General features: G+C 63.9%; 40 protein-coding genes, 1 tRNA gene and 1 pseudogene. 34 read left to right on the top strand and 8 right to left on the bottom strand.

Annotated features, from left to right (window positions below; genetic code table 11):
- Both ACEQXE_RS07775 and ACEQXE_RS07770 read right to left on the bottom strand, forming a co-directional pair.
- Positions 1–263, bottom strand: a pseudogene (locus ACEQXE_RS07775) (hypothetical protein); the annotation flags it as partial.
- Between the two features lie 23 nt (positions 264–286).
- Positions 287–427, bottom strand: coding sequence for a hypothetical protein (locus ACEQXE_RS07770; RefSeq protein ID WP_370178329.1), 141 nt, complete (start codon positions 425–427; stop codon positions 287–289).
- 385 nt (positions 428–812) lie between these two features.
- Here ACEQXE_RS07770 and rpoB point away from each other — a divergent pair, with 385 nt between their 5' ends.
- Together rpoB and rpoC are read left to right on the top strand one after the other, a co-directional pair.
- Positions 813–4,997, top strand: a complete 4,185-nt coding sequence (gene rpoB, locus ACEQXE_RS07765) for a DNA-directed RNA polymerase subunit beta (RefSeq protein WP_370178328.1) — start codon at positions 813–815, stop codon at positions 4,995–4,997.
- Between the two features lie 199 nt (positions 4,998–5,196).
- Positions 5,197–9,534: a DNA-directed RNA polymerase subunit beta' gene (gene rpoC, locus ACEQXE_RS07760; RefSeq protein ID WP_370178327.1), complete on the top strand. Its 4,338-nt coding sequence runs from the start codon at positions 5,197–5,199 to the stop codon at positions 9,532–9,534.
- Positions 9,535–9,633: 99 nt separating this feature from the next.
- On the opposite strand, the gene ACEQXE_RS07755 is transcribed toward rpoC, so the two are convergent.
- The gene (locus ACEQXE_RS07755; protein ID WP_370178326.1) at positions 9,634–10,230 is read right to left on the bottom strand and encodes a tetratricopeptide repeat protein; all 597 of its coding nucleotides are present in this window, start codon (positions 10,228–10,230) and stop codon (positions 9,634–9,636) included.
- Between ACEQXE_RS07755 and ACEQXE_RS07750 the strand changes: the two genes are divergently transcribed.
- The 5 genes from ACEQXE_RS07750 to ACEQXE_RS07730 all read left to right on the top strand — a co-directional run bounded on the left by ACEQXE_RS07750 (position 10,229) and on the right by ACEQXE_RS07730 (position 16,859).
- Positions 10,229–11,125 carry a hypothetical protein gene (locus tag ACEQXE_RS07750; RefSeq protein WP_370178325.1) on the top strand — a complete coding sequence of 299 codons (897 nt, stop codon included), beginning with the start codon at positions 10,229–10,231 and terminating at the stop codon, positions 11,123–11,125. The two genes, ACEQXE_RS07755 and ACEQXE_RS07750, sit on opposite strands and share 2 nt — an antisense overlap.
- A 158-nt stretch (positions 11,126–11,283) precedes the next feature.
- Complete coding sequence (locus ACEQXE_RS07745) at positions 11,284–13,593, top strand: putative bifunctional diguanylate cyclase/phosphodiesterase (protein WP_370178324.1); 2,310 nt, start codon at positions 11,284–11,286, stop codon at positions 13,591–13,593.
- A gap of 54 nt (positions 13,594–13,647) precedes the next feature.
- Entirely contained in the window at positions 13,648–15,024 is a 1,377-nt protein-coding gene (gene gltX, locus ACEQXE_RS07740) for a glutamate--tRNA ligase (protein WP_370178323.1), read from the top strand.
- The gene (locus ACEQXE_RS07735; RefSeq protein WP_370178322.1) at positions 15,021–16,040 is read left to right on the top strand and encodes a histone deacetylase family protein; all 1,020 of its coding nucleotides are present in this window, start codon (positions 15,021–15,023) and stop codon (positions 16,038–16,040) included. Before gltX ends, ACEQXE_RS07735 begins: the two co-directional genes overlap by 4 nt.
- A gap of 522 nt (positions 16,041–16,562) precedes the next feature.
- Complete coding sequence (locus ACEQXE_RS07730) at positions 16,563–16,859, top strand: hypothetical protein (RefSeq protein WP_370178321.1); 297 nt, start codon at positions 16,563–16,565, stop codon at positions 16,857–16,859.
- A gap of 68 nt (positions 16,860–16,927) precedes the next feature.
- Here the strand turns inward: ACEQXE_RS07730 and ACEQXE_RS07725 are convergent, their stop codons facing one another.
- Positions 16,928–17,629 (bottom strand): DNA helicase, encoded by a 702-nt coding sequence (locus ACEQXE_RS07725; protein WP_370178320.1) that lies wholly within the window; start codon positions 17,627–17,629, stop codon positions 16,928–16,930.
- Between the two features lie 283 nt (positions 17,630–17,912).
- On the opposite strand from ACEQXE_RS07725, the gene ACEQXE_RS07720 reads away from it, so the two are divergent.
- Positions 17,913–18,428 carry a hypothetical protein gene (locus ACEQXE_RS07720; protein ID WP_370178319.1) on the top strand — a complete coding sequence of 172 codons (516 nt, stop codon included), beginning with the start codon at positions 17,913–17,915 and terminating at the stop codon, positions 18,426–18,428.
- Between the two features lie 24 nt (positions 18,429–18,452).
- Here ACEQXE_RS07720 and pyk read toward each other — a convergent pair whose 3' ends face one another.
- The gene (pyk, locus tag ACEQXE_RS07715) at positions 18,453–19,928 is read right to left on the bottom strand and encodes a pyruvate kinase (protein ID WP_370178318.1); all 1,476 of its coding nucleotides are present in this window, start codon (positions 19,926–19,928) and stop codon (positions 18,453–18,455) included.
- 48 nt (positions 19,929–19,976) lie between these two features.
- Here pyk and ACEQXE_RS07710 point away from each other — a divergent pair, with 48 nt between their 5' ends.
- The 10 genes from ACEQXE_RS07710 (at position 19,977) to ACEQXE_RS07665 (ending at position 25,279) form a co-directional block, all read left to right on the top strand.
- Positions 19,977–20,303 (top strand): DUF1244 domain-containing protein, encoded by a 327-nt coding sequence (locus ACEQXE_RS07710; RefSeq protein WP_370178331.1) that lies wholly within the window; start codon positions 19,977–19,979, stop codon positions 20,301–20,303.
- 78 nt (positions 20,304–20,381) lie between these two features.
- Complete coding sequence (locus tag ACEQXE_RS07705) at positions 20,382–20,618, top strand: DUF2312 domain-containing protein (protein ID WP_118055007.1); 237 nt, start codon at positions 20,382–20,384, stop codon at positions 20,616–20,618.
- Between the two features lie 45 nt (positions 20,619–20,663).
- Positions 20,664–21,014, top strand: coding sequence for a YbjQ family protein (locus ACEQXE_RS07700; RefSeq protein ID WP_370178317.1), 351 nt, complete (start codon positions 20,664–20,666; stop codon positions 21,012–21,014).
- A gap of 52 nt (positions 21,015–21,066) precedes the next feature.
- Positions 21,067–21,471 carry a GNAT family N-acetyltransferase gene (locus ACEQXE_RS07695; protein WP_372524234.1) on the top strand — a complete coding sequence of 135 codons (405 nt, stop codon included), beginning with the start codon at positions 21,067–21,069 and terminating at the stop codon, positions 21,469–21,471.
- A gap of 104 nt (positions 21,472–21,575) precedes the next feature.
- Positions 21,576–22,322 (top strand): YebC/PmpR family DNA-binding transcriptional regulator, encoded by a 747-nt coding sequence (locus ACEQXE_RS07690; RefSeq protein WP_370178315.1) that lies wholly within the window; start codon positions 21,576–21,578, stop codon positions 22,320–22,322.
- Positions 22,323–22,439: 117 nt separating this feature from the next.
- Positions 22,440–22,907: a crossover junction endodeoxyribonuclease RuvC gene (gene ruvC, locus ACEQXE_RS07685; RefSeq protein ID WP_370178314.1), complete on the top strand. Its 468-nt coding sequence runs from the start codon at positions 22,440–22,442 to the stop codon at positions 22,905–22,907.
- Between the two features lie 115 nt (positions 22,908–23,022).
- Positions 23,023–23,364, top strand: a complete 342-nt coding sequence (locus tag ACEQXE_RS07680) for a hypothetical protein (protein ID WP_370178313.1) — start codon at positions 23,023–23,025, stop codon at positions 23,362–23,364.
- 213 nt (positions 23,365–23,577) lie between these two features.
- Positions 23,578–23,892, top strand: a complete 315-nt coding sequence (locus tag ACEQXE_RS07675; RefSeq protein WP_370178312.1) for an antibiotic biosynthesis monooxygenase — start codon at positions 23,578–23,580, stop codon at positions 23,890–23,892.
- The gene (locus ACEQXE_RS07670; RefSeq protein ID WP_370178311.1) at positions 23,889–24,251 is read left to right on the top strand and encodes an arsenate reductase; all 363 of its coding nucleotides are present in this window, start codon (positions 23,889–23,891) and stop codon (positions 24,249–24,251) included. Before ACEQXE_RS07675 ends, ACEQXE_RS07670 begins: the two co-directional genes overlap by 4 nt.
- Positions 24,252–24,268: 17 nt before the next feature.
- Positions 24,269–25,279 carry a glycerophosphodiester phosphodiesterase family protein gene (locus ACEQXE_RS07665; RefSeq protein WP_370178330.1) on the top strand — a complete coding sequence of 337 codons (1,011 nt, stop codon included), beginning with the start codon at positions 24,269–24,271 and terminating at the stop codon, positions 25,277–25,279.
- Between the two features lie 10 nt (positions 25,280–25,289).
- On the opposite strand, the gene ACEQXE_RS07660 is transcribed toward ACEQXE_RS07665, so the two are convergent.
- Together ACEQXE_RS07660 and ubiG are read right to left on the bottom strand one after the other, a co-directional pair.
- Positions 25,290–25,946: a hypothetical protein gene (locus tag ACEQXE_RS07660; RefSeq protein ID WP_370178310.1), complete on the bottom strand. Its 657-nt coding sequence runs from the start codon at positions 25,944–25,946 to the stop codon at positions 25,290–25,292.
- A gap of 68 nt (positions 25,947–26,014) precedes the next feature.
- Positions 26,015–26,743, bottom strand: coding sequence for a bifunctional 2-polyprenyl-6-hydroxyphenol methylase/3-demethylubiquinol 3-O-methyltransferase UbiG (ubiG, locus tag ACEQXE_RS07655; RefSeq protein WP_370178309.1), 729 nt, complete (start codon positions 26,741–26,743; stop codon positions 26,015–26,017).
- Positions 26,744–26,796: 53 nt separating this feature from the next.
- On the opposite strand from ubiG, the gene ACEQXE_RS07650 reads away from it, so the two are divergent.
- From ACEQXE_RS07650 to ACEQXE_RS07605, 10 genes are all read left to right on the top strand, one after another.
- Positions 26,797–28,101, top strand: coding sequence for an aspartate kinase (locus ACEQXE_RS07650; RefSeq protein WP_370178308.1), 1,305 nt, complete (start codon positions 26,797–26,799; stop codon positions 28,099–28,101).
- Positions 28,098–28,547, top strand: a complete 450-nt coding sequence (locus ACEQXE_RS07645) for a VOC family protein (protein ID WP_370178307.1) — start codon at positions 28,098–28,100, stop codon at positions 28,545–28,547. The genes ACEQXE_RS07650 and ACEQXE_RS07645 overlap by 4 nt, the downstream gene beginning before the upstream one ends.
- Positions 28,544–29,713 (top strand): formate-dependent phosphoribosylglycinamide formyltransferase, encoded by a 1,170-nt coding sequence (gene purT, locus ACEQXE_RS07640; protein ID WP_370178306.1) that lies wholly within the window; start codon positions 28,544–28,546, stop codon positions 29,711–29,713. Before ACEQXE_RS07645 ends, purT begins: the two co-directional genes overlap by 4 nt.
- Before the next feature lie 10 nt (positions 29,714–29,723).
- Entirely contained in the window at positions 29,724–30,740 is a 1,017-nt protein-coding gene (locus ACEQXE_RS07635) for an NAD(P)H-dependent flavin oxidoreductase (protein ID WP_370178305.1), read from the top strand.
- Positions 30,741–30,799: 59 nt separating this feature from the next.
- Entirely contained in the window at positions 30,800–32,074 is a 1,275-nt protein-coding gene (locus ACEQXE_RS07630) for a serine hydrolase domain-containing protein (RefSeq protein WP_370178304.1), read from the top strand.
- Positions 32,075–32,206: 132 nt separating this feature from the next.
- Positions 32,207–32,854, top strand: a complete 648-nt coding sequence (locus ACEQXE_RS07625; RefSeq protein WP_370178303.1) for a YceI family protein — start codon at positions 32,207–32,209, stop codon at positions 32,852–32,854.
- Positions 32,855–32,913: 59 nt separating this feature from the next.
- The gene (locus tag ACEQXE_RS07620; RefSeq protein ID WP_370178302.1) at positions 32,914–33,792 is read left to right on the top strand and encodes a dienelactone hydrolase family protein; all 879 of its coding nucleotides are present in this window, start codon (positions 32,914–32,916) and stop codon (positions 33,790–33,792) included.
- A gap of 125 nt (positions 33,793–33,917) precedes the next feature.
- Positions 33,918–34,124 (top strand): hypothetical protein, encoded by a 207-nt coding sequence (locus ACEQXE_RS07615; protein WP_370178301.1) that lies wholly within the window; start codon positions 33,918–33,920, stop codon positions 34,122–34,124.
- Positions 34,125–34,316: 192 nt separating this feature from the next.
- Positions 34,317–35,312, top strand: a complete 996-nt coding sequence (locus ACEQXE_RS07610; protein ID WP_370178300.1) for an SPFH domain-containing protein — start codon at positions 34,317–34,319, stop codon at positions 35,310–35,312.
- Complete coding sequence (locus ACEQXE_RS07605) at positions 35,309–35,797, top strand: NfeD family protein (protein ID WP_370178299.1); 489 nt, start codon at positions 35,309–35,311, stop codon at positions 35,795–35,797. Before ACEQXE_RS07610 ends, ACEQXE_RS07605 begins: the two co-directional genes overlap by 4 nt.
- Before the next feature lie 13 nt (positions 35,798–35,810).
- Here the strand turns inward: ACEQXE_RS07605 and ACEQXE_RS07600 are convergent, their stop codons facing one another.
- Positions 35,811–36,761, bottom strand: a complete 951-nt coding sequence (locus ACEQXE_RS07600; protein WP_370178298.1) for a complex I NDUFA9 subunit family protein — start codon at positions 36,759–36,761, stop codon at positions 35,811–35,813.
- A 193-nt stretch (positions 36,762–36,954) separates the two neighbouring features.
- On the opposite strand from ACEQXE_RS07600, the gene ACEQXE_RS07595 reads away from it, so the two are divergent.
- From ACEQXE_RS07595 to ACEQXE_RS07570, 6 genes are all read left to right on the top strand, one after another.
- A tRNA-Leu gene (locus ACEQXE_RS07595) sits at positions 36,955–37,041 on the top strand.
- 94 nt (positions 37,042–37,135) lie between these two features.
- On the top strand, positions 37,136–37,897 hold the full coding sequence (locus ACEQXE_RS07590; RefSeq protein ID WP_370178297.1) for a crotonase/enoyl-CoA hydratase family protein: 762 nt from the start codon (positions 37,136–37,138) through the stop codon (positions 37,895–37,897).
- Positions 37,897–39,051, top strand: coding sequence for a CaiB/BaiF CoA transferase family protein (locus ACEQXE_RS07585; RefSeq protein ID WP_370178296.1), 1,155 nt, complete (start codon positions 37,897–37,899; stop codon positions 39,049–39,051). Before ACEQXE_RS07590 ends, ACEQXE_RS07585 begins: the two co-directional genes overlap by 1 nt.
- Before the next feature lie 76 nt (positions 39,052–39,127).
- Positions 39,128–40,291 (top strand): acyl-CoA dehydrogenase family protein, encoded by a 1,164-nt coding sequence (locus ACEQXE_RS07580; protein ID WP_370178295.1) that lies wholly within the window; start codon positions 39,128–39,130, stop codon positions 40,289–40,291.
- 240 nt (positions 40,292–40,531) lie between these two features.
- Positions 40,532–41,482 (top strand): ParA family protein, encoded by a 951-nt coding sequence (locus ACEQXE_RS07575; protein ID WP_370178294.1) that lies wholly within the window; start codon positions 40,532–40,534, stop codon positions 41,480–41,482.
- Positions 41,483–41,575: 93 nt separating this feature from the next.
- Positions 41,576–42,577: ATP-dependent metallopeptidase FtsH/Yme1/Tma family protein (locus tag ACEQXE_RS07570; protein WP_370178293.1), on the top strand; the 1,002-nt coding region annotated here is incomplete at its 3' end.

The raw sequence follows: 42,577 nt of genomic DNA, 5'->3' as shown, positions 1-42,577 counted from the left end.
TTCACGATTCGCAGCAGCAGGCGGAAGAATTGCAGCGCCAGCGCGAGCAGGCCCAGCACCGCGACCAACAGGCCGGCAATCAGCCAGACGAGGCTTTCGGGGGCATTGTTCGCGGCCAGTTCTGCGGCGACCTTGCCGTTGAAAATTGCCAGCGCCGGGATCCCCAGCGCGACGAAAAAGCCTGCGAAGGCGAGAACGCCGATGATGAACCAGACGATGATCTTGGCGATCACGAGAAGCGGGTCGGATTTGCGCGTGGACATGGTGGTTCCCCTGTTGCTGTGGTTCAGGCCAGTTCCGGCGCCGCGATCGTGGCCACTGCCGGACCATTGTCGGCGGGCGGCACGGTGACCACGGCGGTCATGCTGGTGCCAGCGATGATAACGGCAGCCACAGCTGCGGCGATATTCTTCATTGCGTCGGTCATTTATCGATCTCCTTTGTGTCCGATATCGATATTCAATAATCAGACGCGGCCATATCGTCAATCGATAAATATCGAAAAACGATAAAGCACTGATCGATAAACGAAAATTCTGTGAGACCTTTGACAATCGGTGCCCGTCTTCCTACATGCGCGCCTCACGCCAGCTTCGAGCAAGGCCGAATCACGCGCGAGATTCGGGTCCTACGGAAGGAAGCGGCGCGGCCAGACAATCGCGGCGGCAACAACCCCATCGGCATGCGCCCTGCATGTGCCGGATACGCCGCGTTCGACCCTGGCCATCCCCCCTCGTGCAGCGATAATTCACACTACCGTGCGCCGGGGCGTCGCCCTGCCGTGCGGGCGATCCAAGAGGTTCTCTCGACATATGGCGACCAAGAGCGACAGCAAGGCCCCGGTAAAGCGCGGCACTGCCAAGACCGGCACGGCCAAGCGCCGCATCCGCAAGATCTTCGGTGACATCCACGAAGTGGTGCAGATGCCGAACCTGATCGAGGTTCAGCGCGAAAGCTACGAGCAGTTCCTGCGCTCCGACAAGCAGATCGATTATGTCTCGGGCCTCGAAAAGACACTGCGCAGCGTCTTCCCGATCCGCGATTTCGCCGGCACCGCCGAGCTCGACTTCGTCGATTACGAGCTTGAGCCGCCCAAGTACGACACCACCGAATGTCGCCAGCGCGGCATCACCTATGCCGCCCCGATGCGCGTGACCCTGCGCCTGATCGTGTTCGAGGTGGACCAGGATACCGAAGCCCGCTCCGTCCTCGATATCAAGGAGCAGGAAGTCTACATGGGCGACATGCCGCTCATGACCGAGAACGGCACCTTCATCGTCAATGGTACCGAGCGCGTCATCGTGTCGCAGATGCACCGTTCGCCGGGCGTCCTGTTCGACCATGATCGCGGCAAGACCCACAGCTCGGGCAAGCTGCTGTTCGCCGCGCGCGTGATCCCCTACCGTGGTTCGTGGCTCGATTTCGAATTCGACGCCAAGGACATCGTCAACGTGCGTATCGACCGCAAGCGCAAGCTGCCGGTTACTGCGCTGCTCTATGCGCTGGGCCTCGATAGCGAAGGCATCCTCGATCATTTCTACGACACCGTCGTGTGGAAGCGCGGAAAAGACGGCTGGACCATCCCCTTCGTCGCCGAACAATGGCGCGGGTCCAAGCCCGCCTTCCCGCTGGTCGATGCCAAGTCGGGCGAGGAAGTATTCCCCGCCAACCAGAAGATTTCGCCCCGTGCCGCCAACAAGGCGGAAAAGGACGGTCTCGCCACCCTGCTGCTGCCGACCGAAGAAATTTTCGGCCGCTACGCCGCGCGTGACATGATCGACGAGAGCACGGGCCGCATCTACATCGAGGCAGGCGACGAAGTGTCGCCCGACAACCTCGAAGCGCTCGACGGTGCAGGCGTCGACCAGGTCGAACTGCTCGACATCGACGAGGTCAATACCGGCCCGTGGATCCGCAATACGCTGAAGGTCGACAAGGCCGAGAACCGCGACGAAGGCCTGGAAGCCATCTACAAGGTGATGCGCCCGGGCGAACCGCCGACCAAGGAAACCGCCGAAGCCCTGTTCGAAGGCCTGTTCTTCGATGGCGAGCGCTACGATCTTTCGGCCGTGGGCCGCGTGAAGCTGAACATGCGCCTCGACCTCGACGCCGAAGACACCGTGACCACGCTGCGCAAGGAAGACATCCTCGCCGTGGTCAAGGAACTGGTCGGCCTGAAGGACGGCAAGGGCGAAGTCGACGACATTGACAACCTCGGCAACAGCCGTGTGCGTTCGGTGGGCGAACTGCTGGAAAACCAGTACCGCGTCGGCCTGCTGCGCATGGAACGCGCGGTGAAGGAGCGGATGAGCTCGGTCGACGTCAGCACCGTGATGCCGAACGACCTCATCAACGCCAAGCCGGCGGTCGCCGCAGTGCGCGAGTTCTTCGGTTCCAGCCAGCTCTCGCAGTTCATGGACCAGACCAACCCGCTTTCGGAAGTCACCCACAAGCGCCGCGTCTCGGCGCTTGGCCCGGGCGGTCTTACCCGCGAGCGTGCAGGCTTCGAAGTGCGCGACGTTCACCCGACGCACTATGGCCGCATCTGCCCGATCGAAACGCCGGAAGGCCCGAACATCGGCCTCATCAACTCGCTCGCGAGCTTCAGCCGCGTGAACAAGTACGGCTTCATCGAAACACCGTACCGCACGGTGAAGGATGGCAAGGTGACCAACGAGGTCATCTACCTGTCCGCGATGGAAGAGCAGAAGCACACGGTTGCGCAGGCTTCCGCCGAACTGACTGAGGATGGCAGCTTCGTCGAGGAACTGATCTCGGCCCGCCAGAACGGTGAAAACCTGATGGCCCCGTCCGAAACGGTCACGCTGATGGACGTCTCGCCCAAGCAGCTCGTTTCGGTCGCCGCATCGCTCATTCCGTTCCTGGAAAACGATGACGCCAACCGCGCGCTGATGGGTTCGAACATGCAGCGGCAGGCGGTTCCGCTCGTGAAGGCGGAAGCGCCGTGGGTCGGCACCGGCATGGAAGAAACCGTGGCCCGCGATTCCGGCGCGGCGATCACCGCCAAGCGTGGCGGCATCGTCGACCAGGTCGACGCGACGCGTATCGTGATCCGTGCGATCGGCGATGTCGAACCCGGCCAGTCGGGCGTCGATATCTACTCGCTGCAGAAGTTCCAGCGTTCCAACCAGAACACCTGCATCAACCAGCGTCCGCTGGTGAAGGTGGGTGAAACGATCGAGGAAGGCGACGTCATCGCCGACGGCCCCTCGACCGATCTGGGCGAGCTGGCGCTGGGCAAGAACAGCCTCGTCGCGTTCATGCCCTGGAACGGCTACAACTACGAAGACTCGATCCTGATCAGCGAACGCATCGTGAAGGACGACGTGTTCACCTCGATCCATATCGAGGAATTCGAAGTGATGGCCCGCGACACCAAGCTGGGCCCGGAAGACATCACCCGCGACATCCCGAACGTCGGCGAGGAAGCGCTGCGCAACCTCGACGAAGCGGGCATCGTCTACATCGGTGCCGAAGTGCACCCGGGCGATATCCTGTGCGGCAAGATCACGCCGAAGGGCGAAAGCCCGATGACGCCGGAAGAAAAGCTGCTGCGCGCCATCTTCGGTGAAAAGGCCAGCGACGTGCGCGACACCTCGCTCCGCCTGCCGCCGGGCGTGGCCGGCACGGTGGTGGAAGTCCGCGTGTTCAACCGCCACGGGATCGAGATCGACGACCGTACGCGTGCGATCCAGAACGAGGAAATCGAGCGTCTGCGCAAGGACAGCGCCGACGAACGCGCCATCCTGAACCGGGCAACCTACAACCGCCTGCGCGACATGCTGGTCGGCCAGACCGCTTCGGCTGCGCCCAAGGGCGTGAAGAAGGGCACCGAGATCACCGAAGACGTGCTCGAGGGTGTCGACCGCCACGAGTGGTTCAAGTTCGCGGTGGCGGACGACGATCGCCAGGCACAGCTCGAAGCGATCAAGGGCCAGTACGATGAGGCCGTGAAGGGCATCGACGCCAAGTTCGAGGACCGCAAGGAAAAGCTCGAACGTGGTGACGAGCTCGCCCCGGGCGTGCTCAAGATGGTCAAGGTGTTCGTCGCGGTGAAGCGCAAGCTGCAGCCGGGCGACAAGATGGCCGGGCGCCACGGGAACAAGGGCGTCATCAGCCGAATCCTGCCGGAAGAGGACATGCCGTTCCTCGGCGACGGGACGCCGGTCGATATCGTGCTCAACCCGCTGGGCGTGCCTTCGCGCATGAACGTGGGCCAGATCTTCGAAACGCACCTCGGCATGGCCGCGCGTGGCCTTGGCCACCAGATCAAGTATGCGCTGGAAGACTGGCGCGCCAAGAACCCCGATGCGCAGCCGGGTGAGCCGCCCGCGGCGATCAAGGACAAGCTGAAGGAAGTCTACGGCGAGGATTACCACGATTCAATCGAAGGCCGTTCGGGCGAGGAAATCGCGGAGCTGGCGGGCAACCTGACGCGCGGCGTGCCGATGGGTACGCCGGTGTTCGACGGTGCGCGCGAAGGCGACGTGACCGTGCAGCTGGAAAAGGCGGGCCTCGACAGCGATGGCCAGTCGGTGCTGTTCGACGGGCGCACGGGTGAAGCCTTCCACCGCAAGGTGACCGTGGGCATCATCTACATGCTCAAGCTGCACCACCTGGTGGACGACAAGATCCACGCTCGCTCGATCGGTCCGTACTCGCTCGTCACCCAGCAGCCGCTGGGCGGCAAGGCGCAGTTCGGCGGCCAGCGCTTCGGCGAAATGGAAGTCTGGGCACTGCAGGCATACGGCGCAGCCTACACCTTGCAGGAAATGCTCACCGTCAAGTCGGACGACGTGGTCGGCCGCCAGAAGGTCTACGAAGCGATCGTCAAGGGCGACGACACCTTCGAAGCGGGCATTCCGGAGAGCTTCAACGTGCTCGTCAAGGAAATGCGCTCGCTGGGCCTCAACGTCGAACTCAAGTCCATCGCGGACGAGGACGACGAAGACGGCCTGCAGATCGCGGCGGAGTAATTCGTGAAGGCGGCTACCAAACTAGGCCTGATCGCTGGGGTGCAGCTTCTTGTTGGAGCAATGACCTTGGCGTCCAGTTCTGGAGCAGGGCGGGTTCCCCTCGGAACACTCTTGCTCATCATGGGAGCTACAACGTTCTTTTTCGCACTCCGCCGTCGCGCAGATGCAAATTGAAATTCACCCCCAGAGGGACTGACAGATGAACGAACTGACCAAATTCACCAACCAGCTGGCCAAGCCGGAAACCTTCGACGAGATCCAGATCGGCATCGCGTCGCCCGAGCGTATTCGCTCGTGGTCCTTCGGCGAGATCAAGAAGCCCGAAACGATCAACTACCGCACGTTCAAGCCCGAGCGTGACGGGCTGTTCTGTGCGCGCATCTTCGGCCCGGTGAAGGATTACGAGTGCCTGTGCGGCAAGTACAAGCGCATGAAGTACAAGGGCGTCGTCTGCGAAAAGTGCGGCGTCGAAGTGACCGTCACCAAGGTCCGCCGCGAGCGGATGGGCCACATCGAACTGGCCGCGCCGGTCGCGCATATCTGGTTCCTCAAGTCGCTGCCTTCGCGCATCGGCCTGCTGCTCGACATGCAGCTCAAGGTGCTCGAGCGCGTCCTCTATTTCGAGAACTACATCGTCACCGAGCCGGGGATCACCCCGCTCGAACGCTACCAGCTGATGAGCGAAGACGAGCTGCTCGAAGCGCAGGACGAATACGGCGAAGACGCGTTCTCCGCCGGGATCGGTGCCGAGGCGGTCAAGCAGCTGCTGATGGACCTCGACCTCGAACAGGAAAAGGCCGACCTGCTGGAAGAGCTGGAGACCACCAAGTCCAAGCTCAAGCCCGCCAAGATCATCAAGCGCCTCAAGGTCGTCGAAAGCTTCATCGAATCGGGCAACCGCCCCGAATGGATGATCCTGGAAGTCGTGCCCGTGATCCCGCCCGAGCTGCGCCCGCTGGTGCCGCTGGATGGCGGCCGCTTCGCGACGTCCGACCTCAACGATCTCTATCGCCGCGTCATCAACCGCAACAACCGGTTGAAGCGCCTGATCGAGCTGCGCGCGCCCGACATCATCGTGCGCAACGAAAAGCGCATGCTGCAGGAAGCGGTCGATGCGCTGTTCGACAATGGCCGTCGCGGCCGCGTGATCACCGGCGCCAACAAGCGTCCGCTCAAGTCGCTGTCCGACATGCTCAAGGGCAAGCAGGGCCGCTTCCGGCAGAACCTGCTCGGCAAGCGCGTCGACTATTCGGGCCGTTCGGTCATTGTGACCGGGCCGGAGCTGAAGCTGCACCAGTGTGGCCTGCCCAAGAAGATGGCGCTCGAGCTGTTCAAGCCGTTCATCTACGCGCGGCTGGACGCCAAGGGCCTGTCCATGACGCTCAAGCAGGCCAAGAAGTGGGTCGAGCGCGAGCGCAAGGAAGTGTGGGACATCCTGGATGAAGTCATCCGCGAACACCCCGTGCTGCTGAACCGTGCGCCGACGCTGCACCGCCTCGGCATTCAGGCGTTCGAGCCCGTGCTGATCGAGGGCAAGGCGATCCAGCTGCACCCGCTCGTCTGTTCGGCGTTCAACGCCGACTTCGACGGTGACCAGATGGCCGTCCACGTGCCGCTTTCGCTGGAAGCCCAGCTCGAAGCGCGCGTGCTGATGATGTCCACCAACAACATCCTGTCGCCCGCCAACGGCAAGCCGATCATCGTGCCCTCACAGGACATGGTACTGGGAATCTACTACCTGTCGATGGAACGGCAGGAGAAGACGCCCGAGTTCATCGAGGACGGCGACGAAAAGATCGAGAAGCTGCCGCGCTTCGCCGACATGAGCGAGATTCACTACGCGCTCGAAACCGGTACGGTGACGCTGCACTCCAAGATCATCACCCGCGTTCCGCAGGCGGACGAGAAGGGCAATATCGTGATGAAGCGCTTCGTCACGACCCCGGGCCGCATGCTGATCGGCGAATGCCTGCCGAAGAACCACAAGGTTCCCTACGACATCATCAACCGCCTTCTGACGAAGAAGGAAATCGGTGACGTCATCGACCAGGTTTATCGCCACACCGGCCAGAAGGACACGGTGCTGTTCGCCGACGCGATCATGTCGCTCGGTTTCCGTCACGCGTTCAAGGCGGGCATCTCGTTCGGCAAGGACGACATGGAAATCCCCGAAGCGAAGGAAGAAATGGTCGAAAAGACCAAGTCCCTCGTCGCGGATTACGAGCAGCAGTATCAGGACGGCCTGATCACGCAGCAGGAAAAGTACAACAAGGTGATCGACGCCTGGAGCCGTTGCGGCGACCAGGTGGCCGACGCCATGATGGAAAAGATCCGCAGCCGCCCGATCGACAAGGATGGCAAGGAAGGCCAGATCAACTCGATCTACATGATGAGCCACTCTGGTGCGCGTGGTTCGCCCGCACAGATGAAGCAGCTGGCGGGTATGCGCGGCCTGATGGCCAAGCCTTCGGGCGAGATCATCGAAACGCCGATCATCTCGAACTTCAAGGAAGGGCTGACCGTCCTCGAATACTTCAACTCGACCCACGGCGCCCGCAAGGGCCTCGCGGATACCGCGTTGAAGACCGCCAACTCGGGCTACCTCACACGCCGCCTCGTCGACGTGTCGCAGGACTGCACGATCGTGGTCGAGGACTGCAAGACCGATAACGCGCTGGAAATGCGCGCCATCGTTCAGGGCGGCTCGGTGATCGCATCGCTGGGTGAGCGTATTCTGGGCCGGACCACGGCGGAAGACATCGTCAACGCCGCGACGGACGAGGTGATCGTGAAGGCAGGCACCCTGCTGGACGAACCGATGGTGAAGGAAATCGAGGCTGCCGAAGTGCAGGTCGCGAAGATCCGCTCCCCGCTGGTTTGCGAAGCCGACCAGGGCGTGTGCGCGACCTGCTACGGTCGCGACCTTGCCCGCGGTACGCCGGTGAATATCGGCGAGGCTGTCGGCGTGATCGCGGCGCAGTCCATCGGTGAACCGGGCACGCAGCTGACCATGCGTACCTTCCACATCGGCGGTGCCGCGCAGCTCAACGAAACCAGCCACCTCGATTCGGTGTCGGACGGTAAGGTCGTCTATCGCGACATGCCCACGATCACCGACAAGCGGGGCCGCATCCTGTCGCTTGCCCGCAATGGCGAACTGGCGGTGATCGACGCCGAAGGCCGCGAGCGCGAGATCCACAAGGTGCCTTACGGTACCGTGCTGATGCACAAGGATGGCGCGAAGGTGACCGAAGGCGATCGCCTGGCGGACTGGGATCCGTTCTCGCTGCCGATCATCACCGAACAGTCCGGCGTCGTGAAGTTCCAGGACCTGGTCGAAGGCTCGACCCTGGAAGAGCGTGTCGACGATGCGACGGGCATTGCCCAGCGAGTGGTGACGGAGAACCGTGCGGTCGGCCGCAAGAAGAAGGAAGAGCTGCGTCCGCGCCTCACCCTCTTCAACGAAGGGTCGAGCGACGAAGACAGCGAAGCCGCGCGCGACATGCTGGCGCCGGGCACCACGCTGTCGGTCGAGGACGGGCAGAACGTCGAAGCGGGTGACATCCTTGCCCGTGCTTCGCGCGAAGCCGCCAAGACGCGCGACATCACCGGCGGTCTGCCGCGTGTTGCCGAGCTGTTCGAAGCGCGTATCCCGAAGGACAACGCGATCATCGCCAAGATTTCGGGCAAGATCGAATTCGTCCGCGAATACAAGGCGAAGCGCAAGATCGCGATCGTCCCGGAAGAGGGCGAGGCCGTCGAGTACCTGATCCCCAAGACCAAGGTGATCGACGTGCAGGAAGGCGACCACGTGAAGAAGGGCGATACCCTGATTTCCGGTTCGCCCAACCCGCACGACATCCTCGACGTGCTGGGCGTGGAAGCGCTGGCCGAGTATCTCGTGAACGAAATCCAGGAAGTCTATCGACTGCAGGGCGTGAAGATCAACGACAAGCACATCGAGGTGATCGTTCGCCAGATGCTGCAGAAGGTCGAGATCACCGATGGTGGCGACACCGTGCTGCTGCCGGGCGAACAGGTCGACCTGGAGGAAATGAACGAGGTCAACTCCAAGCTCGGCCGGGGCAAGAAGCCTGCCGAGGGCAAGCCGGTGCTGCTGGGCATCACCAAGGCCTCGCTCCAGACGCGTTCGTTCATCTCGGCTGCGTCGTTCCAGGAGACCACGCGTGTGCTCACCCAGGCTTCGGTCGAGGGCAAGAAGGACACGCTGATCGGCCTCAAGGAAAACGTGATCGTGGGCCGCCTGATCCCCGCCGGTACGGGTGCGACCATGAACCGCCTGCGGGTCACCGCCTCCAGCCGCGATGCCGCGCTGCGCGCTTCGTGGAAGAAGGCACAGGAAGCGATCATCGCTGCCGAAACCGCCGAGGAAGAGCGCAAGGCCGAACTGGCACAAGGCCCGGAGGCGGCGATCGGCGACGATCCGCTCGCCAAGATGGACGGCGAAACCCACGGCACCGATGCCGATGCGGGCGAGTACCTCCAGAAGGGCGACGAAGAGGGCGCAGCCGAATAAGCTGCACCTCTCACGCTAGCGACAGAAAGAGGCCCCGGAGGAGCGATCCCCCGGGGCCTTTTCGTATCTTGCCCAGGCGCGCTACCGCGCGTGTCGCGACTATTCCTGCAACCGCTGAAGATCGTCGCAGGCGTAGCTATCGCCCAGATCGCACCCGCGCTGGAAGTACTCGCGCGCTTTCACCGGGTCGCGGTTGTCGTTGAGGTAGCTGTTCCAGTGCTTCCCCGCCCGTTCGCAGCCGCCGGCATGGTCGAGATCGCAGGCCAGCACGAAGTAAGGCAGCGCGGCGTCATCGTCCTTCTCGAACCCGGCCTTGCCGAGCGCGTGGACGAAGCCGACCGAATTGCAGGCGGGGCCGTAATTCCTGGCCTCGCATAGCTCCAGATTGATTTCGTGGGCCCGGGCTTCGTTTTGTTCTACCCCCAGGCCGATGGAGTAGGATGCGGCCATATCGCCGCACGCGGGCAGGTGGCCCTTCTCGCAGGTCTGCACGTGCAATTCGAAGCCCCGCACCTTCGATTCCTCGGTGGTGCGGGTAACGAGATAGTTCGCCAGCTTGGAGCACGAGGCAAGGTTGTCGGCCGCGCATTCGGCTTCGAGCACTGCCGGATCGCCGAACGGATTGGGCTGTGCCGCGAGGCCGGTATTGGGTATGACAAGCCCGGCACCGGCAGCAAATACGATGGCGAAACGCATGAAATTCTCCCCCATTTTCAAGCGATATGGCGCGCAGTCTATCCCATACCCGCGCGCCGACGGCAATGGCCGGGGCCGGTGGCGGGCATTAGCGGCGCTGGCGGCCGCGTGCCTGGCTGCGGCAGCCTGCACGCCGCAGGGCAAGGCGCCGGGATCGGATGCCAGCGGCCAGGCTGCCGATCCGGGCCAGGGCGAAGCCTACAACCTGCGAGGGCAGTGGAGCGTTTCGCGCATCGCTGGCAAGAGCCTCGACTTCGTCATTTCCTTTACCGGTAGCGCACAGGCACTGACCTGGCAGCCCGCGTGTGCGGGGCAGACCCTCTCCTACCGCACGTCTGGCGACATGCTCGAATTCTACCGCGTGCCGCGCGATGAGCCGCAGATCGTCTGCGAGATCGGCTACCCGGAAGACCTGCCGCGCCTGCTCGATGCGCTGGAAGGGCGCTGGAATGTGTCGGAGCAGGATAATGGCGACCTGCGCCTCACCCGTGGGGCGCGGCACATGGTGCTGGAGAAGGGTGCTGGCGGCTCATCCATCTCGCTTGCCGGGGAATGGCGCGTGGCGGGGATCGATGGCGAAGACTTCGACGAACCCCATGGTCTGGCGCTGAGTGCGGACGAGGAGGAAATCTGGTGGGAGCCGCGTTGCGCAAGGCAGAGCGTGCGGTACCGGATCGTCAATGATCGTTTTATCGTCGTCGAGCCGCCTGCCCCGTCACCAGCCCCGCCGGGCGCCGAACCGCCGCCGCCGCTGGCCACATGTACCATCGGCTTGCCGCCGCGCCTCGTGGACGTAATGACAGCGATTGACGCCGCCGACCATATCGAGCGGACCCCGGAAAACGGAGTGCGGCTGTCCGGCAATGGCCGGAGTGTGACGCTTTTCAGCCAGTAGCAAAAGTCTTGGGAAAGCAGCGCGTACCCGGCGCCGCGAACGCATTTTCACAACAAATTTCCGTATTTTTGGAACTTTGTTTCAAATCCACGACTATCTCTTTGATCTTCGCTTAAGAATTCTTGGTTACGAGCCTTCCCCAAGGGGGGAATGACTGCGTGATCCAGAAACAGCTGGCGATCCTGGGTGAGCGCAACCTGCTCCTCGCATGGCGCCTTCGGGAATTTACAGCGCATCTGCCGTCGCTTTGCGCATTGCACGCCTTTGCCGCGCTTGCCTGCGTCGTCGCCCTTTGGGGCCATCCGGTCGCCATGTTCGGCCTGCCCTGGGCTGGCGCGATCGCGCTGTGCAATTACCGCCAATGGCGCCTGTGCCTCGCCTATTATCCCGATACGTTCGATGTCAGCCATCATCGTCTCTTCTATCGCGACCTGCAGATCGCCGCCAATATCGAGACCGTGCTGTGGGTAGGCGGTGCGATCGTCATGTTCCCGACGCTGTTCAATGCCCATCCGGTGTTTTTTGCCGTGCTGACCGCGGGCCTGCTATCCTCGTCCGTCATCGCCTACCGGCCAATGCCATCCCAATTGACCGCATATCTGGGTGGGGCAATGCTGACGGCAGCAGTGCTGTCCTTCACGATGAAAGACGAATTTTCCTGGCCGTCGCTCGCGCTCGCCATTGGCTTCGGATATGCACTGATCCGCTCGACAAAACGGCAGGGTCGGCAATTCGAACAATCGTGCCGTGAACAGATCGCACAGAATACGACCGCCGAAACGGTCAAGCTGTTGCTGAACCAATACGAAGAGTCTGCATCCGACTGGTTGTGGGAAGTCGATGAGGGCAATTGCCTGGTCAACGTATGCGAGCGCTTTGGCCATGCTTCCGGCCTTGATCGAGATTTCCTGGAAGGGCGCGAACTGGTTGGCCTGTTCGACGGCAGTCCCGCACGCGAGAAGTTGGCGGCCCTGCTCCTCCAACGGGCGCCGTTCCGCGATCTGGTGGTGGAGATTACCGTCGACGGCCAGTCGCGCTACTGGAGCTTGTCGGGCAACCCGTTGTCGGACGGGTCGATGCGCGGTGTGCTGCGCGATGTGACCGAAAGCCGGGAGGCCGAGCAGCGGGTGGCCCAGATGGCGCGCTACGACACGCTCAGCGGGCTCGCCAATCGCAACCTCTTCAACGAAACGCTCGAAACCGCGCTCGCCGGGCGGGTGAAGAACCACAAGGTCGCCTTGCTCTATATCGATGTCGATCATTTCAAGTCGGTCAACGATACCCTTGGCCACCATGTCGGCGATGAACTGATCAAGGCGGCGGCGGGCCGGATCGAGGGGGCCGTGCGCGAGCATGACCTGCCAGCGCGGCTGGGCGGGGATGAATTCGCGGTCCTGCTCACCCGGGTACGCGATCTCGACGCAGTGCACGCCTGTGCGCAGCGGATCGTCGACGCGATGGCAGAGCCGTTCAACCTGTTGGGACAGGTGGTGCGCGTGTCCGCTTCTGTCGGGATTGCCTTCGGTCACACCCGCTGCTGCGACGGGGACGAGTTCATGCGCCAGGCCGATCTGGCACTGTATGCGGCGAAGCGGGCGGGCCGTTCGACCTACGCCGATTACGAAGCATCGCTGAACCAGAAGGAACGTTCGCGTCGCGACCTCGAGCTCGATCTGCGCACCGCCATTGCGGAAGGGCAGTTCGCTCTCGTCTACCAGCCGCAGTTGAACCTGAAGAGTGGCGAGTGGGTCGGGAAGGAAACGCTGGTGCGGTGGGAACATCCAACGCGCGGGCGGATCATGCCCGGCGAATTCATCGGTATTGCCGAGGATACGGGCCTGATCATCCAGCTGGGCGAGTGGATCATTCGCCGGGCGATCCACGAGGCGGCGAGCTGGGAAGAAGCGCACACCATCGCGATCAATCTCTCGCCGATCCAGATGCGCAACCCGAACCTGGTCGGCGTGCTCACCAACGCCATCGCGACCGAGCAGATCGACCCGCAAAGGGTGGAGATCGAGATCACCGAAAACGCGCTGATGCACGACAGCGAGGCCAATGTGGAAATGCTGCACCGGTTGCGCGACATGGGGCTGCGGATTGCGCTCGACGATTTCGGAACCGGCTATTCCTCGCTGAATTACCTGCGCGCGTTCCCCTTCGACAAGATCAAGATCGACCGCTGCTTCGTGTCCGAACTGCTCGATCGCAAGGACTGCCAGGCCATTGTGCGCAGCACGATTTCGCTCGCCCACGAACTCGGCATGGAAACCCTGGCCGAAGGGGTCGAGACCGCAGAGCAGCTCGAATGGCTGACGCGCCATGGCTGCACCGAAGCGCAAGGCTATTACATCTCGCGCCCGATCGAGGCGGCGATGGCAGCCGAACCTTCCACCGCGCCTGCGCAATGGCCGGTCGGCGAAGCGATTGCTGCCAATGTCCACCCGCTGCACGCAAAGGTCGCCTAGGGGCGGTTCGCACACGCTTGAAGGGTCGGCACGGCGCGAGTAGCGCTGCGTGCCATGATCGTCACTCGCTTCGCACCCTCACCCACCGGCCGCCTGCATGTCGGTAACCTGCGCACGGCGCTGCATAACTGGCTGCTCGCGCGAAAAGGCGACGAGGACGGCGCGGGCCGGTTCCTGCTGAGGATCGACGACACGGATGCAGAGCGCAGCCGCGAGGAGTATGTGGACGCCATCCGCGAAGACCTGGCGTGGCTGGGTCTGGAACCCGATGGCGAATTTCGCCAGTCCGAACGACTGGACCTCTATGAGGCCGCTTTCGAGAAGCTGAAGGCGGCAGGGCGCGTCTACCCGGCCTACGAAACCGCGCAGGAGCTGGAACTGAAGCGCAAGATTGCGCTCGGGCGGGGCAAGCCGCCGATCTATGACCGCGCCGCGCTATCGCTGACCGAAGAGGAACGCGCTGCGAAGGAGGCGGAGGGAATTTCCCCGCACTGGCGCTTCAAGCTCGACCATGAGGAATTCATCGACTGGGAAGATGCCGTGCGCGGGCCGGTGAAGTTCGATCCCGCGACTCTGTCCGACCCCGTGATCCGGCGCGCGGATGGCAGCTGGCTCTACATGCTGCCGAGCGTGGTGGACGATCTCAATATGCAGGTCACCGACGTGCTGCGCGGCGAAGATCACGTATCCAACACTGCCGTGCAGGTGCAGATGTTCGGCGCGCTGCACGATGCGGGGCTCGGGCCGGATCACTGCGACATCGTCGATCCGTTTCCGCGCTTCGGCCATACCGCGCTGCTGGTCGGCAAGGAGGGCAAGCTGTCCAAGCGGCTGGGCTCGCTTTCGTGCGATGCGCTGCGCGAACAGGGGATGGAGCCCGAGGCGATCCTCTCGCTGCTGGCGCGGCTGGGTACGAGCCAGCCGGTCGAACCGATTGCGGACCGGCAGGTGCTGATCGACACCTTCGATCTCGAAACCTTCGGGCGCGCACCCGCCAAGTTCGACGATGCCGAGCTGGAGCGGCTGAACGCGGCCATCGTCCACCAGTTGGACTTCGCCGAGGTCGAGGACCGCCTGCCCGATGGCATCGACGCCGCCGGGTGGCACGCGATCCGGCCCAACCTGTCGCATGTCGGCGAAGCTGCCGAATGGTGGCGGCTGGTGACTGGCCCGATCGACAGCTGCGAGTTTTCCGAAGACGATCGGGAATACCTGGCACAGGCGGCGGACGCGCTGGAATGGAGCGACAATCCGTGGGGCGACCTCACCTCCGCGCTGAAGGAGCGCACCGGGCGCAAGGGCAAGGCGCTGTTCCTGCCGCTGCGGCAGGCGTTGACCGGGATGGATCACGGGCCGGACATGGGCGAATTGCTGCCGCTGATCGGTGAGCAGGAAGCCCGCGCGCGGTTAGACAAGGCCGCTGCCGGATGAGGCAGTTCTCCGATCCCGCACAGGTGCTCCACGCCCCGGCACGTGAACTGCATAATGGCGGGTGGATGGACTATGCCGAAAGTCCGGCACGCTTCGAGGCGATGCTCGACACGCTCGGACCCGGCGAACCGGCGCGCGATTTCGGGATCGAGCCGATCCTCGCCGTGCACGACCCGGCCTATGTCGCCTTCCTGCGCGAGGCGTACGACCTGTGGCGCGCCGCAGGGCGCGAAGGCGATGCGATGGGATACATCTTTCCCATTCGTGGCCGGCGCCCACTCGATCTCGAACGGATCGATGCGAAGATCGGTGCCTTCGCGATGGACGCCTCGACGCCCGTCGCCTCCGGCACCTGGGGAGCGGCTTATGGTGGTGCGCAAAGCGCGCTGACCGCGCTCGAAGCCGTGCTGGGTGGAGATCGCAACGCGTTTGCCCTGTGTCGCCCGCCCGGCCACCATTGCGGGGCCGACTACATGGCGGGCTATTGCTACCTCAACAATGCCGCCATCGCTGCGCGCGCGGCGCAGGCCCGCGGTATTCAACGGGTCGCGATCCTCGATGTCGATTACCACCACGGCAACGGCACGCAGGACATATTCTACGAGGACGGCGAGGTATTCTTCGCCTCGATCCACGCCGACCCTAAGACCGATTATCCGTTCTTCTGGGGGCATGCCGACGAGCGCGGAGAGGGTGCTGGTGAGGGCACCACGCTCAACCTGCCACTGCCGCAGGGCACCGACTGGCAGGGTTACGCTCTCGCGCTGGATACCGCGCTGCAAGCGGTCCGCGAGCACGCGGCGGACCTGCTGATCGTCTCCTACGGCGCGGATACCTTCGCCGAAGATCCGATCTCGCATTTCAGGCTGCTGCGCGAGGATTACGGCGCGATGGGCGAGAGGATCGCTGCGCTCGGGCTGCCGACGCTGGTGGTGATGGAAGGCGGATATGCCGTGGATGCGCTGGGCGCGAATGTCGCGGCGTTTCTGGATGGGTTGGAGCGGACGGCGCGGTAGTGGCGAGTCCACGCACTCCTGTGGGGTTTCGCACAACAAGTTGAGCCGCGCGGCGCGTTGCCTTTCCTGCCTTGTAGTGGCGTGTTTCGCGCCCTAATTGGCTCCGCCATGGAGCTTATATCGAGCAGAACCGGTATGCGGGCGCTGATCGCGCTATTGCTCGTGATTCTGTTCGTACAAGCTGTTCCGGCGCACCCAATTACGCTTGATCGCAGTCGAGGGCCGGTCTTTAGTGCCGCCACGTTCGAAGTGACTTTGCCTCCACGCGAGGATGAAGCGAGCGTCGAAAGCCTGACTGCAGCACCTGACTCGGACAAGGGCTTCATCCTGCCGAGCGCGTTCGTACCAGCCTTATGCTCTCAGGCGGGCGCGCACCAGCATGTCTGGCCAACCGAGAAGGCACGAGGTCCCCCGAGCAGACCTCCGTTACGCTTATTCGCAGCCCCAAGGGCGCCCCCACACTTGTCCTGAATCCGTCGCCTCCATCAGGGGCGCAAATTCCGTTCGGACAGGACATAGATCATGAAATCTCACATAGACGGCGAGCCTGCCGTCATAGACCGCTTCGACCAGGTCGAAGCGATACTCTTTCGCTATCCCGATATCGATGAAGCGGAGCTCGCCGATCTAAAGCGCTGGTTCGGCCAAGAGGCGTCCGCCTTCGAGGTGGCTAGTCTTTCCTGCAAGGAACGCGTCGAGCGCCAGTATGCCGAATTTCGCGCGGCGCATATCGATCGGTTCAGCGCCACAGAACTTGTAGTGGGTGCGCTGGTGGTCGTCGTGCTGCTGGCAGGCATTGTCGCCATCGCATTGGCCTGAGAAGAGATGGCGGGTGGGTTGCAATAGCACCCGCCCGCCATCACGCGCCGGCAATCGTACCGTGTCGTCTAGCTGATCGCTTGGACCTGCATGTCGCCCGCGTGGGTGAAACACGCCTTGTCGAACAGCTCCAGCGGCACCGGGTTGGGCAGGCGCAGGTCCGCCAGCCCCGGCATGGGCGCGATGCCCGGATCGAAGGCGCGGTCCACTTGCGAAATGAACGCCAGCGTCGTGCCGGTCGCCTTCGCGAAATCCCGTAGCGAGGCCACCTGTTCTGCCAGAGGAGGTGTATCGCGGCGCTGGTCGAGCACTTGCAGGTAGTCGATCACCGCGGCCGTTCCCGCCGGGGCGTCGCCCAGATGCGCCATGATCGCAGATGCGTCGATCGCATCATCCGCGAGGATCTCGGGCACGTTGCCGCCCGCGCTAATCTGCGACAGCAGGTCCAGCGCCTGCGCTTCGGTAAATTCGAGCGTGAAGAACACGCCCCGGCGTCCGGCACGCACGGCATCGTCCAGCAATTGCAGCCCGATCCGCGTCTTGCCCTGCCGTGGACGCGCGGCGAGCAGCACCATCGAGCCCGGGGCGATTTCCTCGAGGATGGAGGCAGGGCGTGCTGCCGCGCCATGCTTTACGGAAAGCAGGCTCCAACTGGCAAAGCCTTCTTCGCGGGCAATCCGGTCTTGCGCTTCGTGAAGGGGTATCGCGGCCTCGCGGGCGAGCAGCTTCGCGCGGCGCTTCAACTGGTAGATCGGTCGGGAGAGTTGCATGTCGTGTCCTCCTGTCCGGGCGATGCGCGCAACCCCTCCTCATGCGTGTGCCCGAACCAAAAGGTTCGACAGATGAAAACGCCCTGCATGGAGAAACGCTGCCCCGTCGGGAGGGAGGAGGCGCGGGCCGCGCCTTCGAACAAATTAACCTCGGCGAACCGATCCGCGCAAGGCCCGGCCGATCCGCTATGCACCGCATTTCTGACCGATCCTGCCGCGCGTGAAATTGCTACCCCGCGCAAGATAAATCGCATATCCCATTCCTATAGGGAGGGCGTGTGTCATGACAATCGCACGTAAATTTCTTGTCACAATGTGCCTGGCAGGGGCGTTCGCACCCGTTTGTGCCCACGCAGCCGAGTGGTATGCCCAGCAAATCCGCGAGACAGGCTGCAGCATCTCGCACGCCTATATGGCGAACGATGGATCGCTCGGCAGCTTCACGCTCACTTACGACAAGGCGGGCTATCACGTGCTGCTTCAGAACACGCACTGGAAGAACGCGGCCAATGCCCGGCAGGTGCGCATCTGGTATGGCGGCATGACCGGGGATGGCGACCACTTGATCAATGCGCGTGGCGGGGTGGATACCATTCCCTATGTGAGGTTCGACCTGACGCCTTACGTCTACGCCAAGATGCGCGTTCGTTCCCGATCGATGATGCAGATCGAGGGCGCACAGGTTGCGACCGGAATGGCGCTGCCGTCGGGCCCGATGCTGGCCAAGTTCGAGGAGTGCCGCGACCAGCTCGACGCGGGCACGCTCAAAGACCCCAACATCTATATCGACCTGCCGTAAGGCTCGGGCGGACTGAGCGCGTTTCTAACGCCCCTTCAGCTCGTCGCCGCTGAGCGAGACGACGTGCAGCAGGTTGGTGCTGCCCGGTGTGCCGAAGGGTACGCCCGCGAGCACGATCAGCTTGCTGCCTGCCTGGCCGAAGCCGTGGCGCAGCGCCATCCGCTTGCCTTTGCCGATCATCTCTTCGAACGTCTTGATGTCGCGCGTTACTACGGCATGCGCACCCCACAGCAGCGCCACGCGCCGTGCGACGCGGCGCTGCGGGGTCAGCACCAGCATCGGCACCGAAGGGCGTTCTCGTGCCACGCGCCGCGCGGTCGAGCCGCTGAAGGTAAACACGGCAATCGCGCCGACGCTGACGGTTTCCGAAATGGTCGAACACGCGTGGCCCAGCGCGTCCGCGGTCGTCGGGTCGGCCTTGGTCTCCAGCGTCTTCATCCGCTTGGCGTAACTCTCGTCGCTTTCGACCTTGGCCACGATCCGGTCCATGATGGTGACCGTCTCTTCGGGCCATTCGCCCGCCGCGGTCTCTGCGCTCAGCATCACCGCGTCGGCGCCATCGTAAACCGCATTGGCCACGTCGGAGACCTCGGCGCGCGTCGGCGCCGGGCTCTCGATCATCGATTCCAGCATCTGCGTGGCGACGATCACCGGCTTGCCCGCTTGCCGGGTCAGGTCGACGATCCGCTTTTGCAGGGGAGGCACGTCTTCGGGATCGAGCTCCACGCCCAGGTCTCCGCGCGCGACCATGATCCCGTCCGACAGTTCGACGATTTCGTCCAGGCGGCGCACCGCGCTGGGCTTTTCGATCTTGGCGCATAGCGCGGGTACGATCCCGTCGGTCGCGGTCATCAGCTTGCGCGCCTCGGCCACGTCTTCGGGCCGCTGCACGAAGGACAGCGCGATCCAGTCCGCCCCCTGCTCGCAAGCGAAGGCCAGGTCCTTGCGATCCTTGTCGGTCAGCGCGGGGATCGGCACTTCGGCATCGGGCACGTTCACGCCCTTCCGATCCGAGATGACCCCGCCGACCTCGGCCGAGCACAGGATCTTGTCCTTTTCCGCCTTGATGACCTTCAGCCGGATCTTGCCGTCGTTGATCAGTAACCGCTGGCCCTTTTCCATCAGCCCGAACAGTTCGGGATGGGGCAGGTGCACGCGGCTTTCGTCGCCCGGCTCAGGGTTCGTATCGAGCGTGAAGTGCCCCGAATGGCGGATCACCGCGCGGCCATCCTTGAACGTGCCCACGCGCAATTTGGGCCCCTGCAGGTCGGCTAGGATCGCGATCGGGTGATCGAATTCCTTCTCCAGCTCGCGGATCGCGGCAATCGTCTTGGCGTGGGTCGCCTGGTCGCCGTGGCTCATGTTGACGCGAAAGGCATCGACCCCGGCCTTGAAAAGGCGGCGGAGCATTTCAGGCTCGCGGCTGGCGGGGCCGATGGTGGCAAGGATCTTGACCTTGCGTCCCCTTGGTCTGTGTCTGCGCGGATCGAGCTTGGGCATGAGGCAGCGCTATGGCACGGTTGCGTGGCAACTCAAGGAATGATCGCGATGGATACGAATGCGCCTGACACTGCTGGCGACCCGCTCGACGAACTGGACGATGCCGTAGCGGCGGTGGCCTTCCGGCGGCTGGTCCGCCACCTGCGCCATCGCCACGATGCGCAGAATATCGAGCTGATGGGGCTCGCGGGCTTCTGCCGCAACTGCCTGGCGGACTGGATTCGCGATGCGGGCTATGCCGGCGACAAGGCGCAGGCGCGTGAGCTGATCCACGGGATGCCGCAGGAGGAATGGAAGGCGACCCGCCAGCAACCGGTGACCGACGCGCAGATCGCGGCGATGGAAGAGAGCCTGAAGAAGAATCGCGTGGATTAGGATCGCGACGGGTTCACCCGGCGGGCCTTGCTGGCTACCCAGCCGCCAACCGATTCTATTCAATTACCGGAGCACCCCATGGCCGAAGCCACCGACGACCGCCTGCGCCTGCTGATCGAGCGTATCGAACGCCTCGAGGAAGAAAAGAAGGGCATCGCCGACGATATCCGCGACGTCTATGCCGAGGCCAAGGCGGTCGGTTACGATCCCAAGATCATGCGCCAGGTCGTGCGCCTGCGGAAGATGAAGCCGGACGACCGTAACGAGATGGAAATGGTGCTCGATACCTACAAGGCGGCGCTGGGGCTGGGCTGACGGCCGGGCTAGCCTCGCACGGACCACCCTTTAGGAGTAACCGTCATGCCCAGCCCATGGAACAGCGATAACACCGGCATCATCGTCACCACCACGCACGCGGTGGAGGGGCGCCCGGCGCAGGAATATCTCGGCATCGTCACCGGCGAGGCGATCATCGGGGCGAACATGTTCCGCGATATCTTTGCCGGGATTCGCGACATCGTGGGCGGACGTGCAGGCTCCTATGAAAAGGTGCTCAAGCAGGCGCGGCACGATGCGATTACCGAAATGCAGGAGGAGGCGCAGAAGCTTGGCGCCAATGCAGTGATTGGCGTGGACCTCGATTACGAGGTGATCGGCGATACCGGCTCCATGCTGATGGTCTCGGCAAGCGGCACGGCGGTGCGCCTGTAATATGGTAGCCGTCCGGCGACTGGGCCCGGATGAACTCACGGCGTTTCGTGGGATGAATGCGTTGTTCGGCGAGGTGTTCGGCGAGCCGGAAACCTATTGCGATGTGCCGCCAAGCCATGCCTATGCCCGTGAATTGCTTAGCGATCCGCACATGGTCCTGATTGTCGCGCAGGACAGGGAGCGTATCGTGGGTGCCATCGGCGGCTACATCCTGCGAAAGTTCGAGCAAGAGCGGAGCGAGCTGTATATTCACGATCTGGCCGTGGCCGAAGACTGTCGCAGGCAGGGCATCGCCACGAGGATGATCGAGGAGGCCCGCCGGATCGCGCGCGAGACCGGCGCGTGGACCGTGTTCGTGCAGGCGGATGTTATCCCGGAGGATGAACCCGCACGTGCGCTTTATCGCAAGCTCGCGCACGAAGAGATCACTGCGCTGCATTTCGATATCGCGCCGTAAGCGCAAGTAGCAGCGTTGTCGCGCGCGCTTTGCTCCGCTAGTGCGGTCGATCTGACGGAGCACCAACCCCGGGGCTCATAAAAGTACATCTTTTTGGGGCAAAAATGGCAGGCCATTCCAAATTCAAGAACATCATGCACCGCAAGGGTGCGCAGGACAAAAAGCGGTCCAACCTGTTTTCCAAGCTCAGCCGCGAAATCACTGTGGCAGCGAAGATGGGCATGCCCGATCCGGACATGAACCCGCGCCTGCGGCTGGCGGTCAACGCCGCCAAGGCGCAGTCCATGCCCAAGGACAATATCCAGCGCGCGATCGACAAGGCGTCGGGCGGCGATGACGAGAATTACGAGGAAGTACGCTACGAAGGCTACGGCCCGGGCGGCAGCGCGATCATCGTCGAAGCGCTGACCGACAACCGCAACCGCACCGCCACCTCCATCCGCACCGCGTTTAGCAAAAACGGCGGCAACCTGGGCACCGAAGGATCGGTCGCGCACGGGTTCGAACGGCTCGGCTATATCGAATACGGCCCCGAAGCGGGCGACGAGGAAAAGGTCCTCGAAGCCGCGCTGGAAGCGGGTGCGGAGGATATTTCCTCGTCCGAGGATGGCCACGAGATCTGGACTGCCGCCGAAGACCTGCACGAAGTTTCCTCCGCGCTCGAAAAGGCGCTGGGCGAGGCCAAGGAAGTCAAACTGGCGTGGAAGCCCAACCTGACCGTCGAGATGGACGAGAAGAACGCGGGCACTCTGCTCAAGCTGATCGACGCGCTCGACGACGATGACGACGTGCAGACCGTCTGGGGCAATTACGACATTTCCGACGAGGTCATGGAGCGACTGGAGAACTGATCTCCATGCTCCGCTCGTCCTGAGCTTGTCGAAGGGCGGGCGGCGGTCCATTCGCACTTCGGATTCGCAGAAGGCGCAAGGCGCCACTGGCTCAGTACGAACGGACCTCTGCAGCGCGTGACCATCATCCTCGGCCTCGATCCCTCGCTTTCATGCACCGGCTGGGGGGTGATCCGTGCCGAGGGTTCGCGCCTGTCGCATATCGCCAATGGCCAGATCGCCACGCAAGCGAAGGCGCCCATCGCGGAGCGGCTGGCGCAATTGCAGCGCGAGCTGGCAGCGGTGATCGCGCAGCACAGGCCCGATCGCGCGGCGTGCGAGGAGGTCTTCGTCAACAAGAACCCGCAATCGACGTTGAAGCTGGCGCAGGCGCGCGGCGCGGTGCTCGCCGCGTGCGGCGCGGCGGGGCTTGATGTGCGCGAACATTCCGCGCGTAGCGTCAAGAAGGCGGTCGTCGGCACGGGCGCCGCCGAGAAAACCCAGGTGCAGGCCATGCTCAAGGTGCTGCTGCCCGGGGCGCAGATAGCGGGTGCCGATGCGGCGGATGCGCTCGCGGTCGCCATCGCCGAAGCTCACGCTCGCTGACGGGCGCGCACTCCATGGCGGGAACGCGCCATATCTCCGACCGTAGAGTCTCCATCAACCGGCGAGACTGGTGGCCTCGCGTCAGAACCGGAGATATTCGATGCGCAAACTTTCCATGTCCGCTCTTTTCGCAGGTGCCATCATGGTGGGCGGCTGCGCCTATGGTTATGGCGATGGCTACGGCTACAATGATGGCTATGGTGGCGGTTACGGTGAAAGCTATGGCGGCAGCTACGGTTATTCCTATCGCAATAACAATGATTTCGAGCGCGCGGCGGTCAATGCTTGCGGACAGGAGGCCAGCCGTTACGGCCGCATCCGGATCACCTATGCCGAGGAGCGCGAGCGCGGGATCTACACGGTGCAGGGCGAAATCGACAATCGCGATCCACGCCGCGACCAGTTCACTTGCGAATTCTCAAGTTCGGGCCGGGTCGTCGACTTCCGGCTTGGTTGATCCACGGCCGCCTTATCGAGGGATACAGGTGCGGCCGATGCTGTCCTACAGGGGCCATGTGCGTTAGGACGGGGGCATGCCAAGCTGCCGCCTGCCTTCCCTGCTGCACACATTTTCCAGCAGGCACGCCCGGACGAACTTTTTGGCCTTTGAACACTGTGTCAGGTGTGTCAGACTTTGCCGCCTAGCCGAAATATCGCGGGTGGATTGCTGATGTATCTCGTCGTCTTCCGCAGCCGCAAATCGCCCGATCACGACGCGGCGGCCTATGCCCGCGATGCGCAACGGATGGTCGAACTGGCGAAGGCCCAGGCGGGCTTTCTCGCCGTGAAAACCTATACTGCAGAGGATGGCGAGACGGTCACTATCTCCGAATGGGAGAGCAAGGCCGCAGCCAAGGCCTGGCGCGCACATGGCGAGCACGCACCCGTTCAGGGCAAGGGCAGGCAAAGCTACTACGAGAGCTACACGATGTTCACCTGCGCCGATCCCGACATTGCGCGGTTCGAGACCAACGAGGACTCATGACGATCACGATCAACGGCATTCCCAATTGCGACACGGTGAAAAAGGCGCGCAAGTGGCTGGAGGCGCAGGGCCTCGATCATACCTTCCGTGACTTCAAGAAGGACGCGCCGAGTGCGAGCGAGGTTGGCGCGTGGGCCGACGCAGCCGGTTGGGAAGTGCTGCTCAACAAGCGCGGGACCACGTTTCGCAAGCTCGACGATGCCGACAAGGCCGATCTGACGCGCGACAAGGCTGTTGCCTTGATGGTGCAACATCCAAGCCTGATCAAACGGCCGGTGCTGGAATATGCCAATGCTGAAACAGGGCGCGGCCTGCTGGTCGGCTTCAAGGAAGCGGAATGGAAGGATGAATTGTGCTGAGATGGCCAATCGTGAAGATGGCGGGCGCACTGGCCCTGATCGCGACGGTGGCTCCCGCCATGGCGGCTGACGACATGCTGGTGATCGCGCATCGCGGAGCTTCGGGCGAGCGGCCCGAGCATACGCTGGCATCCTACGAACGCGCGATCGACCAAGGCGCGGACTATATCGAGCCCGATCTGGTGGTGACCAAGGACATGGTGCTGGTCGCCCGGCACGAAAACGAGATCGGCGAGACGACCGATGTCGGTGACCGCCCGGAATTTGCCGACCGGCGCAAGACCAAGGATATCGAGGGCCAGCTGATCAATGGCTGGTTCGCGGAGGACTTCACGCTTGCCGAATTGCGCACCTTGCGCGCGAAGGAGCGGATGCCCGCGCTGCGCCCCGCGAATGCGATCTTCGACGGGCTGTATCAGGTCCCGACCTTTGCCGAGATCATCGCGCTCAAGCGTGCGAAGGAGGAAGAAACCGGGCGCAAGATCGGGCTTTACCCCGAACTCAAGCATCCCACCTGGCTGTTGCAGGAAGCGGGCATCGATACGGTCGACCTGCTGGTGCGCCAGCTACGCAAGGAAGGGCTCGCTGGCGCGGACGCGATGGTGTTCGTACAGGTGTTCGAGGTCGGCCCGCTCCAGCGGCTCGACAAGATGATCGACACGCCGCTGATCCTGCTGATCCGGCCCGAGGGTGGCCCGTTCGACGAACCGGGCATGAGCTGGGCGGGGATCATGTCGCCCACGGGGCTAGCCGAGGTCGCGACCTATGCCGACGGTATCGGGCCGTTCATGGGCCATGTGCTGAACGACGACGGGACGCCGACCGATCTGGTGAAGAACGCCCAGGCTGCGGGGTTGAAGGTCCACCCGTGGACCGTGCGCAAGGAGAACGTGTTCCTGCCGCCGTCGCTGCGATCGGACGCGAGCGAGAACGGTGTGGGCGACATGCTTGGCCTGGTGAAGCTGCTGGAGGCCGCCGGGGTCGACGGTTATTTCACCGACGATCCGGGGCTGGTGCAGGGGCGCTGACCGACCAGCGCTACATGTACCTCCACGCGTTCGGGTCGTCGAACACGAAGTTGCAGGCGAACAGGGTCTCGTCGCCCTCGCGTTTCATGTCGGTGACGATCCGCGCGGCGAAGCCCTTTTCGGACTCGGTCGCGCGTACCGTGCCCTGGCCATCGGCACCGATCGGGAAGCCGAGGTCGGCCAGCTTCGGGGCCACGACCGCAATCGGCTCGGCGAAGCGGATCGACATGATCGAACCGGCAAGTTCGCTGTCATCGGGGTAGTAGTCGGTCCGGATACCGACGACCTGAAGGCCGTTCCAGACGCCTTCGAAATCGACGTCGGCACGCCAGACATCGGGCTGGTCGGGGAACGGCTCGTAATCGAGCCGGGCAGAGACTTCGCCACCCTCGGCTTCCTCCATCGGGTGGGTGGACGGCACGTTCTCGTCGCCTTCGCCCCATTCCCACGATCCGCGCGCAGTCTCGAGCGCGCGAATGCTCCAGTTGCAGTCGCCCGGGTCGTTGAAGTCGAGGAAGTCAGAAAGGTCGGGACCGCGCAACGGCGTGGTGGCGGGCCCGGCCTGCGTTGCGGCAGCCACCTCGCTTTCGCCTGCCTCTGCCGTTGCGTCGCCACAGGCAATAACGAGTGGAAGGAATGCCAGAATTGCAAAGGTGCCCGTTTTCAACTCGTCCCCCTCTAAACGATGGTCACGAGCGTAGCGCGCGGATGAGGGCAGCGCAAATCCGTGTGCGGTCAGGCGCGCCGCGCGGCGAGGATGTAGTTGAGGCTCATATCCTCCAACAGGTGCAGGCCCTTGCCTGGGCGCCAGGCGATGCCCTGCGTCTGCGTAACCGCAAGGCCCGCCGCGCCGAGCAGGTCGGTCAGCTCTTCGGGTGTGACGAAGTCGTCCCAATGGTGGGTGCCCCTGGGTACAGCGCCCACCGCCTCCGCCGCGCCGACCAGCAGCACTCGGCTGGCAGCTGTGCGGTTGGGGGTGGAGAGGATCAGGAGCCCGTCATCGGCTAGCTTGCTTGCCAGCGCGGCGATGAAGGCAGGCTTGTCCGCGACATGCTCGATCACCTCCATGCAAGTGACGAGATCGAACGTGCCGAGGTCGAGCGCGCCGATCTCACCAGCCATGTAGCGGATGTCGAGCCCGGCAGCCTCGGCATGGGCCGCCGCTGCTGCCGCATTCTCGGGCGCGGCGTCGACACCTGTGACGTCGGCACCAAGGCGCGACAAGGGCTCGCACAGCAGGCCAGCGCCGCATCCGACATCCACCGCAGACTTGCCCGCCAGCGGGCTCACGCTCTCGATATCGCCGCCCCAGTGCCGGTCGATCGCCTCCCGAATGAAGCCCAGCCGCACCGGGTTCAGCCGGTGGAGCATGGCGGATGAACCCTTCGGGTCCCACCAATCCGCCGCCAGCGCGCCGAAGTGTGCGGCCTCGTCCGGGCGGATAGTCTCTGTTGCATCGCTCATGCGCGCTCCCTAACACCGCGCCCGGAGTCGCACCAGCAAGGAGAGCCCACGCCTTGGCGCGGATCGTGATGAAATTCGGCGGCACGTCGATGGCGGGGACCGAGCGTATTCGCCGGGTCGCGCAGATCGTGCGCAAGCAGGCGGCGGGCCGTGAGGGCACGCCCAACGAGGTCGCGGTGGTCGTCTCCGCGATGGCGGGCGAGACGGACCGGCTGGTCAACTTCGCACGCGAAGCCCACGCGCTTTATGACCCAGCCGAATACGATGTGGTCGTTGCCAGCGGGGAGCAGGTCACCTCTGGCCTGCTGGCACTCACTCTCCAATCGCTGGGGCAGAAGGCGCGCAGCTGGCTCGGCTGGCAGCTTCCCGTGCGGACCATCGAAGCCCATGCCAAGGCGCGCGTCGATGCGATCGACAGCGATGCGCTGCTCGCCAGCATGGGTGAGGGTACGATCGCAGTGATCCCCGGGTTCCAGGGCATGAGCGCGGAAGGCCGCGTCACCACTATGGGGCGCGGCGGATCGGATACCAGCGCAGTCGCCGTGGCGGCGGCGGTGAAGGCCGACCGCTGCGATATCTACACCGATGTGGATGGGGTCTACACCACCGATCCGCGTATCGTCGCCAAGGCGCGCAAGCTGACCGCAGTGACCTACGAAGAAATGCTCGAACTCGCTTCTGTCGGCGCGAAGGTGCTGCAGACCCGGTCTGTCAGCCTCGCGATGAAGGAAGGCGTCAGGATACAGGTACTCTCCAGCTTTGTGGACGACAACGCGACCCCGGCAGACGACCTGCCGGGCACGCTGATCGTCTCCGAAGACGAAATGGAGCGGATGGTCGAAGAGGGAAAAATGGAACGCAAGCTCGTCACCGGCATCGCGCACGACAAGAACGAAGCCAAGATCATCCTGACCCGCGTGCCGGACAAGCCGGGCGCGGTGGCGGAGATCTTCGGCCCGCTGGCGGAAGCCAGCATCAATGTCGACATGATCATCCAGAACGTGGGCCGCGACAAGGGCGAGACCGACGTGACCTTCACGATCCCCCAGGCGGATCTCGCACGCGCGCAGGCCCTGCTCGAGGACAAGCGCGAGGCGATCGGCTACAACCGGATCATCACCGACAGCCACATCGCCAAGATCAGCGTCGTCGGCGTGGGGATGAAGAGCCACGCGGGCGTGGCGAGCGACATGTTCCGCGCACTGGCCGAACGCGGCATCAACATCCAAGCGATCACGACGTCCGAGATCAAGGTCTCGGTGATGATCGACGAGGACGAGACCGAGCTGGCCGTGCGCGTGCTGCACACTGCCTACGGGCTGGATGCGCCCGATGACCTTGGGGACGCGACGGCTTGAGCAGCGAGGCTCTCCTGCGGTCGATTGCAGTCGTCACCTTGGGCAGTGACGATATTGCGAGGTCGGTCGCCTTCTATAGCGATGGCTTCGGCTGGGAACCCGAATTCCGCAACGAGAGTGTCGCGTTCTACCAGATGAACGGGTTCGTCTTCGGCGTGTTCGCCAGCGACGAGTTCGAAGACGATATGGCACGGAAGCGCGGCGGCTCCTCGCTCTTTGCGCTGGCGCATAATGTGGCGAACAAAGCTGAAGTCGATGCCGTGATGGCGCGGTTGATTGCATCCGGCGCGTCTCCGCTTCGCGAGGCGGACGAACCGCCCCACGGCGGCTACCGGGGTTATGTTGCCGACCCGGACGGGCACGCGTGGGAAATCGCCTGGAACCCTTTCTGGCCGATCGATGCGGATGGCCACGTCGAACTCAAGGTGCCGGGAGACAGCGCTTGAGCCACACTGCGACAATCCTGCTGCTCGGCTCGGGCGAGCTGGGGCGCGAGTTCGTGATCTCGGCCAAGCGGCTGGGCGCATACGTGATCGCCTGCGACAGCTACGACAATGCGCCCGCTATGCAGCTGGCTGATGCGCGCGAAGTGTTCTCGATGCTCGATGGCGAGGCGCTGCGTGCCGTGATCGAGAAGCACCGGCCCGACCATGTCGTGCCCGAGATCGAGGCGATCCGCACCGAGGTTCTGGCCGAGGTGGAGGCGGCGGGCGTGCATGTGGTGCCGACCGCGCGCGCGGCGCAGCTGACTATGAACCGCGACGCCATTCGCGATCTGGCGGCGCAGGAGCTTGGCGTACGTACCTCGCTCTACGGCTACGCGACCAGCCTCGACGAGGTGCGCGCGGCGGCGAGCGACACGGGCTTTCCCTGCGTCATCAAGCCGGTCATGTCGTCCTCCGGCAAGGGCCAGAGTACGGTTCACGACGCCGAAGGGCTGGAGGCCGCGTGGGACTATGCGGTCGCCAATATGCGGGGCGACCGGGCGCGGGTGATCGTCGAGCAGTTCATCGACTTCGACTACGAGATCACCTTGCTGACCGTTCGCCATAAGAACGGCGTCACCTTCTGCCCTCCCATCGGCCACCGGCAGGAACGCGGCGACTATCAGGAAAGCTGGCAGCCAATGGCTATGAGCGAGGCTGCGCTGGCCGATGCGCAGGATATGGCGCGCAGAGTGGTCGACAACTTGGGCGGATACGGCCTCTTCGGGGTCGAGTTCTTTGTCCGCGGTGATGAAGTCATCTTCTCCGAGCTGTCGCCCCGCCCGCACGATACCGGGATGGTCACGCTGGTGAGCCAGAACCTGACCGAGTTCGATCTGCACGCCCGCGCGGTGATGGGGCTGCCGGTGCCGGAGACGATCCGCGCGCGCCCTGCCGCCAGCGCGGTGATCCTCGCGGATCGCGAGAGCGAGGCCGTCAGCTATCATGGCCTCGCCGAGGCGATGGCCGACGGAGCGGACATCCGCATCTTCGCCAAGCCTGTAACGCGGCCCTACCGCCGTATGGGCGTCGCACTGGCCACGGGTGGCACTACCGACAATGCCCGTCGCATGGCTTCACAAGCCGCGGGCCGCCTGCGGATTGAATATGGCGGGGCCGAGGCCTAAGCGCCGCTCCATGAGCAATACTCCCAAGACCGATGCGCTGATGCGGCGCGGCACCGAATTCCTTGGCAGCGAGCACGCCATCCTGTGCGGCGCGATGAGCTGGGTGAGCGAGCGCAACCTCGTTTCCGCCATCTCCAACGCGGGTGGCTTCGGCGTGATCGCCTGCGGCGCCATGACGCCGGAATTGCTCGATGCAGAGATCGCCGCGACGAAGGCGATGACCGACAAGCCCTTCGGCGTGAACCTCATCACGATGCATCCTCAACTGTTCGACCTGATTGCCGTGTGCGAGAAACACGCGGTCACCCATGTGGTGCTGGCGGGCGGCATCCCCCCCAAGGGCAGCGTCGAGGCGATCAAGGGCGGCAAGAACCCGGCCAAGGTCATCGTTTTCGCACCCACCCTGGCGCTGGCGAAGAAGCTGCTGCGCTCTGGCGGCGATGCGCTGGTGATCGAAGGGATGGAGGCGGGCGGCCATATCGGCCCGGTTTCCACCAGCGTGCTGGCGCAGGAATTCCTGCCAGAACTTTCGCAAGACCACCTCGTCTTCGTTGCGGGCGGCATCGGGCGCGGGCAGGCGATCGCGGGATACCTGGAGATGGGCGCGGTCGGCGTGCAGCTCGGCACGCGCTTCGCCTGTGCGACGGAAAGTATCGCGCACGAGAAGTTCAAACAGGCCTTCTTCCGCGCCAATGCGCGCGATGCGGTGACCTCGGTGCAGGTCGATCCGCGCCTCCCGGTGATCCCCGTTCGCGCGCTGAAGAACAAGGGGACGGAAGCGTTCACCGCCAAGCAGCGCGAGGTTGCCGCGATGCTCGATGCGGGCGAGGTGGGGATGGCCGAAGCCCAGCTCCAGATCGAGCATTACTGGGCCGGTGCTCTGCGCAAGGCAGTGATCGATGGCGACGTGGAGAACGGCAGCCTGATGGCGGGGCAGAGCGTCGGAATGCTCAAGGCCGAAGAGCCGGTGGCGGTGATTATGGAGCGGCTGATGGCTCAAAGCGAAGAAGCGCTGACGCGGCGCTGACGCGCCTTGCTCCTTTCCGGGTGAGCGCTACCATGGCGCAAAAAGCCGGGGAGGTTTCCATGAGAGTTTTCGTATCGCGCATTCTGGCGCTGGCTGCTGTCGGGCTGATGACGGCTCCCGCTGCAGCGCAGGACGCGCAAGCATTCGAACCCGATTGTACCCGGATCGCGGCATTTCTGGACACTGCGGTGGCGCAGGGGCGCACGGTGGGGGCTTCCACGCTCGTGTGGAAGGACGGAGTGGAGCGCTGCTTCGAGGCAGCTGGCGAAGCCTCGCGCGAAGAGGGCAGGGCGTTTGCGCGCGATACGCTGGTGCAGATATTCTCGATGACCAAGCCGGTCACCGGCGTCGCGCTGATGCAATTGTGGGAACAGGGCAAGTTCGGGCTCGACGATCCGCTGGCTTGGCACCTGCCGCAATTTGCAGATGTGAACGTGCTCGCGGGCGAGGATGCCGACGGCACCCCGATCCTGCGCGATCCGGCGCGCCCGATCACAATTCGCGATGTCCTGCGCCATACGGCGGGTTTCACTTATGGCGCGGGCGGCAATCCGCAAAACGCCGCCGACCGGCTATGGGAAGAGCTGCAACCGCTCAGCGGGGACAAGACACTCGCCGAATTCGCCGATGCGATGGCGAAGGTACCGCTGCTCCACGATCCGGGCACGCACTGGCATTACAGCGCCGGGGTCGACGTGCAGGCGCGGCTGGTCGAGGTGCTCTCCGGGCAGGACTTTGCCGATTACGTGCAGGATCGCATCTTCGTGCCGCTGAAGATGGCAGACAGCGGATGGCGACGCGACGAGGCCGATGTGCCACGCCTCGCTCGCATTTATCTCGCCGACGAAGCAGGCGCGCTGCAGCCCATGCCCCGCGACGTGTGGCTCGAAGCGAACTTCATGGGCAAGCCGATGACGATGGGCGGATCGGGCATCGTGACTACGGTTGATGACTACATGCGGTTCGCCCGGATGTTGCTGAACGAAGGCGAGCTGGACGGCGCACGAATTCTCCAGCCGGGGACGATCCGCGTGATGTCGACGGACATGCTCGATCCCCGGATTGCCCTGGAGGATCGCGCGTGGCTGCCGGGCAAGGGCAGCGGCGGGTTCGGCGTCGATTTCTTCGTCCGTACCGCTCCACCGCAGACGCCGGAAGAAAATCGCGGCAGCGTGGGAGAATTCTTCTGGGACGGGTATCCTTCCATGCTGTTCTGGGTCGATCCGCAGCAGGATATGGCGGTCGTCTTTGCGACGCAGAAGGTGCCGTTCGACGGAACGCTGCACCACGATATCCGCGATGCGGTGTACGGGGCGGACTATACCGGCGAGTGAGAGCGCTGACGTGGTGCTGAAACCGGTTTCGGTGCGGAACCCGATGGGTTGTCGGGGCTTTGATCGGATGAACCTGCGTGCACGGGCATGTCCGCCCGCGCGAGCAAATACCTGACCACGGAGCCTCATCCCATGCGTATAGCCCAGTCCTTCGCCGTGTTCGCCCTCATCGGTGCCGCCACCGTTCCCGCTCTCGCGCTGCAGGAAGCGCCCGAATTGCCCGGCACCATGGACACTAGCCGCGTCAGCGGTGGAACCTATGTGACAGATCCATCGCACACGCTGGTCGCGTGGACAGTAAACCATTTTGGCTTCAACGATTATTTCGGCGCATTCGGCGATGTTGAAGGCACCTTGGAGCTCGACCCCGAAGCTCCCGAAAACGCCAAGCTGGATGTGACGATCCCGATCGCCAGCGTGGCGGTGGTCAGCTCCGGCCTGCGCGATCACCTGCTGCGCCCGGGCAAGGATGGTGGCGATCCCGATTTCTTCGGTGCCGAGCCCGAGGCTGCGCGTTTCGTGTCGACCAGTGTCAATCTCGGGGCGGGCGAAACGTCGGCTGAAATCACCGGGAATTTGACCCTAAATGGTGTTACCCGGCCGGTTACGATCGATGCGCGGTTCACCGGCGCTGGCGCCCATCCGCGCAGCCAGGTCGAAACGGTCGGATTCGAGGCTAGCGGCACCATCCTTCGCTCCGAATTTGGGATCGATTATGCCATCCCCATGGTCAGCGACGAGGTGGAACTTAAGATCAGCGCCGCATTCGAGAAGCAGTAAGCGAACCCTTGGCAGGTCGCGATTGCCCAATCGCAGGATGAAACAGGGGAGAGACCGGTATGTGTGATGAGAAGCAGCTGGCCCGCTGGGCACGCGAAGGGCTCAACCGGCGGCAGTTCGGCATGCTCTCGGGTGCTGCCGCAGTCGGCGCCTGCGCTCCGATGGCGAGCGGTGGCGATAGCGACGTTACGCTGCCCGCGATGAGCGAGCGACAGGTCAGCTTCGCGACGGAGGCGGGCACGATGGACGGCTTTTTCGTGGCGCCGGTAGGCGGCCCGTGGCCAGCTGTGCTGTTCTGGCCGGATATTGCGGGCCTGCGCGAGGCAAAGCGCAACATGGCGCGGCGGCTGGCGGGCCGAGGCTACGCCGTGCTAGTGGTCAACCCGTATTACCGGGACGTGACGGGCCAGCAATTCCAGGATTTTGCCGACTTTGCCGGCAATGGCGGTTTCGGCAAGGTCACCCCCTGGCGCGAGAAGCTGACCGCTCAAGCCATCATGGCCGACGCCAGGGCGGCGGTCGGCTGGCTCGATTCGCAGGACGAGGTGGACACTTCACGCGGGATCGGCACGCAAGGTTACTGTATGGGCGGGCCCTTCACCTTCTGGTCTGCTGCCGCAGTTCCCGATAGGATCAAGGGCGTCGCCAGCTTCCATGGCGGCGGGCTGGTACGCGAAGGCGACCCCATGAGCCCACACCGCACGTTCGACGATACGCAGGCGCGCTATCTTGTTGCTATCGCGGCGGATGACGATGCCAAGTCACCGGATTCCAGGGGTATTTTGCGTGATGCTGCGGCGAAGGCCGGTCGTCCCGCAGTGATCGAGGTCTATGCCGGGAACCACGGCTGGACGGTGCCTGACAGCCCGGCATACAACCAGGACGCAGCCGAACAGGCTTACGGGGAACTTCTGCGGCTTTACAACGCTGTACTGTGACATTTCGGGCTGTGGCCAAAATGCGACATTGATCCACGCGCTCCGGTGAAACGGAAGAGAGGGTTGCGTTCTTCGGCCATGGAAGGCATTAGGCAAACAAATCTGATCCTAAAGGGGAATACACGATGCGCTTTGGTAAGACTCTCGCCGCCGCTGCGGCACTCACGCTCGCTGGCGGCACGATTGCCCAGGCTGAAACCGTTCGCGGTACCGCTCCGGTTTCGGAAGAATCGGAACTCAGCCCCGGCATGAGCCAGCTGCTGATCATCGCGATCGTCGCGGGTGCCATCGTTGCGGGTACTGAACTGATCGACGACTCGGTCAGCTCGTAAGAGCTTCGACAGCTTCAAATTCCCGAAAAGGGCCGTCTCTTGCGAGGCGGCCCTTTTTCTATGCCCGGTTCGCATCCCGCCTGCGACGGTGCGGCGACGCAAACCAAGTCCAATCGGGTCATCGGCAACCGGTTTTCCTTGGCCCCCGTGTGCCTCCCGGCTAGACTTGCGCCCTGAATAAGGAGAAGTCGCATGGGTTGGGTTGTCCTCGGGCTGCTGGTTTTTGTTCTGCTGGTCTTCTTGATGACCGCGATCACCATGGTGAAGCAGGGCTATGTCTACACGATCGAACGCTTTGGGAAGTTCACGAAGGCTGCCGATCCCGGCCTGACCATCATTTTCCCGCTGATCGACCGCGTGGGCCATCGCATCAACATGATGGAGCAAGTGCTCGATATCCCGGGGCAGGAAATCATCACCAAGGACAACGCGATGGTCGGGGTCGATGCGGTGGTGTTCTTCCAGGTGCTCGATGCGCCCAAGGCGGCTTACGAGGTCTCCGGCCTCAACCCCGCGATCATGGCGCTCACCACCACCAATTTGCGCACGGTGATGGGCAGCATGGACCTGGACGAGACGCTTTCCAAACGCGACGAGATCAATGCCCGCCTGCTGAGCGTGGTCGATCACGCGACCTCACCGTGGGGAGTCAAGATCACCCGCGTCGAGATCAAGGATATCCGCCCGCCGCGCGACATTTCCGAAGCGATGGCGCGGCAGATGAAGGCAGAGCGCCTGAAGCGCGCCGAGATCCTCGAGGCGGAGGGCGACAAGACCAGCGCCATCCTGCGCTCCGAAGGCTCCAAGCAATCGGCTATCCTCGAAGCGGAGGGCAAGCGCGAGGCAGCTTTCCGCGATGCCGAGGCCCGCGAACGTGCGGCCGAGGCCGAAGCCAAGGCGACGCAGATGGTGTCCGACGCGATTGCGTCTTCGGGCAATCAGGCGATCAATTACTTCGTCGCGCAGGAATATACCAAGGCCGTCGGCAAGTTTGCCGACAGCCCCAATGCCAAGACGATCCTGTTCCCGGTCGAGGCAACGCAGCTGATCGGTTCTCTCGGTGGTATCGGGGAGCTGGTGCGCGGTGTCGTCCAGCCCGAAGAAAACGCGCCCGACAGCGGCGTGCCGATCCCGCAGGAGCGCAAGCGTGCATCGGTCCCGCGCACTGGGCGGGGTAATTCCCAGTGATCGACGGGGTCGACAACTACTGGCTGTGGCTTGCCGTCGGGCTCGCGCTCGCCGCGCTCGAACTGCTGGCCCCGGGCGTCTACCTGATCTGGCTGGCAGCGGCGGCGCTCGCGACCGGCGCGCTCAGCTTCCTGTTCGGGTTCGGCTGGCCGCTGGAAATCGTCAGCTTCGTCAGCATTGCCTTGATCGCGGTCTACAGCGCACGCCGTTACCTGCGCGAATCGCCCATTGTCAGCAGCGATCCGCTGCTGAACCAGCGCGGTGGCCGCATGGTGGGCGATACCGCGCTGGTGGTCCAGCCGATCGAAAGCGGCAGCGGGCGGGTGAAGGTCGGCGATAGCGAATGGATCGCACGCGGGCCCGATACGGCGGCGGGCGAGCGGGTGCGCATCAGCGGCAATGACGGCGCGATCTTGCTGGTCGAGCCGATCGCCCTGATCGCGGACAAGGGCGATACTGCCGAGGGCGCCTCGGCAGAAACCTGATCCAGCCCGGCGATCAGCCCAGGCTGTCGATCTTCTCCGCAAAGCGTCCGTGCTTGCGGTGATGCACCATGTACCTGTCGATCACGAGCTCGAGCGGGCGCGGCTGAATGCCGAGGGCCGCAAAGCCCGGATGGTCGGCACTCGCAACGCTGCCCGCCTTGAGCATGCGCCACTGGTCCATTCCCATAGGAGTGCCGGGGAAGGCGGCAAAGGCTGCGCTGGCAGCATCGGGCATGGGCACGAACGCGCGCTTGCGGCGCTGCGCCTTCGCGATTCGCTTGTTCAGTTCCATCATGGTCCAGCGGTCGGGGCCGGCGAGCTCGTAGGTCTTGCCGGCGTGCTGGCCCGGCTCGCGCAGCGCCTTGGCAATGGCCGCCGCGACATCGTCGACATGCACCATCTGGAGCGGCGCATCGGGAGCGAACACCGGAAGAACGGGCAGTGATGCGATCAGCGGCGCAAACATCTGCAGGATGCCGCCATCGGGCCCGAACAGGATCGAGGGGCGCAGGATGGTGGCGTCGGGAAACGCCTCTCGCACCAGTTGCTCGCCCAGCGCCTTGGCCTGCGCATATTCGGATGGGCCAACGGGATCGGCACCGATCGCGCTGACCTGGACGAAGCTTTGCGCGCCGGTTTCCCGGGCTGCGCGTGCCAGAGTGCCCGCCGCCTCGCCCATCAGTTTCATCAGGTTGCCATCGAAGCTGCCGACGAGGTTCACCACGGCATGGCTGCCATCCACGCACGCACGCACGCTTGCCTCGTCCAGCAGGTTGCAGCGCGCGAATTGCAGCTGGCCCAGTTTGGCGAGTGGCTTGAGAGAGAACGCATCTTCCGGCGTGCGGCTGGCGATCCGCACGCGTGCACCCAGCTGCAGCAGGTCTTCGGCCACGTGCCGCCCGATAAAACCGCTGCCGCCGAAGATGGTCACCAGCTTGTCGGTCAGCGGGTTGGTTCTGGACATTGTTCAGGCCTTTCGTGGCGGCAGGTTGGCGCGTCTTTTCTGCGGTTCGCTTTGCCGGATGGCACGGGTTGCTGCAAGTGCGTGCACCCAGGTTCGCATAGCGTCGCAATTGCGTTGACAGGCAGGGCCAAGCTCCGCTAGTGGCCCGCGCCTACCTTCGGCCCCGGACGACGATGACCGGGATGCCGCGTGTGCCCAGATGGCGGAATTGGTAGACGCACCGTCTTCAGGTGGCGGCGATCGCAAGGTCGTGGAGGTTCGAGTCCTCTTCTGGGCACCACTTTCCTGATAATCGCTCATTTTGATGGCCGCTTGACCGTGGCTGCTCGCTTCTGCACTTCGGTTGCAAACCGATACGCATGGGAGAGCGACATATGAGCGACGATATTCTGACCGAAGTGAAGGATGGCGTCATCGTCATCACCATCAACCGGCCCGACGCCAAGAACGCGATGAACAAGGCCGCAGCAGAAGGCATTGCCCCGGCGCTCGACCGGCTGGATGCCGAGGACGACCTGCGCGTCGCGATCCTGACCGGCGCGGGCGGCACCTTCTGTTCGGGCATGGACCTGAAAGGCTTCCTGCGCGGTGAAAGCCCCGTGGTCGAAGGGCGCGGCTTTGGCGGCCTGACACAGAAATCGCCGGAAAAGCCTGTCATCGCGGCGGTGGAAGGCTACGCGCTGGCCGGTGGCCTCGAACTGATGATCGCGTGCGACCTGGTGGTCGCGAACAGCGGTGCGAAGTTCGGCATCCCCGAGGCGAAGCGCGGGCTGGTCGCGGCAGGCGGCGGGCTGCTGAAGCTGCCCGAACAGATTCCGCACAAGGTTGCGATGGAGTTGGCGCTGACCGGCGATTTCATCGATGCTGCGCGCGCTTACGATCTGGGGCTTATCAACCGCGTGACCGATGGCAGCGCAATGGACGGCGCGCTGGAACTGGCACAATCGATTGCCGCCAACGGGCCGCTGGCGGTCAAGGTTTCCAAGCAGGTGATCGAAGAATCGCGCGGGTGGAGCCTCGAATCGCGCTGGGACGAGCAGGCCAAGCTGTTGCCGCAGATCTTTATGAGCGAGGATGCGCGCGAAGGCGCGGCTGCTTTCGCCGAGAAGCGCAAGCCGAACTGGAAGGGCAAGTAGTGGCCGGGGCCGGGCCCCTCGCGGGGCTGCGCATCGTCGAGTTTGCAGGGATCGGACCCGGCCCGTTCTGCGGCATGATGCTGGCGGATCACGGCGCCGAGGTGATCCGGGTGGACCGGGCGAGTGGTGGGCGCGGCGGCTCGCAGCCGATCTCCAGTAAGGACGTGCTGGCGCGCGGGCGCAAGTCCATCGCGCTCAACCTGAAGAGCGAAGAGGGCCTCGCGCTCGCCCGCAAGCTGTGCGCTAGTGCGGACGGGTTGATCGAGGGCTTTCGCCCGGGTGTGATGGAGCGGCTGGGGCTGGGGCCGGACGTGCTGCTCGCCGACAATCCCAAGCTCGTCTACGGGCGGATGACCGGCTGGGGCCAGACCGGGCCCTACGCGCCCTACGCGGGACACGACATCAATTACATCGCGCTGGCAGGCGCGCTCGCCCATTTCGGGCGCAGCGGAGAGAAGCCGACCCCGCCGATCAACATGGTCGGCGATTTCGGCGGCGGTGGCATGATGCTCGCCTTCGGAATGGTCTCGGCGCTGCTGAACGTGGCGCGCGGAGGGGAAGGCCAGGTGGTCGATGCCGCGATGACCGACGGCACGGCGGTGCTGATGGCGATGATCCACGGCATGGCCAACCAGGGCATCTGGCGTGAGGAACTGGGCGCAAACCTGCTCGATACCGGGGCACATTTCTACGACACGTACGAGACTGCCGACGGCAAGTTCGTGAGTATCGGCAGCATCGAGCCGCAGTTCTATGCCGAGCTGCGCGCGCGGCTGGGGCTTGCGGAGGACGCGGAGTTCGATGCTCAGATGAACCCGGCAGGCTGGCCCGCTCTCAAGGAAAAGCTGGCGGCGATCTTCAGGTCGAAGACCCGCGACGAGTGGGACGCGCTGCTCGAACATTCGGACGTGTGCTACGCCCCCGTGCTGACCATGAGCGAGGCGCGCGAGCATCCGCATAACGTTGCGCGCGCGGCCTTTGTCGAGGTGGACGGCGATCCGCAACCGGCGCCCGCACCACGCTATTCCGGGACGCAAACGGCGCAGCCTGCCGCAGCCCCGATGCCAGGTGACGACAGCGATTCCGTGCTGGCCGATCTGGGGCTGTCGGCGGAGGAAATCGCAAGTTTGCGGGGGGCCGGCGCGATTTCCTGATGGTGCGCCAGACCGATTGCAGTTTGCAACCGGTTTGCTAGGCTCGCATGCAAAACAGCATTCGAGAGGAACTGCCATGCCCGCAATCGACGTAGCGCAACCCGCCTTCATGGACGACGAAGAGATCGCGATCTTCGCGGACGCGGTCGGCAAGTTCTACGAGAAACACGCGCCCGAAAAGCGTGTGCTCAAGTGGCGCGAAGACGGGCAGGTGGAACGCGAGTTCTGGAACGAGGCGGGCGCGGCGGGCCTGCTCGGCGCGTCGGTGCCCGAGGAATATGGCGGCCACGGCGGCGATTTCCGGCACGAGATGGTCGTGATCGACCAGCAGGGGGAACACGGGGTGGAAGGCTTCGCGGCCAGCCTGCACAATACGATCATCCTCCCCTACCTCGTGCGCCACGGCACCGAGGAGCAGAAGAAGAAATACCTGCCCAAGCTGGTGAGCGGCGAACTGGTGAGTGCGATCGCGATGACCGAGCCGGGCGTGGGCAGCGACCTCCAGGGCATCACCACCACCGCGCTGAAAGACGGCAACGGATACCGGATCAACGGCGCCAAGACCTATATCTCCAACGGCCAGATCGCCGATTTCGTGATCGTGGTCGCCAAGACCGACCCGAACGAGCGCGCCAAGGGCATCTCGCTGATGCTGCTGGAGACCGAAGGCGCCGAAGGCTTCCAGCGCGGCAAGAAGCTCGACAAGATCGGGCTCGATGCTCAGGACACCTCGGAGCTGTTCTTCGACGATGTGTTCGTGCCTGCCGAGAACGTGCTGGGCGGGGTCGAGGGGCAGGGCTTCTACCAGCTGATGGGCGAATTGCCGCAGGAACGCCTCATCATCGCGATGGGCGCGATGACCACGATCGAGCGGGCGCTGGAAGAAACCATCGCTTTCACGAAAGAGCGCAAGGCGTTCGGCAAGACGATCTGGGATTTCCAGAACACGCAGTTCGTGCTCGCGGACCTGAAGGCACGCGGAACCGCGGCCAAGGTGTTCGTCAATGATTGCATCGCCAAGCACCTCGAAGGCAAGCTCGACGTGCCGACCGCGTGCATGGCGAAATACTGGCTGACCGAGTTGCAGGGCGAAGTGGTCGACAAGTGCCTGCAGCTCCACGGCGGCAGCGGCTATATCAACGACTACCCGATTGCGCGCATGTATCGCGACAGCCGGGTGACCCGGATTTTCGGAGGATCGAACGAGATCATGAAGATGGTGATCGCGCGGAGCATGTAATGTGTTTCGGCACCAGCCCGCACCCCCTCCCGGCCAACCCAACAGGATAATCCCAATGGGTTGGCCGGGAGGGGGTGCGGGCTGGCGCCGCAAACCGAAAAATCCCCTGCCGTTAACTTGTTGCGGTGGCCGTGTCCCAGGATTGGGACGGAGCCTCCGGCGTGCTTGCCGGGGGCTCTTTTTTTGCCATCCATGCAGGCCGGGTCGCACCGAATTGAACCGAGCAGGGAGCGCAAGCACATGGCCGTCATCGCCGTCTACAGCATGAAGGGTGGGGTCGGGAAAACAACCATGGCGGTCGATCTGGCCTGGCGCTTCTCGCAGACCGGCGGCCACGAGACCCTGCTGTTCGATCTCGACCCGCAGGGCGGGGCGGGCTTCCTGCTGGGCCACGAAGAGCGCAAAGTGCAGCGCGCGATCTCCGCCTTCCATCACAACCGCGCGCCGCGCGACCTGATCGAGCCGACGCGGTTCGACGGCCTCTCGCTGATCGGCGCCGACCAGAGCCTGCGCGATCTCCCCGTGCAGCTGGCCCGCATCGGCACGAAGAAACGCCTCGCGCAGATGCTCAACTTCATGAAGGGCGAATATCCACGCATCGTGCTCGACTGCCCGCCGATGATCAACGAGGTCAGCGAGCAGATCATGGAAGCGGCGGACCTGATCGTGGTGCCGCTGCCCGCTTCGCCGCTGGCTGCGCGCGCTTTCGGCTTTATCCGCAAGGAACTGGCCAAGCATTCCGGCCACCCGCCGGTGCTGCCGGTGCTTTCGATGTACGACAAGCGGCGCAAGCTGCACCGCTGGGTGCGCGAAAACGCGGCAGCGAACTGGCCGGTCATCCCGCAAAGCTCCTATATCGAGCAGGTCGCCGTCCGGCGGGAGCCGATCGCGAGCTTTGCCAATTGGTCGCCCGCCTCCAAGGGGTTCGAGCAGTTGCATACCGCGCTCGAAATCAAGCTCGCGCAGATGGGCCTTGGCGGGACTCCGCCCGAAGGTGGACCGCGCGCGCTGCCGCAGCCTGAGCGTGATGCGTCTCCCGCGCCAGCCCCGGCCCCGGCCAGCGAGCAGGAAAGTGCCCGCGTGGTGCCGATCCGCGATGCGACCTCCGCACGCCGGTTTGACAGGCCGGATGCGATGCAGGTGCCTCCGCCTGCGAACGAAGGCTTCGGCCGCCGCGCCTTCAGCTTCTGATTGCGGCGTGGGCGAAGGAGCCCGCCACACGCGAAGGCAACTTGTCATTCATCCCCTCGCGCCTACATTCGTTCGGGAAAGGACGATTTTCCGATGAGTGATCAGAATACGCCCGACGGGCAGGGGTCTGGCGGCGGCTCGGGTGGGCCGAACCCGTGGATCCGCAGCCTGATGATCTGGGGCGGCATTTTCCTGGCCCTGCTGCTGGCCGTGTCGATGTTCGGCGGTGGCACGCAAAGCGAGGACAAGACGCTCAGCTATTCGGAATTTCGCCAGCAGGTGGCGAGCGGCACCGTGGAAGAAGTGCAGATCGCCGACGATCGCATTACCGGCAAGCTCAAGAACGACGAGACGTTTGCAACCGTCCCGGTGCGCAACGATACCGGGCTGACCAAGCTGCTCGACGATAATGGCGTCACCTATTCGGGTACGGCAACGGAAGAGCCGAACCTGTTCCTCATCATCCTTTTCCAGTCGCTGCCTTTCCTGCTGATTCTGGGCATTGCGTTCTTCGCGCTGCGCCAGGTGCAGAAGAACGGCGGCGCGGGCGGCGCTATGGGCTTCGGCAAGTCCAAGGCCAAGATGCTGACCGAAAAGCAGGGTCGGGTGACCTTTGCCGATGTCGCCGGGATCGACGAAGCGCGCGAGGAACTGGAAGAAATCGTCGAGTTCCTGAAAGACCCGCAACGCTTCTCCAAGCTGGGCGGCACGATCCCCAAGGGTGCGCTGCTGGTCGGTTCGCCCGGCACGGGTAAGACCCTGCTGGCCCGCGCGATCGCGGGCGAGGCGGGCGTGCCCTTCTTCACCATCTCGGGTTCCGACTTCGTCGAAATGTTCGTCGGTGTCGGCGCATCCCGTGTGCGCGACATGTTCGAACAGGCGAAGAAGAACGCGCCGTGCATCCTGTTCATCGACGAAATCGACGCTGTCGGCCGTAGCCGTGGCCATGGCCTCGGCAATTCGAACGACGAGCGCGAGCAGACGCTGAACCAGCTTCTCGTCGAGATGGACGGGTTCGAGGCGAACGAGGGCATTATCATCATCGCGGCGACGAACCGCCCCGACGTGCTCGACCCCGCGCTGCTGCGTCCGGGC

The sequence above is a fragment of the Alteriqipengyuania sp. genome (genome assembly GCF_964222115.1).
GTDB lineage: Bacteria > Pseudomonadota > Alphaproteobacteria > Sphingomonadales > Sphingomonadaceae > Alteriqipengyuania.
Note: the sequence above shows the minus strand (reverse complement) of the source record. Positions and strands in the feature narration are given on the sequence as shown.

What these genes read in the sequence shown, in the direction of transcription:
- ACEQXE_RS07770 (WP_370178329.1), bottom strand. Translation starts at nt 427, where the DNA reads ATGACCGACGCAATGAAGAATATCGCCGCAGCTGTGGCTGCCGTTATC.
- rpoB (WP_370178328.1), top strand. Translation starts at nt 813, where the DNA reads ATGGCGACCAAGAGCGACAGCAAGGCCCCGGTAAAGCGCGGCACTGCC.
- rpoC (WP_370178327.1), top strand. Translation starts at nt 5,197, where the DNA reads ATGAACGAACTGACCAAATTCACCAACCAGCTGGCCAAGCCGGAAACC.
- ACEQXE_RS07750 (WP_370178325.1), top strand. Translation starts at nt 10,229, where the DNA reads ATGAAATTCTCCCCCATTTTCAAGCGATATGGCGCGCAGTCTATCCCA.
- ACEQXE_RS07755 (WP_370178326.1), bottom strand. Translation starts at nt 10,230, where the DNA reads ATGCGTTTCGCCATCGTATTTGCTGCCGGTGCCGGGCTTGTCATACCC.
- gltX (WP_370178323.1), top strand. Translation starts at nt 13,648, where the DNA reads ATGATCGTCACTCGCTTCGCACCCTCACCCACCGGCCGCCTGCATGTC.
- ACEQXE_RS07735 (WP_370178322.1), top strand. Translation starts at nt 15,021, where the DNA reads ATGAGGCAGTTCTCCGATCCCGCACAGGTGCTCCACGCCCCGGCACGT.
- ACEQXE_RS07730 (WP_370178321.1), top strand. Translation starts at nt 16,563, where the DNA reads ATGAAATCTCACATAGACGGCGAGCCTGCCGTCATAGACCGCTTCGAC.
- ACEQXE_RS07725 (WP_370178320.1), bottom strand. Translation starts at nt 17,629, where the DNA reads ATGCAACTCTCCCGACCGATCTACCAGTTGAAGCGCCGCGCGAAGCTG.
- ACEQXE_RS07720 (WP_370178319.1), top strand. Translation starts at nt 17,913, where the DNA reads ATGACAATCGCACGTAAATTTCTTGTCACAATGTGCCTGGCAGGGGCG.
- pyk (WP_370178318.1), bottom strand. Translation starts at nt 19,928, where the DNA reads ATGCCCAAGCTCGATCCGCGCAGACACAGACCAAGGGGACGCAAGGTC.
- ACEQXE_RS07710 (WP_370178331.1), top strand. Translation starts at nt 19,977, where the DNA reads ATGGATACGAATGCGCCTGACACTGCTGGCGACCCGCTCGACGAACTG.
- ACEQXE_RS07705 (WP_118055007.1), top strand. Translation starts at nt 20,382, where the DNA reads ATGGCCGAAGCCACCGACGACCGCCTGCGCCTGCTGATCGAGCGTATC.
- ACEQXE_RS07700 (WP_370178317.1), top strand. Translation starts at nt 20,664, where the DNA reads ATGCCCAGCCCATGGAACAGCGATAACACCGGCATCATCGTCACCACC.
- ACEQXE_RS07695 (WP_372524234.1), top strand. Translation starts at nt 21,067, where the DNA reads ATGAATGCGTTGTTCGGCGAGGTGTTCGGCGAGCCGGAAACCTATTGC.
- ACEQXE_RS07690 (WP_370178315.1), top strand. Translation starts at nt 21,576, where the DNA reads ATGGCAGGCCATTCCAAATTCAAGAACATCATGCACCGCAAGGGTGCG.
- ACEQXE_RS07680 (WP_370178313.1), top strand. Translation starts at nt 23,023, where the DNA reads ATGTCCGCTCTTTTCGCAGGTGCCATCATGGTGGGCGGCTGCGCCTAT.
- ACEQXE_RS07675 (WP_370178312.1), top strand. Translation starts at nt 23,578, where the DNA reads ATGTATCTCGTCGTCTTCCGCAGCCGCAAATCGCCCGATCACGACGCG.
- ACEQXE_RS07670 (WP_370178311.1), top strand. Translation starts at nt 23,889, where the DNA reads ATGACGATCACGATCAACGGCATTCCCAATTGCGACACGGTGAAAAAG.
- ACEQXE_RS07665 (WP_370178330.1), top strand. Translation starts at nt 24,269, where the DNA reads ATGGCGGGCGCACTGGCCCTGATCGCGACGGTGGCTCCCGCCATGGCG.
- ubiG (WP_370178309.1), bottom strand. Translation starts at nt 26,743, where the DNA reads ATGAGCGATGCAACAGAGACTATCCGCCCGGACGAGGCCGCACACTTC.
- ACEQXE_RS07635 (WP_370178305.1), top strand. Translation starts at nt 29,724, where the DNA reads ATGAGCAATACTCCCAAGACCGATGCGCTGATGCGGCGCGGCACCGAA.
- ACEQXE_RS07630 (WP_370178304.1), top strand. Translation starts at nt 30,800, where the DNA reads ATGAGAGTTTTCGTATCGCGCATTCTGGCGCTGGCTGCTGTCGGGCTG.
- ACEQXE_RS07625 (WP_370178303.1), top strand. Translation starts at nt 32,207, where the DNA reads ATGCGTATAGCCCAGTCCTTCGCCGTGTTCGCCCTCATCGGTGCCGCC.
- ACEQXE_RS07620 (WP_370178302.1), top strand. Translation starts at nt 32,914, where the DNA reads ATGTGTGATGAGAAGCAGCTGGCCCGCTGGGCACGCGAAGGGCTCAAC.
- ACEQXE_RS07615 (WP_370178301.1), top strand. Translation starts at nt 33,918, where the DNA reads ATGCGCTTTGGTAAGACTCTCGCCGCCGCTGCGGCACTCACGCTCGCT.
- ACEQXE_RS07610 (WP_370178300.1), top strand. Translation starts at nt 34,317, where the DNA reads ATGGGTTGGGTTGTCCTCGGGCTGCTGGTTTTTGTTCTGCTGGTCTTC.
- ACEQXE_RS07600 (WP_370178298.1), bottom strand. Translation starts at nt 36,761, where the DNA reads ATGTCCAGAACCAACCCGCTGACCGACAAGCTGGTGACCATCTTCGGC.
- ACEQXE_RS07590 (WP_370178297.1), top strand. Translation starts at nt 37,136, where the DNA reads ATGAGCGACGATATTCTGACCGAAGTGAAGGATGGCGTCATCGTCATC.
- ACEQXE_RS07580 (WP_370178295.1), top strand. Translation starts at nt 39,128, where the DNA reads ATGCCCGCAATCGACGTAGCGCAACCCGCCTTCATGGACGACGAAGAG.
- ACEQXE_RS07575 (WP_370178294.1), top strand. Translation starts at nt 40,532, where the DNA reads ATGGCCGTCATCGCCGTCTACAGCATGAAGGGTGGGGTCGGGAAAACA.